This is a genomic window from Roseateles sp. P5_E4 (assembly GCF_054049255.1).
In genome coordinates, this window is record NZ_JBFUMS010000008.1 from 1 (window position 1) to 56,988 (window position 56,988).

At 66.7% G+C, this 56,988-nt stretch carries 49 protein-coding genes (1 of these 49 only partly in view); 16 read left to right on the forward strand and 33 right to left on the reverse strand.

The window, feature by feature from the left end:
- Positions 1–517 (forward strand): PA14 domain-containing protein (locus ACXJLH_RS16215; protein ID WP_457445239.1); only part of this gene is annotated, 517 nt, incomplete at its 5' end.
- Positions 518–688: 171 nt separating this feature from the next.
- Here ACXJLH_RS16215 and ACXJLH_RS16220 read toward each other — a convergent pair.
- The 7 genes from ACXJLH_RS16220 to ACXJLH_RS16250 all read right to left on the reverse strand — a co-directional run bounded on the left by ACXJLH_RS16220 (position 689) and on the right by ACXJLH_RS16250 (position 14,339).
- Entirely contained in the window at positions 689–2,863 is a 2,175-nt protein-coding gene (locus tag ACXJLH_RS16220) for a hypothetical protein (RefSeq protein WP_457445241.1), read from the reverse strand.
- A gap of 105 nt (positions 2,864–2,968) precedes the next feature.
- Positions 2,969–4,372 carry a glycoside hydrolase family 43 protein gene (locus ACXJLH_RS16225; protein WP_457445243.1) on the reverse strand — a complete coding sequence of 468 codons (1,404 nt, stop codon included), beginning with the start codon at positions 4,370–4,372 and terminating at the stop codon, positions 2,969–2,971.
- 44 nt (positions 4,373–4,416) lie between these two features.
- Complete coding sequence (locus ACXJLH_RS16230; protein WP_457445245.1) at positions 4,417–6,099, reverse strand: glycoside hydrolase family 43 protein; 1,683 nt, start codon at positions 6,097–6,099, stop codon at positions 4,417–4,419.
- 162 nt (positions 6,100–6,261) lie between these two features.
- A complete protein-coding gene (locus ACXJLH_RS16235; protein ID WP_457445247.1) occupies positions 6,262–7,638 on the reverse strand; it encodes a glycoside hydrolase family 43 protein in 1,377 nt (458 codons plus the stop codon).
- A gap of 191 nt (positions 7,639–7,829) precedes the next feature.
- Entirely contained in the window at positions 7,830–9,302 is a 1,473-nt protein-coding gene (locus ACXJLH_RS16240) for a tryptophan halogenase family protein (RefSeq protein WP_457445249.1), read from the reverse strand.
- 153 nt (positions 9,303–9,455) lie between these two features.
- Positions 9,456–12,560, reverse strand: a complete 3,105-nt coding sequence (locus ACXJLH_RS16245; protein WP_457445251.1) for a TonB-dependent receptor — start codon at positions 12,558–12,560, stop codon at positions 9,456–9,458.
- Between the two features lie 159 nt (positions 12,561–12,719).
- Positions 12,720–14,339 (reverse strand): hypothetical protein, encoded by a 1,620-nt coding sequence (locus ACXJLH_RS16250; protein WP_457445253.1) that lies wholly within the window; start codon positions 14,337–14,339, stop codon positions 12,720–12,722.
- A 122-nt stretch (positions 14,340–14,461) separates the two neighbouring features.
- On the opposite strand from ACXJLH_RS16250, the gene ACXJLH_RS16255 reads away from it, so the two are divergent.
- The 5 genes from ACXJLH_RS16255 (at position 14,462) to ACXJLH_RS16275 (ending at position 19,310) form a co-directional block, all read left to right on the forward strand.
- Complete coding sequence (locus tag ACXJLH_RS16255; RefSeq protein ID WP_457445255.1) at positions 14,462–15,991, forward strand: tryptophan halogenase family protein; 1,530 nt, start codon at positions 14,462–14,464, stop codon at positions 15,989–15,991.
- Between the two features lie 167 nt (positions 15,992–16,158).
- Complete coding sequence (locus ACXJLH_RS16260) at positions 16,159–16,833, forward strand: hypothetical protein (protein ID WP_457445257.1); 675 nt, start codon at positions 16,159–16,161, stop codon at positions 16,831–16,833.
- A 29-nt stretch (positions 16,834–16,862) separates the two neighbouring features.
- Complete coding sequence (locus ACXJLH_RS16265; protein ID WP_457445259.1) at positions 16,863–17,540, forward strand: hypothetical protein; 678 nt, start codon at positions 16,863–16,865, stop codon at positions 17,538–17,540.
- A complete protein-coding gene (locus ACXJLH_RS16270; protein WP_457445261.1) occupies positions 17,524–18,546 on the forward strand; it encodes a sensor histidine kinase in 1,023 nt (340 codons plus the stop codon). Before ACXJLH_RS16265 ends, ACXJLH_RS16270 begins: the two co-directional genes overlap by 17 nt.
- On the forward strand, positions 18,543–19,310 hold the full coding sequence (locus tag ACXJLH_RS16275; protein ID WP_457445263.1) for a LytR/AlgR family response regulator transcription factor: 768 nt from the start codon (positions 18,543–18,545) through the stop codon (positions 19,308–19,310). The genes ACXJLH_RS16270 and ACXJLH_RS16275 overlap by 4 nt, the downstream gene beginning before the upstream one ends.
- Before the next feature lie 28 nt (positions 19,311–19,338).
- On the opposite strand, the gene ACXJLH_RS16280 is transcribed toward ACXJLH_RS16275, so the two are convergent.
- Complete coding sequence (locus tag ACXJLH_RS16280; RefSeq protein WP_457445265.1) at positions 19,339–20,829, reverse strand: CoA-acylating methylmalonate-semialdehyde dehydrogenase; 1,491 nt, start codon at positions 20,827–20,829, stop codon at positions 19,339–19,341.
- A 21-nt stretch (positions 20,830–20,850) separates the two neighbouring features.
- Positions 20,851–22,191 carry an aminotransferase class III-fold pyridoxal phosphate-dependent enzyme gene (locus ACXJLH_RS16285; RefSeq protein ID WP_457445266.1) on the reverse strand — a complete coding sequence of 447 codons (1,341 nt, stop codon included), beginning with the start codon at positions 22,189–22,191 and terminating at the stop codon, positions 20,851–20,853.
- A gap of 130 nt (positions 22,192–22,321) precedes the next feature.
- On the opposite strand from ACXJLH_RS16285, the gene ACXJLH_RS16290 reads away from it, so the two are divergent.
- Together ACXJLH_RS16290 and ACXJLH_RS16295 are read left to right on the forward strand one after the other, a co-directional pair.
- On the forward strand, positions 22,322–23,200 hold the full coding sequence (locus ACXJLH_RS16290; RefSeq protein WP_457445268.1) for a LysR family transcriptional regulator: 879 nt from the start codon (positions 22,322–22,324) through the stop codon (positions 23,198–23,200).
- A gap of 70 nt (positions 23,201–23,270) precedes the next feature.
- Positions 23,271–24,275 (forward strand): aldo/keto reductase, encoded by a 1,005-nt coding sequence (locus ACXJLH_RS16295; protein WP_056203707.1) that lies wholly within the window; start codon positions 23,271–23,273, stop codon positions 24,273–24,275.
- 6 nt (positions 24,276–24,281) lie between these two features.
- Here ACXJLH_RS16295 and ACXJLH_RS16300 read toward each other — a convergent pair whose 3' ends face one another.
- Positions 24,282–24,677 (reverse strand): MarR family winged helix-turn-helix transcriptional regulator, encoded by a 396-nt coding sequence (locus ACXJLH_RS16300; protein WP_457445270.1) that lies wholly within the window; start codon positions 24,675–24,677, stop codon positions 24,282–24,284.
- Positions 24,678–24,788: 111 nt separating this feature from the next.
- Between ACXJLH_RS16300 and ACXJLH_RS16305 the strand changes: the two genes are divergently transcribed.
- A complete protein-coding gene (locus tag ACXJLH_RS16305; RefSeq protein WP_457445272.1) occupies positions 24,789–25,520 on the forward strand; it encodes a siderophore-interacting protein in 732 nt (243 codons plus the stop codon).
- Between the two features lie 7 nt (positions 25,521–25,527).
- Here the strand turns inward: ACXJLH_RS16305 and ACXJLH_RS16310 are convergent, their stop codons facing one another.
- Together ACXJLH_RS16310 and ACXJLH_RS16315 are read right to left on the reverse strand one after the other, a co-directional pair.
- On the reverse strand, positions 25,528–26,958 hold the full coding sequence (locus ACXJLH_RS16310) for a sensor histidine kinase (RefSeq protein WP_457445274.1): 1,431 nt from the start codon (positions 26,956–26,958) through the stop codon (positions 25,528–25,530).
- 10 nt (positions 26,959–26,968) lie between these two features.
- Entirely contained in the window at positions 26,969–27,649 is a 681-nt protein-coding gene (locus tag ACXJLH_RS16315) for a response regulator transcription factor (protein WP_457391917.1), read from the reverse strand.
- Positions 27,650–27,839: 190 nt separating this feature from the next.
- Here ACXJLH_RS16315 and ACXJLH_RS16320 point away from each other — a divergent pair, with 190 nt between their 5' ends.
- The 3 genes from ACXJLH_RS16320 (at position 27,840) to ACXJLH_RS16330 (ending at position 31,057) form a co-directional block, all read left to right on the forward strand.
- The gene (locus tag ACXJLH_RS16320; RefSeq protein ID WP_056203712.1) at positions 27,840–28,802 is read left to right on the forward strand and encodes a Bug family tripartite tricarboxylate transporter substrate binding protein; all 963 of its coding nucleotides are present in this window, start codon (positions 27,840–27,842) and stop codon (positions 28,800–28,802) included.
- Between the two features lie 244 nt (positions 28,803–29,046).
- A complete protein-coding gene (locus tag ACXJLH_RS16325) occupies positions 29,047–29,556 on the forward strand; it encodes a tripartite tricarboxylate transporter TctB family protein (protein WP_457445275.1) in 510 nt (169 codons plus the stop codon).
- 10 nt (positions 29,557–29,566) lie between these two features.
- A complete protein-coding gene (locus ACXJLH_RS16330; protein WP_457445277.1) occupies positions 29,567–31,057 on the forward strand; it encodes a tripartite tricarboxylate transporter permease in 1,491 nt (496 codons plus the stop codon).
- Positions 31,058–31,091: 34 nt separating this feature from the next.
- Here the strand turns inward: ACXJLH_RS16330 and ACXJLH_RS16335 are convergent, their stop codons facing one another.
- The 12 genes from ACXJLH_RS16335 to ACXJLH_RS16390 form a co-directional block, all read right to left on the reverse strand.
- On the reverse strand, positions 31,092–33,209 hold the full coding sequence (locus tag ACXJLH_RS16335) for a hypothetical protein (protein WP_457445278.1): 2,118 nt from the start codon (positions 33,207–33,209) through the stop codon (positions 31,092–31,094).
- A complete protein-coding gene (locus ACXJLH_RS16340; protein ID WP_457320325.1) occupies positions 33,206–33,577 on the reverse strand; it encodes a hypothetical protein in 372 nt (123 codons plus the stop codon). Before ACXJLH_RS16340 ends, ACXJLH_RS16335 begins: the two co-directional genes overlap by 4 nt.
- 56 nt (positions 33,578–33,633) lie before the next feature.
- Positions 33,634–35,958 carry a DEAD/DEAH box helicase gene (locus ACXJLH_RS16345; protein ID WP_457445280.1) on the reverse strand — a complete coding sequence of 775 codons (2,325 nt, stop codon included), beginning with the start codon at positions 35,956–35,958 and terminating at the stop codon, positions 33,634–33,636.
- Between the two features lie 40 nt (positions 35,959–35,998).
- Positions 35,999–36,640, reverse strand: coding sequence for an RpiB/LacA/LacB family sugar-phosphate isomerase (locus ACXJLH_RS16350; protein ID WP_457320329.1), 642 nt, complete (start codon positions 36,638–36,640; stop codon positions 35,999–36,001).
- Between the two features lie 285 nt (positions 36,641–36,925).
- Positions 36,926–37,171: a YXWGXW repeat-containing protein gene (locus tag ACXJLH_RS16355; RefSeq protein WP_457391912.1), complete on the reverse strand. Its 246-nt coding sequence runs from the start codon at positions 37,169–37,171 to the stop codon at positions 36,926–36,928.
- Positions 37,172–37,404: 233 nt separating this feature from the next.
- The gene (locus ACXJLH_RS16360) at positions 37,405–37,842 is read right to left on the reverse strand and encodes a PaaI family thioesterase (protein WP_457445282.1); all 438 of its coding nucleotides are present in this window, start codon (positions 37,840–37,842) and stop codon (positions 37,405–37,407) included.
- Positions 37,843–38,082: 240 nt separating this feature from the next.
- Positions 38,083–38,874 carry an SDR family oxidoreductase gene (locus ACXJLH_RS16365; protein WP_457445284.1) on the reverse strand — a complete coding sequence of 264 codons (792 nt, stop codon included), beginning with the start codon at positions 38,872–38,874 and terminating at the stop codon, positions 38,083–38,085.
- A 9-nt stretch (positions 38,875–38,883) separates the two neighbouring features.
- A complete protein-coding gene (locus tag ACXJLH_RS16370; protein WP_457445286.1) occupies positions 38,884–40,692 on the reverse strand; it encodes an acyl-CoA dehydrogenase in 1,809 nt (602 codons plus the stop codon).
- A gap of 55 nt (positions 40,693–40,747) precedes the next feature.
- Positions 40,748–41,173 carry a PaaI family thioesterase gene (locus tag ACXJLH_RS16375; protein ID WP_056203739.1) on the reverse strand — a complete coding sequence of 142 codons (426 nt, stop codon included), beginning with the start codon at positions 41,171–41,173 and terminating at the stop codon, positions 40,748–40,750.
- 5 nt (positions 41,174–41,178) lie between these two features.
- Positions 41,179–42,354 carry an acetyl-CoA C-acyltransferase gene (locus ACXJLH_RS16380; protein ID WP_457320339.1) on the reverse strand — a complete coding sequence of 392 codons (1,176 nt, stop codon included), beginning with the start codon at positions 42,352–42,354 and terminating at the stop codon, positions 41,179–41,181.
- A 30-nt stretch (positions 42,355–42,384) separates the two neighbouring features.
- Positions 42,385–44,478, reverse strand: coding sequence for a 3-hydroxyacyl-CoA dehydrogenase NAD-binding domain-containing protein (locus ACXJLH_RS16385; protein WP_457445288.1), 2,094 nt, complete (start codon positions 44,476–44,478; stop codon positions 42,385–42,387).
- Positions 44,479–44,603: 125 nt separating this feature from the next.
- Positions 44,604–44,981 (reverse strand): hypothetical protein, encoded by a 378-nt coding sequence (locus ACXJLH_RS16390; RefSeq protein WP_157282083.1) that lies wholly within the window; start codon positions 44,979–44,981, stop codon positions 44,604–44,606.
- Between the two features lie 142 nt (positions 44,982–45,123).
- On the opposite strand from ACXJLH_RS16390, the gene ACXJLH_RS16395 reads away from it, so the two are divergent.
- Together ACXJLH_RS16395 and ACXJLH_RS16400 are read left to right on the forward strand one after the other, a co-directional pair.
- Positions 45,124–47,448, forward strand: coding sequence for a hypothetical protein (locus ACXJLH_RS16395; protein ID WP_457445290.1), 2,325 nt, complete (start codon positions 45,124–45,126; stop codon positions 47,446–47,448).
- Positions 47,449–47,469: 21 nt separating this feature from the next.
- Positions 47,470–47,868: a VanZ family protein gene (locus ACXJLH_RS16400; protein WP_457445292.1), complete on the forward strand. Its 399-nt coding sequence runs from the start codon at positions 47,470–47,472 to the stop codon at positions 47,866–47,868.
- Here ACXJLH_RS16400 and ACXJLH_RS16405 read toward each other — a convergent pair.
- Genes ACXJLH_RS16405 through ACXJLH_RS16415 form a run of 3 tightly spaced genes read right to left on the reverse strand, consistent with a single transcriptional unit; the run spans position 47,840 to position 50,618 of the window.
- Entirely contained in the window at positions 47,840–49,120 is a 1,281-nt protein-coding gene (locus tag ACXJLH_RS16405; protein ID WP_056204472.1) for a TRAP transporter large permease, read from the reverse strand. The two genes, ACXJLH_RS16400 and ACXJLH_RS16405, sit on opposite strands and share 29 nt — an antisense overlap.
- Before the next feature lie 26 nt (positions 49,121–49,146).
- Positions 49,147–49,602, reverse strand: a complete 456-nt coding sequence (locus tag ACXJLH_RS16410; RefSeq protein WP_457445294.1) for a TRAP transporter small permease — start codon at positions 49,600–49,602, stop codon at positions 49,147–49,149.
- Complete coding sequence (locus tag ACXJLH_RS16415; protein WP_457323569.1) at positions 49,599–50,618, reverse strand: TRAP transporter substrate-binding protein; 1,020 nt, start codon at positions 50,616–50,618, stop codon at positions 49,599–49,601. Before ACXJLH_RS16415 ends, ACXJLH_RS16410 begins: the two co-directional genes overlap by 4 nt.
- Positions 50,619–50,762: 144 nt before the next feature.
- Here ACXJLH_RS16415 and egtB point away from each other — a divergent pair, with 144 nt between their 5' ends.
- Entirely contained in the window at positions 50,763–51,905 is a 1,143-nt protein-coding gene (gene egtB, locus ACXJLH_RS16420; protein WP_457445296.1) for an ergothioneine biosynthesis protein EgtB, read from the forward strand.
- Positions 51,902–52,876 carry an L-histidine N(alpha)-methyltransferase gene (gene egtD, locus ACXJLH_RS16425; RefSeq protein WP_457445298.1) on the forward strand — a complete coding sequence of 325 codons (975 nt, stop codon included), beginning with the start codon at positions 51,902–51,904 and terminating at the stop codon, positions 52,874–52,876. The genes egtB and egtD overlap by 4 nt, the downstream gene beginning before the upstream one ends.
- 7 nt (positions 52,877–52,883) lie before the next feature.
- Here the strand turns inward: egtD and ACXJLH_RS16430 are convergent, their stop codons facing one another.
- From ACXJLH_RS16430 to urtB, 6 genes are all read right to left on the reverse strand, one after another.
- Positions 52,884–53,177, reverse strand: coding sequence for a type II toxin-antitoxin system RelE/ParE family toxin (locus ACXJLH_RS16430; RefSeq protein WP_056203768.1), 294 nt, complete (start codon positions 53,175–53,177; stop codon positions 52,884–52,886).
- Positions 53,174–53,401: an addiction module protein gene (locus ACXJLH_RS16435; protein ID WP_056204477.1), complete on the reverse strand. Its 228-nt coding sequence runs from the start codon at positions 53,399–53,401 to the stop codon at positions 53,174–53,176. The genes ACXJLH_RS16430 and ACXJLH_RS16435 overlap by 4 nt, the downstream gene beginning before the upstream one ends.
- Before the next feature lie 182 nt (positions 53,402–53,583).
- On the reverse strand, positions 53,584–54,276 hold the full coding sequence (gene urtE / locus ACXJLH_RS16440; protein ID WP_056204481.1) for an urea ABC transporter ATP-binding subunit UrtE: 693 nt from the start codon (positions 54,274–54,276) through the stop codon (positions 53,584–53,586).
- 1 nt (position 54,277) lies between these two features.
- Positions 54,278–55,111 carry an urea ABC transporter ATP-binding protein UrtD gene (gene urtD, locus ACXJLH_RS16445; RefSeq protein ID WP_457353642.1) on the reverse strand — a complete coding sequence of 278 codons (834 nt, stop codon included), beginning with the start codon at positions 55,109–55,111 and terminating at the stop codon, positions 54,278–54,280.
- Entirely contained in the window at positions 55,108–56,154 is a 1,047-nt protein-coding gene (urtC, locus tag ACXJLH_RS16450) for an urea ABC transporter permease subunit UrtC (RefSeq protein ID WP_056203775.1), read from the reverse strand. The genes urtD and urtC overlap by 4 nt, the downstream gene beginning before the upstream one ends.
- Positions 56,151–56,988, reverse strand: the 3' portion of a protein-coding gene (urtB, locus tag ACXJLH_RS16455) for an urea ABC transporter permease subunit UrtB (protein ID WP_457445300.1). The gene runs 704 nt beyond the window's last position; only the last 838 of its 1,542 coding nucleotides appear in the window; the start codon falls outside the window, past its right edge; the stop codon is at positions 56,151–56,153. The genes urtC and urtB overlap by 4 nt, the downstream gene beginning before the upstream one ends.

Here is a 56,988-nt window from a genome sequence, read left to right on the forward strand (position 1 = left end):
GGCCAAGCTGTTTGAGGAATGCGCGGACTCACCGGACCGGCCGATGGTGGCCGAGGTCTACCGCCTCCGACCGGACACCAAGTCGGTGAACGAAATGCGCCGGCGCAAACCCATCAAGACCGTTTGCCTGGCCCAGCTCGACATCACGCCGCGCGACCACCGCGAGGGCTTCCCTGGCCTGGACATGAACGAATGGTTCGGGCTGGACATCCGCTTCACCGTCAATATGCCGCAGGACCTCACCATGGATCTCATGCTGCTGTCCGACGATGGGGCCATCCTGACCGTGGATGACGTGGAGGTGATCAACAACGACGGCATCCATGCGGCTTATCCGCTGATGGAAACCGTGAAGCTGGCCAAGGGTTTGCGCAATTTCCGTGTGCGTTACTTTCAGGGGCCTGGCTACGGTCTCGCGCTGATCCTGGGTTGGAAGAAGCCGGACGGCAAGGACTACCAGTACATCCCCCGCCGGCTGCTCGGGCGCCCGCCGGCCGCCGCTTCGGCCCCGGGATAGCACGATGCCGCGAGCTTGACCAGCGCACCGCTGGGTTACGCGCTGACCACTGTGGTCAGCGTCCATCTGCAGGCTGCCCACCGCGACTCATGCTCGCCGCGTTTCTCGTAGGAGAACATGTCGATTTCTGATCGACCATCATCGGTCAGACCGATGATCGACCGCAGAAGTTCACCGCGCCGAGCTTGGATAAACCGAACGCTGCCCAGCGATGGCGGTCGCTGGCTTCGGCAAAGTGCCATCCAGTCTGTTGATCAGCACATTGTCGAAGTACGGCATGCTGACGCGGTTCTGCGATGCGCCCGCCATCAGTCCCGCCATTCCCTTCCCGTACAGCGTGTCGGTCGCACTCAGTACCGCTTTACCGTCGACGACGGCGGTGATGGTGGACCCGCTGAAACGCAGCGCCAATTTGTGCCACCGGTTCGGCGCGATGCCCGCCAACTGCGTCGTCGCGAGCACTTTTTCGCCACCAGGACTGCTGTCGTTTTGCGCCTTGATCAAGGCCTGCTGCTCGGCGTCGCCTTCCAGCTTCTTCGGGTCAGCCTTGCCGCGAATGACCACCAACCGCAACTGCCCGCTGTCGTCCAGTTGCGCGAAGTAGCCCTTGGGGATGACGCCGAAACCCGTGCCAACGTGGTTCACACGCCCCATCACGGCGGCCGTGTCGCCAGGCTGCAGATACACGTCGGTGCTGACTTCGTAGTCTTGCCAGGCGTCGTCACCCACGATGGTGTACGGCTGCCAGTCGGGCCCCCACGAGATCGTTGGCACTGGCGTCATCTGACGCAAGCAACGTCCTTTCCCCCCTGGACAAGCGGTCAACTCGAAGGCACCGCTGATGTCGGAGAAGTAGCGCGGCAAATAACCCCATTGCTTCGGATCGGCGTACTGTTCGAAGGTCTCGTAATAGGGGAAGGGGAAAGCCTTGACCTCCGGGATCTTGTCGAAACCACCCTTGCGCTGCCCGCGGGTGGTCGTCAGTGAATAGACAGCATGCGGATCGAGGGTGAGCGTCACGACACCATTGACCGGTTCGAGGTCATCCTGGCGTACGAAGTGCTCCTTCTCATTGCTGCGCCAGACAGCCAGCTTGTTCGACGACAGGCCGCCGCCAATTTCGAAGCGGACCTGCTGCGGGGCCTTGGCGTCTTTGGTTTCCAGGATGATGCTGTAGTCGCTGGCTGGCGATTTCAGGGTGACATAAGTGCCGCCCGTCGTCAGGTCGCCACTGCCACCCTTGAGGTAGGTCCAGCCGATTTCGGTGAATTGGCCGTAATGGGCGTAACCCCAAAGCACGGGGTTGAGCTGGTAATGCGCACTCCAAGGCCAGTTTGCCCGTATGGCCGCTTCCTTCTCGCCGGAATACGGGGTCATGGTGTACAGGCCTGCAATGCCATACCAGTTGACGACCTTGGTGGCGCCGCTGCGAACAAAATTCTCGTTGAAACCCTGCACCATCGAGATCAGGCCGTCATAGCCAGCCTTGTACACGTGCTGCTCGGTATTCCAGATCGGCTTGTTGAGGCCTTCAGCCAACTCGCGCACCGATGCCGGCGTAAATGACTCGGGCGGATTGATATGGGCGCCGATGATGTCGATCGAGTCGCGCAAGTCTTTGTCCGTCAGCATGTCCTTCACAAAATTGAATTTCCAATCGTCCGGCCAGTTGTCAAAGGCGTGAATCTTTGTCGACTTGAAACCATTCGCTGTCAGGGTCGTGCGCAGCGCCTTGCTGAAGTCATAGCTCACGCCCTTTTCATTGCGAATGCCGATCGCGTCCAGCTCCAGCCCATACACCTGGCGCAGGCCCTGGAGCCACGTCACGTAGTAGTTGGCCGTGTCTTGTGAAAAGAAGTTGCGGTCGCCCTTGTCGTCGCTACCGGCTTGTTTTGTAAACACCGGGCCCTGGTCGCCCAGCCATCCGGGCGCGCTCCAGGCAGTGGCATCAAGCGAGAGTTTCGGATTGCGCTTCTTGGCCTCCTGCATAACCCACCACATGTAACCACGCGAATAGTTCAAGTCATCGCGCTTGTGCATGTGGCTGGGCATGGAGCCCTGCGTAGAATTGCCGTCGCCGGGGATTTCGACGTACAGCGCGCTGACGGAAGCGCCGAACCTGGGCTTGTACATCAAATCAAGAATCTGGCTGCGCTGGGGTTCTGGATAATCCTTCAACAAGACCGACGTGGCCCCGCCCCCATCGACGACGCCGATGCCGTCAAAACGCTTCCCGCCCGCATCGCCTTGCAGCGTAATGCGCTGCTCTGGCGGTGATGCGAGYACGCCGTTGGATCCGATAATCAATAACAGAAATATAACTGGCAAGGAAAAACGGCCGCGCATAGGAAACTTCCACGAAATCGTCAGGCCGGGCTTAGGCCGGCAATTAAGAACAAATAAGCCTCGGGTGTTGGGAAGTTCGACTTCGTGTCGACCCGATGCCTACAGTTATTTTGAGAATTGCCAGTAATCGAATTTGAACAGTTCTTCGCCGGCCGCACCGCGGAATACGAAGAAGAGATCCTGGACGCCGGAGGCTCCGGAGATCTGGGCCAACTGCTGCTTCCATTCGCCGCCGGTTCCTGACACTGGCAGAGTGCCGACCAACTGGCCGTCGAGCTTGCCCAGACGAATCTCGATCTTCCCCCCGCTGGCCTCCTTGGCCTTGCTGGAGAGGCTGGCCATGAAGGCGCGCGCGCCGGTCACGCCGAAATCGACATTTCGCACCTGGATGTAGGCGCCATCGTGGATGCCGCGCACGTTCTGGCCGCCGGCGCTGCTGGGTTCGATCTTGACGCCGGAAGACCAGGCGATGGTCTCGGCTTCGACTCGCTTGTAGGGATCGAGCGTGCCGACCGGTGCCGGCCCTTCCTTGGTTGGCTGCACCATCGGCACAGTGCCATCGGGGTTGAACTTCAACTCGTCGACGCACACGGAACGTTTGAAGCCATCGCCTCCCGGAAGCGCGGCGTTGTGATAGAAAAGGTAGGTCTTGCCCTTGTAATCGACCACGCCCGGGTGGTTGGTGAAGGCGCTCTGCGGGGCCATGACGGGGCCGCCGTAAGTCCACGGCCCTTGCGGTGTGGGGCCGGTGGAGTAGCCGAGAGGCTCAGGGAGCGGACCAGCGGCAAAAAACAGGTAGTGGCGCTCATTGCGCTTATAGAGCCAGGGGCCTTCTTCGTAAGACGTGCCGCGTTTTGCGTCCGCAGGGATGCGCTCGCCCAAGGCCTTGATGGTCATCGGATGCCGAATGAGGCCGTTCTCCCCGACGTTGGTGTCGTAGGAAATCATGTCCTTGTTCAGCTTCACCGACCACAGATTGGGATTGCCCCAGGCGAGATGGGCCTGGCCCTTGTCGTCGATATAAACGGTCGGATCGATACTGTCATACTGGCCGCCGATCAGCGGTTTCTTGAGGGGATCGGTGTATGGCCCGAGGGGATTGTCGGCGACCAGCACGCCAATACCACGGCCTTGCAACGGAGCATAGAGATACCATTTGCCCTCCCGCTCAATCACCTGGAGGGCCCAGGCGCCGTTGTCAAAACCGTCCCCGCCTGAGATCTCCTTGGCGGCCCAGGGAAAATCCCGGAGGGAGGCGATGGCGCCATGCTGGGTCCAGTTCACCATGTCCGTTGTCGTGGCGAGCACCCAGTTCTTCATGTTGAAGTTACCTTTTTCCCCGACATCTTCGTCATGGCCGGAAAACAGGTAGAGCGTGCCGTTATGGACGATGGGGGCCGGATCGGCCGTGTACATCGTTTGAATAACCGGGTTGAGCGCGAATGACGTCGCGGGCAGCAGAGCCAACACGGACAAGAGAACGACAGCGGAGAAGGTTGGTTTTTTCATGACGGGCGGAAATTGGGGGAAGTGGGAAATAAGGTCGCACCGCGTCAGCGCCCGTCTTTCGCCCCTTGTCCGATTCGGTAATAGTCGAAGTCCACACGGCCGCCGGCGGTTTTGGTCGAGTAATAGAAGAGACCGAAGCGATAACCCATGAAGTGCTCCGGAAGGGTGTAGTGAAGAGCCGAGGGACGTCCGATGGGGGTCCAGGATTTGCCGTCGAGGCTGTAGGAGAAGCGGGCGACGTCAGGCGCGGGCAGAAATTCGCATTCGACCTTGAGGTGAACGGTTTTGCCGGAGAGGGGAACGGAGGCGATTTCCTCGGGATTGCCGGAGTCGGCGCTCACCATGACGAGAGATCGGGTGCCGCCGCTCATCTTTACGCCAACAAACCCATAGTCTTTCTGAAAAGCGGCGATGCCGGCCAGGTCGCCGTCTTTCATGCCACTCACGTCGATGCTCGTGGTGGCGAAACTGCTGGGGCCAAAGGTGCGCTGGGTGAGGGTGTTCGTGGCCTCCGGCAACGTGGAAACGACCCGGCTGGTGACGAGGCTCAGGTGGCCCGGGCGCTTGGTAAGCGACCAGTCACGAGGCTTGGGGTTGTGATTCCATTGCCAGGCGAGGGGCAGGTCGGGGTCGCCGGGCTGGCGGTCGAATTCGTCGGAGGCGACGATGCCGGAGGCGCCGGAGACGCCCTGTCCGCCAGCGGGGATGTCGAGCGTCATGGGCGCCTTGCCGTTTTCGCCGAGCACGGGCCAGCCGTCCTTCCAGGTCACCGGCACGAGATAGGGAATGCGACCGACGGCGCCGTTGTCCTTGAAGAGATAGGCGTACCACTTGCCTTCGGGCGTGTCGATGAGGCCGCCCTGGGCGATGCCGCGGTCATCGAGCACGATGCGACCCTCGTAGGGACCGTCGATTTTGTCGGCGCGGTGGACGATGACGCTGCGCGCCCAGCGGCTCCCGGGCGAGGCGATGTTGACGAGGTAGTAGCGGCCGTTGATCTTGAAAAGCTGCGAACCCTCGCTGAGCCCGCCCAGGTCGGAGCCGAAGACGGCGTTGAGATTTTCGATGATGACCTTGTTCACGCCGCCGGGCTTGATTCCGGAGAGGTCGGGTTGCAGCTCGGTGAGCGTGATGCGACCGGCCCCCCAGAGCATGTAAACGCGACCGTCGTCGTCGAAAAACAGGCTGTGGTCATGCAGCGCTGGCTCGAAACTCGTCTCTTTCCACGGGCCGCGCTCCGGATCGCGCGTGGTGTAAATGTGGGTGCGTCCGCTGGTGGAGGCGAACGTCGAGACATAGAACACGCCGTTGTGGAAACGCAGGCTGCTGGCCCAGGAGCCGCGACCGTAGGCGGTTTTGCCGTTTTCGAGGCGCATGGCTTCGTTGTCGGCAAGGGTTTCATAGGCGTAGGAAGCCATGCTCCAGTTGACCAGGTCCGTGGACTTCATGATCGGCAGGCCCGGGCTCATGTGCATCGTCGTGCTGCTCATGTAGTAGGTCTTGCCCACACGGATGACGGCGATGTCGGGGACGTCGGCCCAGATCAGCGGGTTGTGGGCAGGAGCCGCCTGTGCAGCTGGTGCTGCCTGTGCAACCTCGGCCGCCGGAACGACCTGAGACGCGACGGAGAGCACGAGGGCCATCAGCATGGGAAAGATCGGGCAGTTCATGAGACGCGCGGGAGAGCCGGCGGAACGGCGGCGCAGGCTGCCAGCGTGTGTGTTCATGTTTTGTCTCTGGAGTAGTTATTGCGAGTCCAGCGCCGTAAAGGCAGCAGCAACGGCCTGAAGCAGCGCACGGCGCGACAGCGAGGAAGCGTCAGCTGCGGCGACGGAAATCTCGTTCTTCTATATCGCTCAGATCCGGGGGCGGCTTCAGGGTCGCAGGCCTCACTTGCGCTCGAAGCGCCAGTGATCGAACTCAAACATCGTCGGCTCGCCTTGACCCCTGAAGATGAGGTAGAGGTCGTGCACGCCCGTGGCACCCGAGACCGGCACGCTTTGCTGCTGCCACTGATCCCGGCCGCCGGTGCGGGCCACCGTCAGGGTGCCGAGATGCGGGCCTTCGACGCTGTCGATCCGCAACTCGATCTTGCCGCCGTCCATCTCGCTGGCCACGTTGGCGACGAAGCGTGATGCGCCCTTGCTGCCAAAGTCGACGCCATTGACCTTGATGTAGGTGAGATCGGTGATGCGCGTGACGACCATGCCGACCTTGTCATTGCGCGCGGTCTTGATGCCAGGTGCCCAGTCGAACTGGCGATCCCGATCGCGCTTCAGGCGCGACGTCCAGGCCATGGTCTCGGCCTCCACGCGTTCGTAGGGCGACAGGGGTTTGAGCGGAGCGACGCCCACGTTGTCCCACCAGGGGAGCATGTTGATGGTGCCGTCCGCGTTGTAGTCGAACCGGGTCACGGTGACGGAGCGGCGTTCGCGATGGATGGGCGTGTCGGCAAAGTTCAGCCGGTAGTTGAACCCGAACAGGTAGGACCCACCCATGTAGTCGACGATGCCCGGGTGGTTGCCGGTCGAGTTGGTGTTGTGGTCCATGATGTCGCCCTTGTAGACCCAGGGGCCGATGGGCTTGTCGCTCATGGCATAGCCAATGCCTTCGGGGCAGCAGGCCGACGCGTAGGCCATGTAGTACTTGCCCTGGCGCTTGTAGAACCAGGGGCCTTCCTGGTAGTTGCGCGGCTTGCCCTCGGCCTGCTGGATCTCGCCGCTGTAGGAGATCATGTCCGGGTTCAGCTTCACGTAGTACAGGTTCGGGTTGCCCCAGTACATATAGGCCTGCCCATCGTCGTCAACAAACACCGTAGGGTCGAAGTAACCGATGCCCTTGTCGATCAGCGGCTTGCCCAGGGCATCCTTGAACGGCCCCTCAGGCTTGTCGGCCACGGCGACGGCAATCACGCTCTTGGGCCAGCCCGGTACGCTCACCGACGCATAAAGGTAGAACTTGCCATCGCGCTCGACCACCTGGGAAGCCCAGGCATCGTTGTCCTGCACCGCCCAGGGAAAGGTCGCCAGCGACGCCACGACGCCCTTGTCGGTCCAGTTCGACATGTCGGTCGACGTGTAGAGACGCCAGTTGCGCATCTTGAAGTCGCGGGCTTCGTCCTCGTCCTGCCCGGTGTAGAGGTAGACAACCCCCTTGTGCACCAGCGGTGCCGGATCGGCGGTGAAGCTGGTCTGGACGACGGGGTTCTCGGCCTGGCTCGGCTGCGGCCAGACGCAGGCCTGGACAAGCGCCAGGAGCGCAAGCACGCGCGCAATCATGGGAAACCTCGATTCGGAACGATGCGGAGCGGCGAAACGGCCATCCGCTGGGAAAACTACGGGCGATTTCGACCCCTGCCACATGGCGCTTCACCTTTCAGGTTGATCAGTTCGAGCTGACGCCAGCGGGCGTGCAGATGGTTTGTCTCGTGGCCGTATGAGCGCAGACGGGCCAGGGATCAGCCCAGCATCTTGAGCAGCATGCGATGGTGCTGCGGCATGCGCGCCACCGAGGCTTCGATGGCTTTGCGACGCTGGTCCAGCGCCTGCATGGCCCGCTCCGGCGAAATCTCCGCGAAGACCGGATCGTTGCGCTCTGGCCAGTGCTCCATGCCGGCGTGGATGGCCAGCCAGCTGGTGGCGTCGAAGCCTTCCTCGTCGTATTCGTGCAGCACGCCGTAGCGACGCCACAGCTCCATCCGGAAGGCCAGCGTCTCGGGCAGCTCCATCGATGACACATGGCGCCACAGCTCGCTGTCGCGGCGGCGGGTCAGGCAGTAGTGCAGGATGATGAAGTCGCGGATGCGCGCGAAGCGGCGAGCCGCGCCGTCGTTGAACAGGGCCCGGTCGTTCTCGTCCACCGGCCGGCCGGCCGTCAGCAGGGTCATGAGGCGGCTGATGCCGTCCTGGATCAGGTAGATGCTGGTGGATTCCAGCGGCTCCAGGAAGCCGGAGGACAGGCCGATGGCGACGACGTTGTGCACCCAGAAGCGTTCGCGGTGGCCGGTCGTGAAGCGCAGCAGCCGCGGCTCGCCAAGCGGCTTGCCGTCGAGCCGGGCCAGCAGTTGTTCGCGGGCACGGTCGGCGTCGATGAAGCGGCTTGAGAAGACGTGGCCATGACCGGTGCGGTTCTGCAGCGGGATGCGCCACGCCCAGCCCCCTTCCAGCGCCGTGGCCTGGGTGTACGGRGCCAGYTCCTCGCCRACCCGCTCGGTGGGGCAGGCCCAGGCGCCGTCCACGGGCAGCCAGTGGCTGAAGTCSACGAAGGGCTCKGCCAGCGCCTGGCCCAACAGCAGGGAGCGAAAGCCCGAGCAGTCGACGAACAGGTCACCCTCGATGCGCCGGCCGTCCTCCAGCTGCACGGCGGCCACGCCACCATCGGCACGGCGAGACACGTCGGTGATGCGTCCCAGCGTGTGGCGGGCACCACGCTGAAGGGCCAGTTTGCGCAGGAAGGCAGCGTACTGGACGGCGTCGAAGTGGTAGGCGTACTTGAACTGCGCCTGCTCGTCGGGCAGCACGAAGCGGCCCTTCATCGCCATCACCGTCGGCACGCACTGCACGCCCAGCGGCTCGGTCAGCCCCATGCGGCGGTGTTGGCCCCACAGCGTCTGCGAACCGAACAGGTTGCCGAAGTGGCCGAAGGTGTGGAAGTAGTCCTTGCCCACGTCCAGCCAGTCGCAAAAGCGGATGCCGAGCTTGTAGGTGCCGTTGGTGGCGCGCAGGAAATCGCGCTCGTCGATGCCGATCAGCTGGTTGTAGTTGCGGATGGATGGGAAGGTGGCTTCGCCCACGCCGACGATGCCGATCTCCTCGGACTCGACCACCTCGACGGCGGCGCGGCCCTTCAGCCCGGTGACCAGCGCCGCGGCCACCATCCAGCCTGCGCTGCCACCGCCCACGACGACGATGCGAGCAATTTTCTGCGTCATAGAGACTCTGCCAAGTTCTTGGGCGCCATCAATGATCTGCGCCGACGTCCATCATTTCCATCTCTGGCCACGCGGCGCCGACCCACGCAAGTGGGCATGCCGCCCGGACAGTCCGTCCAGGCGGCATGCAGTTACGCCGCGTCAGGGACCGCGTCAGAACTCGTAGCGTGCGCTCATTGAGTAGCTGCGGCCAGGGTAGAACCACGCACGCCCCATCGTGCCGATGTGCTGCTGCTGCGTCTGGCGGACGATGACGTTGTTCAGGTTCGTCATGTTGAGCGACATACTGAACTGGTCGCTGAACCTGTAGTTCATGCCGGCGTCCCACTGGCCGAATGCCTCCTGCCAGGTCGGCAGGCCCCAGCCCACATCCCGGGCACCCGGGCGCGTCGGGTCCGCGCTCGTCGCATCATCGCCGCGCGTGCCATTGGCATCCGCCCCCTGCAGCACCCGGCTATGCCAGTTGTAGGCCAGCCGTGCCGAAAACGGGCCGCGGTCGTACATCAAGACGAAGTTGGCCGCGTTCTTGGCCATGTAGGGCAGCGGCAGATCGTTGAACGGCACGCCGTTGGTGTCGCAGCCGAACAGGTGCAAGGTGCCATTCGTCTGCGTCCTGCCCGCATCGCAATAGGGGTTGTAGATCTGCTTGTACAGGCTTTGCTTGGCGTCGATGTAGGTGTAGTTGGCCGACACGCCGATGCCCTTGGCCCAGTCCGGCAGCACGCCGTCCAGGAACGGCAGCTTGTCCAGGTAAGTCATGGCCGCAACCTCCAGGCCGCTGACCTTGGCCTTCCCAACGTTGGCGGGACCCGTGACCGAGAAAATCTGCGGATTGCCACCCACACTGTTGTAGGTGCGGCTGTAAGAGGTGTTCATGATGACGTCCTTGACGTCCTTATGGAACACCGTGCCGGTGATGGACTGGCCGTCACGCGGGTACCACTCCAGCGCCAGGTCATAGCTGTTGGCCGTGATCGGCTTGAGCTTGACGTTGCCAGAGTTCTCGCCACGGTAGGAGACCCTCTGGTTGATGGCGTCGTAGTCCTGCCACAGCTTGATGTACTCGCCAAGTTGGTTGAAGCCGGGTCGGTTCATGCTCTGGGCCATCGCCAGGCGAGCCTGCAACCTGTCGGTGAAGTTCATCTTCAGGTTGAGCGACGGCAACACCTTGACGAATTCGTTCTGCACGTTCAGAGGCCCTCCGAGCTGGTCGAAGCGCGGCAGATCGGGCGGCGTCTGCGAGTTGTATTGCGTCTGGAAAGCTGTGTAGCCGTGCGAGACGTCGCGGGTCAGCACGACACGCACACCGGCGTTGCCTTCGATCGGGAACTTCAGGTCGTCGAAGCCGAAGCGCAGCGTGGCGTAGACCGCGTCGGTCTGTTCGCTGTGCGTGCTGGTCTTTTCCGGGTTACCGTCGAAAACCAGCTCCTGGAAGTTCTGATAGTCCTTCGCGTAGTCGCACGTGATGTTCATGGTGGGGAACAGCGCCTTGCCATCCAGGCATTGCTGGTAGCGGTAATCGTTGGCCAGCGTCTTGTATGTGTTCGGGTAGTCGCGCACGGCACCGATCGTCGGCATGACGATGTTCGGCAGCTTGCCCGCCTTGCCGCCATAGAAGTTGCTGAAGTTGAACACTTCGACCGGCACGGTCTGGTAGCGCGGGTCGCTCATGTAGCCGAAGCTTCCGCGTGATTGCCAGTCGAGCCCATCGGTGACCGCAGGCGGCTTGCCGGGCGTGGAGGTCTGCTTGACGGCCCAAGGATCGGAAGTGGACGTCCAGGTATTGCCCGTGGCGTCGTAGTGGCGTGCCACGCGATAGGTGGCTCTCACGCCGACACGGATGTCACGCAGGATGGGGTTGTCCTCGAAACGGTAACGCGCGTCGGCCTTCCAGGCGTAGAGGTCGGCATCGGCCTTGCTCATGCCCGGCATGACCAGGTTCCAGTAATAGTTCTTCGGGTCGGCCAGGAAATCCGTGGCAGTCTGGTCGAACCCGATGCGCACCGGACTCTTTCCGGACACGTCGATGCCCATGCTCGGCACGTAGGTGCCCAGCTGCATGTTGCGGCCGATCGAATCGTTCTTCGCATGAACCCATTGGACGTCGTTCTGCACCAGCCACTGGTCGTTGATGGCCCACTTGAAGTTCCACGCCAGTTCACCGGTTTTCGAATTGCTCCGATTCCAGCCGCGCGAGACGTTGAAGCCCAGGCCGCCATCGGCAAAGGTGTTCGCCCCGAGGCCCCCGCTGGGGTAGGTGTAGAGGCCAGAGGTCAGCACGTTGTTGGCGTCGTACGTCGCATTCTTGATCACCGACTTGTACGGGTTCTCCACTCCGGTGTAGATGCCCTGCTCGCTGCCCGTCTCCCGTGCGCCCGACAGGAAATAGGTCAGCGACGAGTCCATCCTGTCCTTTTTCCACTGCAGCGCGGCGTAGAAGCCGGCGCGTTCGGTGTCGCCGGTGTTGTTCCGGAACGAGGCCGATTTCGGCGCCCAGGCCACCTTGCCGGCGATCAGGTCGGTCCGCGGGAAGTAGGCATCCAGCTGGATGCTCTCATTCTGGAAGCTGGAGTGGTTGTAGGAGAGGTCCACCAGAACGCCCACGCGGCCGATGTCCGTGTTCCATTGGGTGGTGTACAGCCCCGACACGCTGGGCGAATTCTTGCCCGAGCGCTGCACGTAGTTGTTGCCCGCCGACAGGTAGGCCTTGGTCCCTTTGTAGTCAAAGGGCAAGGCCGTGCGCAGGTTCACCGTGCCGCTGACGCCGCCTTCGATGATCTCGCTGGAGGGGTTCTTGTAGACGTCCACGCCGGCCATCAGCTCGGGTGGAATGTCGCCCCAGCTCAGCTCGCGGCCCGGCCAACCGGCCGAGAACGACTCACGACCATTCAGCACCGAAGAACCCCAACTGAGGCCCCGCACGCTGATGCCCGAGCCCTCGACGGAGAAGTGCTCCGGGTCGCCGCGCGACTTGTTGCGGTCGATGACGACGCCGACGACGCGCTGCAGCACTTCCGTGATCGACTTGTCCGGCAGCTTGCCGGCCTCTTCCGCGACGACCGAGTCGACGATTTCCTCGGCGTTTTGCTTGATCTTCTGTGCCGACTGCAGCGCTGCGCGCTGCCCGGTGATGACAACGGTTTCCAGGTTTGCCGGCTTTTCAGCCGCCGTCTGTGCCATTGCGGCGCTGCCGACGGTCAGCAGCATCATGTGGACCATGCCGCGATGGATGGCCGTGGTGCGGAACTGTTTTTTCATGGTGTCTCCGTATTCCTTCGATGTGTCCGGCGGCAGCTGGCTTCAGCGCTGCCGCGTGCCCCGGCACCGAATGCCGAGGCCGCCCCTCGCGATGCTGGTGTCACCGCCCCGATCAACACGGGGCCGGCCGCTGACACGCAACGCCGCTCGCGGCCTGGGTTACTGGATGGTGATGGCGCCCTTGATGGTCAAGTCGGACGCGTAGATGCCCGCGGTTTTCTTGTCCACGTTCGCGTCCATCAACCAGAAGCGTGTGCGCACGACGTTGGAGGACTGCAGCAGCGTCGCAGCCGAGGCGCGCGAGGCCGCCATCTTGTCCAGGGCCGCCTTGAACGCGGCGGCGTTGACGGGGGCGCCCGTGCTGTCAAAAGGGTTCGGCAGCTTGCGCACGTCGTCGTCAAGCGACGCCGTGGTGACGCCCGACAGGCCGCAGGCATCGGTCACCGCAAAGTTGTCAAGCGGCACGCCGTAGCTGAGCAACCCCGGCAATGGGGCCCACACCAAGGTGCTCAGCCTGACGTTGCAGCCGTTGTTGCGCTTGCCCAGGTCCAGGTGCACGACGATGGGCTTGTTCGACGAGTAGAGATCAAGGCCCAAGCCCATGGTGAAGCCCAACGCCTTCTCGGTGGTTACCTGCAGTCCACCCACCGTGTCGCCCGACGAATTGAAGCCACTCAGGCCAGGCGCAAAGATGTCGATGCGGTTGAAGCCGTATTGCCAGCCGCCGGTGAACATGGTGTCCGGGATATGCAGGGCCGAATCGAGCGTGGAGCCATCGGTGGAGACCTTGCTGTAGCACCAGTCGCCCGCGCTCGCATCGCACCACTCCCAGCCAGCGTTGAGCGCGCTGTCCCACGGGTTCACCCAGACGTTGCCGCCCTGCTTGGTGACTAGGTTGTTCATTGTTCCGCGACCACCTCCCGGCGCGAAGCCGTCGGCAATGAGCAGCGGGTCGACGGCGATATAGCGCTGCGTCGTCGTCTCCTTGTAGCTCTCATTGCCAGCTTGCTTCGCCGACACCGCGCAGGAGCCCTTGGCCAGCAACTGGACCGTACTGCCGCTGATGGTGCAGACAGCGGGCGTGTCGGTGGAGAACGTGACGGGTAGCCCTGAGTCCGCAGTCGCGCTGAGCGCGACCGACGTCGTTGCCGCCCGCAGCACGTAGTCGGGCGGGGTGAAATCAACCACCTGCGCATGCTTCAACACATTGAACAGCTGGCTCGCATCGTCGGCAGCGGCCCATTGGGTGCCATCCGAACCGGCCCCGCCGGGCTGGCTGGCGATGACCAGGCACTCACCCGCGGCCACCAGCGTCAGCTTGTCACCAGCGACCGTGCAGGTGGTGGGTGTGCCGGTTCGGAAGCTGACCGGCAGCCCGGATGTGGCCGTGGCTGACAAAGTCGTCGGGGGATTCAGCAGCGTGCCGCCTATGGCGCCACCCGGATATTTGAGAGTTATGACCTGGTAGCGGCCCTCTGAGCCGCCACCGCCACCGCCACCGCCACCGCCACCGCAGGAGGCCAGAAAAGCGCAAGCCGCAATAACGGTCAACTTCCGGGCCTGCGGAACCATCTTTTTCGTCACTTTATGTCTCCTGTTCTGAAATAACTGGGCACCCGGCTGCAGAACTTGCTCTGCAGCGACGCTGCTCCTTGAGATCGGCTCGCCCCGCCTCACTGACGGCGACTTGGTTCGGTCGTTGCACCAACTATTGGCCGGTGAGAGAAAGCCGCCCGTTGCGTCTTTGTCACCCTGTTCCAAGGCTGGCGAGCGCACCATGAACCGCGCCGTCTGTCAGAAATGCTTTCCGATGCCTGCGCCAAGCGTACAACTGGTAAGACCAAAGAGACATAGGGCAAACTCCCGGACAGACCAGATCTGTTTTTTTTTGGAGACTTTTTGTGCGAAATCGTCCACTTCAGCGGATCGTCATCGTCGGCGGCGGCAGCGCCGGCTGGATCACCGCCGCCCCGCTGGCGCGGATGCTGTGCCGGCCTGACCAACCGGATCAGCATTGCGAGGTGACGCTGGTGGAGTCGGCGGACATCGGCACTGTGGGGGTCGGCGAAGCGACGTTGCCAACCATCCAGTTCTACAACCAGCTTCTGGGAATCGACGAGGCAGACTTCGTCCGCAGCACGCGCGCCACCTTCAAGCTCGGCATCGAGTTCCAGGACTGGGGCCGGATCGGCCATCGCTTCTTCCACGGCTTCGGCGGGTTCGGCCCAGCCATCCACAGCCGGCCGCTGTGGGCCTACTGGCTGCGCCTGCAGGCCCTGGGAGACAAACTCCCCTCCTACGAAGAATGGTCGACCGCGACGGTGATGGCCCGGCAAATGCGCTTCGTGCCACCGGCAGCCGGCGAGCCGTCGCCTTCCAATGCCTTCGACTACGCCTTTCACTTCGATGCATCGCTGTACGGCGCCTACCTGCGCGAGTACGCCCTCAAGCATGGCGCCAAGCGCGTCGAGGGCACCATCACGCGCGTCGAGACGCGGCCTGAAGACGGTTTCGTGGCGGCGCTGCACCTGAGCGACGGGCGCCGGGTGGAGGGCGATCTCTTCATCGACTGCTCCGGCTTTCGCGCCCTGCTGATCGACGGTGCGATGAAGTCGCCCTATGAAGACTGGAGCCGCTGGCTGCCCTGCGACCGCGCACTGGCCGTGCCCTGCGAGCGTGCGGGCCCGATGACGCCCTACACGCGGTCGACCGCACGTACGGCCGGATGGCAGTGGCGCATCCCGCTGCAGCACCGCACGGGCAATGGGCTGGTCTATTGCAGCGGCTACCTGAGCGATGACGAGGCGCAGCGCACGCTGCTGGACCACCTGGACGGCAAGGCCCTTGACGAGCCTCGGCAACAGCGCTTTGTCACTGGGCGACGCAAGCAGGGCTGGGTGAAGAACGTGGTGGCCATCGGCCTGTCGTCCGGCTTCCTGGAACCGCTGGAATCCACCAGCCTGCATCTCATCATGGACGCCGTCAGCCGCCTGACGGCCATGCTGCCTGACCAGTCATTCCAGCCGGCGCTGGCGGACGAGTTCAACCGGCAAATGGCCTACCGCTACGAGTCCGTGCGCGACTTCATCATCCTTCACTACAAGCTGGGCGAGCGGCGCGACAGCGAGTTCTGGCGCTATTGCGCCGACATGCCCATTCCCGACGATCTCGCGCACCAGATCGCCCTGTTCCGCAAGACCGGCCGTGTCGCGGTGATCGAGCCGGAAGGCTTTGCCGAGCCGTCGTGGGCGTCGATCCTGCTGGGCCTGGGCGTCTACCCTGAGAGGTACGACCCCTATATCGACCTGGTGGACCCGCAGCTGATCCGCCGGCACCTTCACTCGGTGCACAGCTCGATCTCGCGCACGGTGGCATCCATGCCGTCGCACACGGACTTCCTGGACAGGATCTCCGCCCCGCCGAAGGCCTGACGCGCGCGGCGCCCTCGACGAGGGCGGCCCCGGCCCCCGCGTCCAAGTCGCCCGTCGCCGCGCAGGCTGCCTCGTCAGCCGCTGCGCTGGCCTGTCGCATCATCTCGGCCGCGCCGGCACGGGTTGAACACACTGCGGTCGTCCCTCCCAACTGAAAGGAAGAACCGATGGACTACCGAGCCCTTTTGACCATTCCACTGGTGGCCTTGGCGCTGACCGCCAGCGGTGCCGAGAAGCTGCGCCAGCCCGACGGCTGGATGGCGGGTGCCACCTATCGATGGCCCGATGGCAACACGCATGAAGCCGGCATCGCCCCCGAGACCGAAGCCAGCGGCCAGCGCGCGCTGACCGTCAAGTCCATTGGCAAAAGATCCAGCAGCGACATCGGCAGCATCGGTCAGTTTGTCCTCGGCTACACCGGGCAGCGTGTGCGCTTCACCGGCCAGGTCAAGACCGCCGGCTCGGATGGCTGGGGCGGCTTGGTCGTGGCCGCCGGCTTCACACAGCTCTACGGGGCGCACCTCGATCCGAACTTCGACAAGACGCCGCCACTGGGTGCGGCCGGTTGCCCGGACTGGTGCGAGGTCAGTGTGGTGGCCGACATCCCCGCCGACGGCCCCGGCGCGGTCAGTGTTGGCCTGGCCTTGGCCGGCAGCGGCCAGGTCTGGGCAAGGAGCCTGAGGCTGGAGGTGGTGGGGCGGGATGTGCCGTTGAGCACGCAGCGCTTTGGCGTCGAGGCGGCCATCGCCGCACGCGAGCTGCACCAGAACGTGCAGCAGATGCTGAGGGCGTGGCCGAAAGACCGGCCACCCACGCTTCCCCAGAACCTGTCCCTGCAATAGATCCGACAACGTCGTCAAGGACCAACGCCATGAACTTCCGCATCCTCCTGCTCGCGCCGCTGGCCGCCGTCGTGCTCAGCGCTTACGCTGCCAGCCCGCACGTGCCCCAGGGTTGGTACGCTTTTCAGGCGTCCTATCCCACTGACGCCAAGACGTCCGCGCTGAACGGCTATGAAGTGGGCATCGATCCCGCCGCTGGCGGCGTGCCGACCCTGACGATCCGCTCGGTCTACCCGAAGACACTGGGACCCATCAGCGCCGGCTCCGCTTATCAATCGGTGCTGGGCTATGCCGGCAAGCGGGTCCGCTTCAGCGGCGAGCTGAGAGCCGAGGCCGTCCGCGGCTGGGCCGGCCTCTACCTCGGCGAGGGCTTCGGCGACTTGAGCGGCGTCACGACTGCCGGCAGCGGTGGGGAAAAGCCGCTTCCCAGGGGCATCGCCGTACCGGCTGACGGCGGTTGGCACGACATGAGCGTCGTGCTGGACGTGCCCGCCGAAGCCACACACCTCGGCCTAGGTCTGGGCTTGGTGGGCGAAGGCCAGGTCTGGGCGCGTGGCCTGCGCTTCGAGGTTGTCGGCCCTGAAGTGGCGCCGACGACAACACCCATCGGCATCGACCTGGAGCGAGCGCGGCGCTTCTATGCGCAGGCATTGGCCGAAACGGCAAAGCAGCCACCGGCGCCGCTGAAAAATGCCGCGCTGGACTGAGTCACTGCGCCGCGCCCTTCTCCCCGCCCTGCTGTTCTGGGCGGCCTGGGCCCTGTTGCGCTGGTACTGGCCCCATGCGCGCTGGCTGCCCCTGGCCGCTCAGCTCTGGCTGGCCTACAGCGCCGCCTGGTTCACGCTCAACTGGCGCTGGTGGCCGCTGGCGGTGCCGCTGGCCGCCGCTCTGGGCGCCGCGGCGGGGACGTTGCTGCTGCCGGCCATCGACCTGGCGCAATGGCAGAACCCGCTGGCGATGTGGCGGCCCTGGCTGCCGGCCTTCGCCTTCGCGCTGCTGATGCATCTGCCGGCCCGCTGGTGGCGCTGGCGTGAGGAGCAGGCCTTGGCGCTGCGCCTGGCGCACGCCGAACACACCGCGGCGATGGCCGAGCTGTCGCGCCAGGTCAGCCTGACCGAACTGAAGGCGCTGCAGGCCCAGGTCGAGCCGCATTTCCTGTTCAACGCGCTGGCCAGCCTGCAGCAGCTGATCCGCAGCCAACCGGCCACGGCCGAGCGCTTTCTCGGTGAGCTGCACGACTACCTGCGCCTGGCCCTGCCCTCGCTGCGCGAACCCATGAGCACGCTGGAGCGCGAGTTCGAGCTGGCGCGCGCCTATCTCACGGTGATGGCCACACGGCTGGGCGAGCGCCTGTGCTTCGGCCTGCAGGCCCAGCCCGGCTGCGACGACCACAAACTGCCACCGCTGATGCTGCTGACGCTGGTGGAGAACGCGGTGCGCCACGGCATCGAGCCCAAGCCGGAAGGCGGCCGCATCGAGCTCGACGCTCGGCGCGAGGGCGAGCGCCTCGTGCTGGAGGTGCGCGACGATGGCGCCGGCCTGCAGGCCGCTGCGGCGGGGCCGGCCACGGGCCAGGGCCTGGGCCTGGCTAATGTGCGTGATCGCCTGGCCGGGCTGTACGGCGAGGCGGCGCGCTTGAGTGTTCAACAGCGATCCACCGGCGGCGTGTGCGCGCGCATCGAGCTGCCCTGGAACACCCCCGAGACCCGATGAAGCACCCCACCGCCCTCCTGATCGAAGACGAGGCCTTGCCACGCCAGCGCCTGCGCGAGGGCCTGGCCGAGCTGTGGCCGCAGCTGCAAGTGCTGGCAGAGGCCGAGGACGGCGAACGCGGCCTGGCCCTGGTGCTGGAACTGCGGCCCGACATCGTCTTCGTCGACATCCGCCTGCCCGGGCTGGACGGCCTGCAACTGGCGCGGCGCATCAAGGGCCTGTGCCACATCGTCTTCGTCACCGCCTACGACGCACACGCGGTGACCGCCTTCGACCAGGGCGCGGTGGACTACCTGCTCAAGCCGCTGGCCACCGAGCGCCTGCGCGAGACGGTGCAGCGCCTGCAGCAGCGCCTGCAGTTGCCTCCGGCCGAACTCGCGCGCTGGTTGCAGCAGTGGGCGCCGCCGTCGCTGCCGAACAGCGCCCCTGCCGTGCCCAGCGCGCCGCTGCGCTGGCTGCAGGCTTCACAGGGCGAACGCTTGCACCTTGTGATGGTGGCGGATGTGAGCCATTTCCGCAGCGACAACAAGTACACCTGCGCCTTCACCGCGGAAGGCGAATACCTGCTGCGCCTGTCCTTGCGCGAACTGCTGCAGCAACTCGACCCGGAGCAGTTCTGGCAGATTCACCGCGCCGTCGTCATCAACGTGGCCCACGTCGCTCGCGTGGATCGCAGCCTGGGCAGCATGGAAGTGCTGCTCAAGGACGGCAAGACAAGGTTGCCGGTGAGCCAAAGCTTCCAACCCCGGTTCAAGCCGATGTAGCGCGCAGTGTCGGCACACGCCGGCGGCCTCATTTGCTGGACGGAAATGCAAACGCCGCGTTCTCGCGCACGCCCGACGACGGCCAGCGCTGCGTGATCTGCTTGCGGCGCGTATAGAAGCGCACCGCGTCCGGGCCGTAGGCGTTCAGGTCGCCGAACAGCGAGCGCTTCCAGCCGCCGAACGAGTGGTAAGCCACAGGCACCGGGAGCGGCACGTTCACACCCACCATGCCGACCTGGATGTGGTCAGTGAAGTGCCGCGCCGTCTCGCCGTCGCGCGTGAAGATGCAGGTGCCGTTGCCGTACTCATGCGCATCGATCATCGCCATCGCGGCCTGCAGGCTGTCCACGCGGACGATGCCGAGCACGGGGCCGAAGATCTCTTCCTCGTAGATGCGCATGCCGGGCGTCACGCGGTCGAACAGGCAGGGGCCGAGGAAGTAGCCGGCCTCGTGCCCGGCCACCGTCAGGCCGCGGCCGTCGACGACGAGCTCTGCCCCCTCTTCCACGCCCTGGTCGACATAGCCGCGCACCTTCTCCAGGTGCGCCTTCGTGACCAGCGGCCCCATGTCGCAGCCCGCCTCGCGGCCGGAGCCGATCTTCATGCGGGCCATCTCGGCAATGAGCTTCTCGCGCACGGCATCGGCCGTCGCATCGCCCACCGCGACGACCAGCGGGATGGCCATGCAGCGCTCGCCGCAGGAGCCGAAAGCCGCGCCCATCAGCGCCGTCACGGCGTTGTCGATGTCGGCGTCGGGCATGACGACGGCGTGGTTCTTCGCGCCGCCCAGCGCCTGCACGCGCTTGCCGTGCCTGGTGCCGGTGGCGTAGATGTATTCGGCGATCGGCGTCGAGCCGACAAAGCTGATGGCCTGCACGCGTGGGTCGGCCAGCAGCGTGTCCACGGCCTCCTTGTCGCCGTTGACGACGTTAAGCACGCCCGGCGGCAGGCCGGCGTCCTGGGCCAGCTGGGCGATGAACAGCGTGCTGCTCGGGTCGCGCTCGGACGGCTTCAGGATGAAGGTGTTGCCGCAGGCCACGGCCATGGGCCACATCCACAGCGGCACCATGGCCGGGAAATTGAACGGCGTGATGCCGGCGCAGACACCCAGCGACTGGAACTCCGACCAGGCGTCGATGCCCGGGCCGACGTTGCGGCTGTGCTCGCCCTTCAGCAGCTCCGGCGCGTAGGTCGCGTACTCGACGTTCTCGATGCCGCGCTGCAGCTCACCCAGGCTGTCGGCCAGCACCTTGCCGTGCTCGTCGGTGATGAGGCGGCAGATGGTGTCGGCATGCGCTTCGAGCAGCTCCTTGAAGCGGGTCAGCACGCGGGCGCGCTTGAGCGGCGGCGTGTTGCGCCAGGCAGGGAATGCGGCTTGCGCGGCGGCAATTGCGGATTCGACGGTGGTGCGGTCCGCCAGGCGGACCTGCGCGCCGACCTTGCCGGTGGCGGGGTTGAAGACGTCGGCCGAACGGCTGCCGCCGTCGACCTGCTGGCCGTTGATGAGATGAGTGATCACGGGATGCTTGGGAGTAAAAGTTCAGAGGGTCGCGTCGAAGCAGTCGCCTAAAGCGGAGACCAGAGAGTCGATTTCCGCGGGCGTGCTGATGAAGGGCGGCGCCATCTGGATGGTGTCGCCGCCGTAGCGCACGTAGAAGCCCTTGGCGTACATGGCCATCGCGATGTCGAAGGGGCGCTTGGCGGGCTCGCCGAGCAGCGGCGTGACGGTGATGCCGGCGGCCAGACCGAAGTTGCGGATGTCGGCCACATGCTTGGCGCCCTTCAGGCCATGCACGGCCGTCTCGAACATCGGCGCCAGCTCCTTCACGCGCTGCAGCGCGTGCTCACGCTCCAGCAGGTCCAGCGAGGCGAGGCCGGCCGCGCAGGCGACGGGGTGGGCCGAGTAGGTGTAGCCGTGCGGGAACTCCAGCATGTAGTCCGGCCCGCCCTGGGCCATGAAGGTGTCGTGGATCTCCTGCTTGGCGACGACCACGCCCAGCGGCTGCACGCCGTTGGTGATCTGCTTGGCGGCGGTCAGGATGTCGGGCGTCACGCCGAAGGCCTCGGCGCCCGTCCACGCGCCGGCGCGGCCGAAGCCGGTGATGACCTCGTCGAAGATCAGCAGGATGTTGTGCGCGGTGCAGATCTCGCGCAGCCGCTGCAAGTAGCCGACCGGCGGGATGACGACGCCGGCCGAACCCGAGAACGGCTCGACGATGACGGCGGCGATGTTGCTCGCGTCATGCAGTGCGATCAGTTGCAGCAGTTCGTCGGCCAGCGCAGCGCCCATCGGGCCTTCTTGCGGCGGCATGCCCTTGAAGAAGCTGCCGTTGGGCGGCTGCGTGTGCGGCAGGTGATCGGCCTCGATGCCTTGGCCGAAGGTCTTGCGGTTGCCCACCATGCCGCCGACCGAGATGCCGCCGAAGTTGACGCCGTGGTAGCCCTTGGCGCGGCCGATCAGCCGCGTCTTGCCGGCCTGGCCCTTGGCGCGCCAGTAGGCCCGCGCCATCTTCAGCGCCGTGTCGGCCGACTCCGAACCCGAGCCGGTGAAGAACACGCGGTTCAGCCCCGCAGGCATCTTCTCGACGATCTTGTTGGCCAGCTCGAAGGACAGCGGGTGGCCGAACTGGAAAGCGGGCGAATAGTCCAGCTCGCGCGCTTGGCGGCTGACGGCGTCGACGATCTCCTGGCGCCCATGCCCTAAGCCCGTGCACCACAGGCCCGACAGGCCGTCGAAGATCTGCCGGCCATCATCGGTGCGGTAGTAGGCGCCGGCGGCGCCGGTCAGCAGGCGGGGGTTGGCCTTGAACTGCCGGTTGCCGGTGAAGGGCATCCAGTGGGCGTCCATCCATCCTGCGGGTCGGTCGGCGGTCTGAGTCATGGCTGCTCGTGCGAGTGGTTTGCGCCGCATCGTGCCCGGGCCAATGCTTGTAGACAATGACAACATCGCCATGTCTACTTGCCGGTCAATGAAACCAAACGACGCACGTCTTCCGGGCCAGATTGCAGACGTGGACCTGCGCCTGCTCAGGGTCTTCAAAGCCGTCGTCGAATGCGGCGGCATGGCGGCGGCGGAGCTGGAGCTCAACGTCGGCATGCCGACCATCAGCCGGCAGATCAAGGACCTGGAGGAGCGCCTCGGCCTGGTGCTGTGCCGCCGCGGCCGCGCCGGGTTTGCGCTGACGGCCGAGGGTGCCGAGCTCTACGCGGCGGCGCTGCAACTGCTGTCCGCCACCACCGACTTCCGCGCCCGACTGGAAGAGATCCACCACCAGATCGGCGGCGAGTTGCACCTGGCGCTGTTCGAGAAGACCGTCAGCAACCCCGCCTGCCACATCGACCGCGCGTTGGCGCAGTTCAACGAGACGGCACCGGGCGTGAAGCTGCACATCCATGTCGGCACCATCACCGACATCGAGCAGGGCGTGCTGTCGGGCCAGTTCCAGGTCGGCGTCATCCCGGAGCATCGAAGGTCGGAGAGCCTGGCCTACCGGACGCTGTTCGGCGAGCAGATGCACCTCTACGCCGGCAGCAGCCACCCATGGTTCAAGGCCGACCACCGCTGGAGCTGGGCGGACCTGAGAGGCCAGCAACTGGCGGGCCTGGGCTACCACTCGCCCAACCTGGTGCTGACGCACCGACAAAAGCTGGAGCGTGCGGCCACGGCGTCCGACCAGGAAGGCGTCGCCACACTGATCCTGACCGGCTGCTTCGTTGGCTTCCTGCCCGACCACTACGCCCATCCCTTTGTCGACGCCGGCCGCCTGCGCGCCGTGTCCGTCGATGAGCTGAGGTATGACTGCAGCTTCGCCTGCATCTACCGCCACGACCCCGCGCCCACCCGGGCCGCGGCGACGCTCGTGCAGGCGCTCGAAGCGGCGCACGCCTGAGGAAGCGGCGACTACCATCCCGCTCCTGCCTTCACCGCCATCTTCAGCGGCCTCGCGCCGCGCATCTCGCATGAGCCACACGCCCGATTCCTCGCGATACGACCGCCAACCCTATCGCCGCAGCGGGCGCAGCGGCTTGCTGCTGCCAACCTTGTCGCTTGGCCTGTGGCACAACTTCGGCGACGTCGACCGTTACGACAACGCCCGCACGATGCTGCTCGGCGCCTTCGACCGCGGCATCACCCACTTCGACCTTGCCAACAACTACGGCCCACCCCCAGGCTCGGCCGAGCTGACCATGGGCCGCGTGCTGCGCGAGGACCTGCAGGCCCACCGGGACGAGCTGATCATCTCGACCAAGGCCGGCTATCGCATGAACCCGGGCCCCTACGGCGAATGGGGCTCGCGCAAATACATGCTCGCCAGCCTGGACGCGAGCCTGAAGCGGCTCGGCCTGCCCTATGTCGACATCTTCTATTCGCACCGCCCCGATCCCGACACCCCGCTGGAGGAAACGATGGGCGCGCTGGACCAGGCCGTGCGCAGCGGGCGGGCGCTGTACGTTGGCCTGTCCAACTACTCGGCCGCGCAGACCCGCGAAGCCAGCGCCATCCTGCGGCGGCTGGGCACGCCCTGCGTCATCCACCAGCCGCGCTACAGCATGCTGGACCGTCATGTCGAGGGTGGCCTGCTGGAGGTGCTGGCCGAAGAAGGCATCGGCTGCATCGCCTTCTCGCCACTGGCCCAGGGCCTGCTGACGGAGAAATACCTCTCGTCCATCCCTGCCGACTCACGCGCCGCGCTGGGCGGTTTCCTGAAGCCCACCGACATCACGCCGGGACGGCTGGCGGCGTTGCGCGCGCTCAAGGCACTGGCGGATGCGCGTGGGCAGACGCTGGCGCAGCTGGCCCTGACCTGGGTGCTGAGGCAGCCTGGCATGACGTCCATCCTGGTCGGCGCCAGCCGGCTGGGCCAGATCGATGACGCTCTGGGCATCGTCTCGGCAGCGCCACTGACCGATGCGGAGCTGGCGGCGGTCGACTCCGCGCTGGCGCTCGAGAAGGCCGCCGGCTGAGGCCGCTCAGCCGCCGGGGGCCGCCAGGTTCTCGCGCAGCTTGGCCAGCAGCGCCAGCAATTGCCGGCACTCCGCCTCGTCCAGCCCGCTGACGGCCTGCGCTGACACGCGCTGAGCCTGCTTGCGCACCTGCTGCTGCAATGCCTTGCCCGCCGCACTGACCTGCAGGTGCACGCTGCGCCTGTCGGTGGCATCCGCAGTGGCCTCCAGCAGGCCACGCTCGCGCAAGCCCGCGATCAACCGCGCTACCTGGCCCTTGTCGCGCCCAGAGTGCTGCACCAGCTCGCTCTGCGTCGCGCCCGGGCGAGAGGCAAAGAAACCCAGTGTCTTGGCCTCCATGTGGCTCAGGTCATGCGCGGCGTCCTTCAGCGCCTGGAACTGCAGCGAGCGGAACCGGTGCATGACCGAGTGAACGCTCTCCACGACCTCTTCGGCGAGGCTGCCCTTATTGTTGACAATATCAACTTGTTTGCGCATGATGGATGACATTATCAACCAATGTTCCAGCCCATCATGTCCGACCCCACCACGGCGCCCGTGCGCCGCATCCAGCGCGTCCGCCATGAGCTGCTGATGCGCGACCTCGAAGTCAGCCGCGTCGAGCAGCTCAGCCCACACTTCGTCTCGGTGACCCTGCACGGCGAGTCCCTGGCGAGCTTCCGGTCCGACTCCTTTGACGACCACGTGAAGCTCTTTTTCGGTGAAACGGATCGCCGCGACTACACGCCGCGATCCTTCGACCGCGAGCGCTGCGAGCTGACGATCGAGTTCGCGCTGCACGGCGCCGGCGCCGCCTCCGACTGGGCCGGCCAGGCCGCGGTTGGCCAACACCTCAGGGTCGGCGGCCCCCGAGGCTCGATGGTCATCCCGACCGACTACGACTGGCACCTGCTGATCGGTGACGACTCCGCCCTGCCAGCGGTGCATCGCCGCCTGGAAGAACTGCCGCCCGAGGCGCGCGTCATCACGGTGTTGCAGGTCGGCGACGCCGCGGACCGCCGGCTGTTTACCGGCCGTGCGCAGACGGAAGTGAACTGGGTCCAAACCCCCGAAGCGCTGCAATCCGCCGTCGCCGCACTGAAGCTTCCCGATGGCGAAGGCTTCGCCTGGGCCGCGGGTGAAGCGTCCGCGATGGCCTCGGTGCGGGCCCTGCTCGTAGCCAAGGGCTTGCCCAAGGAAGCGCTGAAGGTGGCGGCCTACTGGAAGGCCGGCGCCACAGCCTTTCACGAGACGCTGGAGGCCTGAGCCGAGTTCATGCCTTGTGGCCGCGCGGCGAATCAGCCAGCGGTAGCCGCACACGGGCGTCCAGGCCCGACACGCGCGCGCCTTCGATCCGATTGACCAGTTCGATCTGGCCGCCCAGGGAATGAACCAGGGCCAGGCAGATCGCCAGCCCCAGGCCTGATCCCTTGCCGGCATCGCCGACGGCAAAGGGCAGGAAGAGCCTCTCCTGCTGCTGCGGCGTCAGCCCCGGCCCGCCATCGGCAATCAACAGCTGCGCCATGCCCATGTCGAGCGACAGCGCGATGGCCAGCCGCCCGCCCACCGACGTGTGCTGGATGGCGTTGTGCAGCAGGTTGCGCGTCAGCTCGCGCAGCGCCCACTCGTGGCTCTCGACGGCCGCGGGCTCGGTGTGGATGTCGAAGTCCAGGCCCTGCTTGGCGATCAGCGGCGCCAGGTCCAGGGCCACAGCGCGCGTGATCTCCGCCCAGTCCTGCGTCGGCATGGCCTCGCCCGGCTGGCGCATCTGTTCGGCGCGCGCCAGGGCCAGCATCTGGTTGGCAAGCTGGGTGGCGCGGTTCACCGTGGTGTCGATTTCGGCCAGGGCTTGCAGCGGCTCCACATCACCCTGGCGGGCGGACTGCACCTGCACCTTCAACACGGCCAGCGGTGTGCGCAGCTGGTGCGAGGCGTCGCGCACAAAGCGCTTCTGGTGCTCCAGCAGCCGCGCCTGTCGTGCCAGCGCCTCGTTGGTGGCGACGATCAGCGGTGTCAGCTCGACGGGCAGGCCAGGCGCCTGCAGCGGGCTGAGGTCGTCGGCGTCACGCGTACGCAGCGCGGCGCTGAGCTCGCGCACCGGCCGGGTGGCGCGCTGCACCACGGTCCAGACGACGATGGCGATGACGGCCAGCAGCGCCGCCTGGCGCCACAGCGTGTGCAGCAAGACCTGGCGCGCGAGGCCCCGGCGCAGGTGCAGCGTCTCGGCAACCTGGATGGTCGCCAGGCCCATGCCGGTCTGGCCAGACACCGGCTGCAGTAGCACGGCCATGCGTACCGGCTCGCCACGGAAGCGCGCGCCGTAGAAGTCCACCAGCGCCTGGTAGGCGCCCTGGTCGGGCAGCTTGCCCGTCCAGTCGGGCAGGTCCTCGTCGCCCGAGACCAGCTCGCCTTTGAAGCCTCGCACCTTGAAGTAGAGCCGGCTGCGGCCATCGGTCTCGAAGGCTTCCAGTGCCGAATACGGCACGGGCGCCAGCAGCCGCGCCTGCTCGCCGCTGCCCGCCACGCCGAGCAGCTCGCCGATGGCCTTGGCCGACGCCAGCAGCGTGCGGTCGTAGGCGGTGTCGACGGCGCGCAGCGTTTCGCGGTAAAGACTGAACGTGTTGATGGCCACCAGCAGGCCGACGGGCAGCAGGATGCCCCACAGCAGGCGGGCGCGCATGGACAGGGCGGCGAGGCGCTTCATCGAACGCGGCTCAGTCGTCCGACTGCAGCAGGTAGCCCAGGCCGCGCAACGTCACGAGCCTGGCGCTTCCTGGTGGCAGTCGCTTGCGCAGCCGGTAGGCCACGACTTCGATCGCATCGGGCAGCGCATCCGCCGCGTCCGCAAACACCAGTTCGAAGAGCTTGTCCTTGGCCACCGCCTGGCCCGGTCCCACGAGCAGCGCGCGCAGCAGCGCGGCCTCGCGCGGCGCCAGATCCAGCGGCTGGCCCTGGTGGTAGACGGCGCCACTCTGGGCATCGGCGCGCAGGCCGCAGAAGCTCGGTGCGTCGGCGGGCCGGGCCTCGCTGGCCTGGCCCTGGCGGCGCACCAGCGCGCGGATGCGGGCCTCCAGCTCGTCGAGGTCGAAGGGCTTGGGCAGGTAGTCGTCGGCGCCGGTGTTCAGGCCGAGGATCTTGTCGCCCAGCGTGCCGCGGGCCGTGATGATGATGACCGGCGTCGTCAGCCCCTCGGCGCGCGCCTGGGACAGCACGTCCAGCCCGTCCTGGCCCGGCAGGGACAGGTCGAGCAGCACGACGTCCGGCACGCTGGCGCGCCAGCGGCTCAACGCCCGCGCGCCGTCGTCGCAGATGACGACCTTGAAGCCGCGCCGCTCGAAAGAGCGCTGCAGCGTCGTCTGCATCGCGGCGTTGTCCTCGATCACCAGCAGCTTCATGGGCCGGCAGGCTAGCACCGCGGCGCAATGAAACAGGGGCTGAGGTTTACCCCGAGGCCATGGACAGCGGATTGACAGCCTCGTCGTCAACCATGCGGGCTGTAAAAGAAAACCGGCCGCTTCCTCATCCGCAGGGGCTCGGCCATCATGCCGGGGCGGGATACGCCCCGAGACGACAAGGAGACAAGCAATGCGTCGCGATACCTTCCTGAAGTCCCTGGCGGCCCTGGCCGCAGCCGGCGCCTGGCCATTGCAGGCCAACGCCGCCGGCGTGCCCATGAAGCTCATGATCCCCGCCAACCCCGGCGGCGGCTGGGACACCACCGGCCGGGCACTGGGCAAGGCACTGCAGGACGCGGGCCTCGCGTCCTCCGTGCAGTTCGAGAACAAGGGCGGCGCCGCCGGCGCCCTGGGCCTGGCCCAGTTCGTCAACGCCAGCAAGGGCGACCCGCATGCCCTCATCGTCATGGGCGCCGTCATGCTGGGCGGCATCATCACCGGCAAGCCGCCGGTGACGCTGGCCCAGGCCACGCCGATTGCGCGGCTGCTCAGCGAATACAACGTCTACGTCGTCCATGCCGCATCGCCGCTGAAGACGATGAAGGATGTCGTCGAGCAGCTCAAGAAGGACGCCGGCAGCGTCAAGTGGGGCGGCGGCTCGCGCGGCTCGACCGAGCATGTCGCCGCGGCCATGATCGCGCGCGACGTCGGCGTGGACGCGGCCAAGATCAACTACGTGCCCTTCCGCGGCGGCGGCGAGGCGGTGGCGGCCATCCTGGGCGGCAACGTCACGGTGGGCGGCAGCGGCTTCAGCGAGTTCCAGCCCTATCTCGAAAGCGGCAAGATGCGCGCGCTGGCCGTCACGGCGCCGACCCGCATCAAGGGCCTGAATGCGCCGACGCTCAAGGAGCTGGGCATCGACGTCGAGATCGGCAACTGGCGCGGCGTCTACGCGCCGCCCGGCATCACGCCCGAGCAGCGCAAGGCGCTGACGGACATGGTCGTCGCGGCCACCAAGAGCAAGAGCTGGGCGGAGTCCATCGACAAGAACGGCTGGACGCCGGCACTGCTGTCCGGCCCCGAGTTTGAGGCCTTCGTCGACCGCGAGTTCGCGACGTTGCGGGCGATCATGGTCAAGTCGGGGATGATTTAGCCCCTCGCCCAGTCTTGCGCCGGCTGAACGCCGGCAAGCCTGGTCGGTCTTGCAGACCGCGCTGCGGCAATGCCGCAGCTCTTCGGCAGGCACGACAAGCCCACAGGGCTTATCGTGTCCGGCCTCAGCCCCCGAGGGGACGGCGATGTCCGCGGCATTGAGCCGCGAACACATCGCCCGCGGGCCGGCTTGGGAGCGGCCCGGCGCTCGGCCCGCGTTTTAAATACTGAACTGAGGCAGCCCCATGAGCGACAAATCCTCTTCCAACGGCCAGACATTCGTCGGCGTCGGCACCCTGCTGATCGGCGCGGTGATGGCCTACGGCGCGACCTTCATCTCGTCGGAGGCCGGTTATGCCGGTGTCGGGCCGAACGCCCTGCCCTGGCTGGTGTCGGTGGTGCTGATGATCTGCGGCGCCTGGCTTGTCTGGGAGGCGCGCACAGGGGGCTACCGCGAGATGGAGGCGCCGTCGGGTGCCGAGCGTGGCGATTGGAAGGCCGTCGCCTGGGTCATCGCTGGCGTCATCCTCAACGCGAGCCTCATCACGACGCTGGGCTTCATCCTGTCCTGCGCGCTGTGCTTTGCATTCGCCGTGCGCGGCCTGCGAATTTCGGAAGGCAAGACGGGCGGCGCAATCAAGCGTGGCCTGCTGGACCTTGCGACCGGCATCTGCATCGCGGCGCCGGTGTTCTGGCTCTTCACCAAGCTGCTGGCGATCAACCTGCCCGGCCTGACGGCCAGCGGCTGGCTGTGAGGAAAACACCATGATGGATCTCTGGAACCAACTGCTCGGCGGCTTCGCCACCGCCGGCACGCCCATCAACCTGATGTGGGCCTTCCTCGGCTGCGTCATCGGCACGGCCATCGGCGTGCTGCCCGGCCTGGGCCCCGCGGTGACGGTGGCCATGCTGCTGCCCATCACCACCCAGGTGGAACCGACGGCGTCGCTGATCTTCTTCGCCGGCATCTATTACGGCGCGATGTACGGCGGCTCGACAACCTCCATCCTGCTCAACACCCCCGGCGAGACCGGCACCATGGTGACGGCGCTGGAAGGCTTCAAGATGGCCAAGAGCGGCCGCGCCGGCGCTGCCCTGGCCACCGCGGCCATCGGCTCCTTCGTGGCCGGCACCATCGCCACCGTGCTGGTCACGCTGTTCGCGCCCCTCGTCGCAGACTTCGCCGTCACCCTCGGCCCGCCGGAGTATTTCCTGTTGATGCTGCTGGCCTTCACGACGGTCAGCGCCGTGCTGGGCAAGAGCACGCTGCGCGGCATGACGTCGCTCTTCATCGGCCTGGCGCTGGGCCTGATCGGCCTGGACCAGATCACCGGCCAGGTGCGCTACACCGGCGGCGTGCCTGAGTTCATGGACGGCATCGAGACCGTGCTCGTCGCGGTCGGCCTGTTCGCGGTGGGCGAGACGTTGTATCTCGCCCTCTACGAAGGCCGCAGCACTGCCGACCTCAACAAGATGGGCAGCGTGCACATGACGCGCCAGGAATGGCGGCGCTCCTGGCCAGCCTGGCTGCGCGGCACCCTCATCGGCTTCCCGTTTGGCACCATCCCCGCGGGTGGCTCGGAGATCCCGACCTTCCTGAGCTATGCCACCGAGCGCAAGCTCAGCAAGCACAAGGAAGAGTTCGGCACCACCGGCGCCATCGAGGGCGTGGCCGGCCCGGAGGCCGCCAACAACGCCGCCGTCACGGCGACCCTGGTGCCCCTGCTCACGCTGGGCATCCCGACCTCGGTCACCGCGGCCATCCTGCTCAGCGCGCTGCAGAACTACGGCATCCAGGCCGGCCCGCAGCTGTTCACCACGTCCTCGGCCCTGGTATGGGCGCTGATCGCGTCGCTCTACATCGGCAACGTGATGCTGCTGGTGCTGAACCTGCCGCTCGTGGGCCTGTGGGTGAAGCTGCTGAAGATCCCGCGGCCGCAGCTCTATGCAGGCATCCTGATCTTCGCCACCGTCGGCGTCTACGGCATGCGCCAGAGCGCCTTCGATCTCTTCCTGATGCTGGGCCTGGGGCTGATGGGCGTCGCCATGCGGCGCTTCGACTTCCCGACCGCGCCGATCGTCGTCGGCATGATCCTCGGCCCCCTGGCCGAAGCCCAGGGGCGCAATGCACTGTCCATCGGCAGCGGGAACTGGAGCGTCTTCATCGAGCGGCCGCTGTCCGTGGGCCTGCTGGTGGTGCTGGCCGCCGTGCTGCTGCTGCCACGTGCATGGCGCTGGGTGGCCGCGGGGCGCTGACGCCGGCGCCCGTCCCGTACTGCGACGACCGGGATCAGAACGGGTCCTTGAACTGCATCGTCACGAAGAACGAACCCCGCGCCTCGCCGGCCTGGCGGCGCAGGTTGGCCATGTAGCCCAGGCTGAAATCCACGCTGTCCACCAGCGTCACACGCAGGCCCGTGCCCACGGCAAGGCGGGTACGCGGGCCGCTCAGGCGCGGGCCGAGATTCACCGCATCCAGCATCAGCAGCGGGTTGATGGCGACGGCATTGATCTCGTCCATCAGCGTGTCGACGATATGGCGCACCGGCTCGATCTCGCGGCGCGCGTCTCGCTCGGCCAGCTTGGGATCGGCCGCCGCGAACCACCGCGCCAGCTGCTCGATGTCGGCACGCAGCACGGCGCCTTGTTGCGTGATTCGCGGGTTGCGCGGGCCGGCGTTGAAGCCCTCCACACACAGCGCCACCACCTGCCCCAGGGTGTTGGCGGTGTCTTCACCGGGCAGCAGTTCGGTGAACAGGCCCAGTTGCGTCAGGCTGGACTCCTGCAACACCTGGGTGATCTCGTCCTGGGCTTGAGCGAGCTGCCCCTTGCAGGCGGCGAACGCATCGCTGTCGGCGCTGCCCGCAGGGGGCTGCACGGCGGCCACGGCGCCATCCAGCGCGCCCATGGTCTGCTGCACCTTGGGCAGTTGCGCAATGGCCTGCAGATAGGTCGGCAGGGTGGTGCGGTTGTCCGCCGCGAGGGCGCCGACGGCGGAGTCCAGCTGGCCGTTCAGCGCGGCGCGGACCTGGGCGTCGCGGTAGGCCTCGGCCGGTACCAGGGGCTGGTTGAACACCGGCAGCGCCGCCGTCAGGCTCAGCGCCGAGAAGCGCCGATAGCCCGGGCTGGCGGCACTGCCGGCCAGCGCATTGGTGCCCAGGCTGCGCAGCAGCGGCGCCGCGCGGATCTGCCATTCCTCGCCGCCGATGAAGGGCTGCTCGCGCCCGCCGGCGAAGAAGCGCGCGCCGTGGGGCACCAGGCCTGCCTCGCGCAGATGGCCCAGCGTCAGACGCGTCTCCAGCGACAGGCTGCGATGGTCGGCCACCAGCCAGCGGCCCTCATGGGCGATGTCGACGATCTGCTTGACCCAGTCCAGGCCCGCGCCGCCGCTGCCGGCGCCGAACTCGACCGCATAGCTCGCGGCCAGGCTCTGCCGCGCCAGCCGTGCCGTGGTGCCGGCCATCAGCTTGAGCGACTGGTAGCGCTGGTCCGCCACCAGGCCTGCGGCGGGGTCGTCCTGGCCGCGGCTGCGGTGCTGGCCGGCGTCCAGCGCCGCTCCCAGGCGCAGCGCCAGCGCCCAGCTGCCCAGCGGATGCGTCTGAGCGAAGGCCTGGGCCTCGAGGTTGTTCTGCCCCAGCCGCGACACGGCCTTGGCGGGCACCGACTGGTCGGCATAGCCCAGCCGCCAGGCCGTGTGGGCCCAGATGCCGTCGCTGTGCTCCCGGCCTCCCTCCAGCGCGAGCGCCACGTCGCGCAGCCGATCGCTGGCGTAGGCATCGACGGCGAGGGAGCGCCAATTGAGGGTGTCGGCGTCGGCACCGGCACCGCTGCGGTTGTACAAGGCCGCCACCCCGGCGCCAGCGCCCTCGCCGGCCCGATACCCCAGGCGCGGTTGCAGGCGCATGCCCGGGCGCAAGGCCTCCTGCCCGGACTGGCGCTCTGGCGCCGCCGTCTCGCGCTGGCGCGACTCCCAGGTGAGCCCTACCGACAGGGAGGCCTTGATGGCGTAGACGAAGAACACCAGGTCCAGGCCCTGCGGCGTGCAGCTGACCATCACCGGCAGCACGCGGCCGCCGACACGGGCCTCGACATCCAGGTTGGCGAAGGGCAGCGCCGCGATCTGGTTCCACACGGCCGTGACCTGGCCGGCGCTGTAGGGCGTGCCGCGCAGCGGCTCGGCCAGGGCCTTCGCCTGGTTCAGGTCCGCGCGGATCCAGGGCAGGAAGGCCAGCGGCGTCTGCACGTCCACGGCATGGATGGGCATGCCGCCAAAGGCGCCGTTGGCCGGACAGGCATTGCCGACGACCACCGCAGCCTGCCCGGCTTGCGGGCCGGCGCTGGCGACGGCGGGCGCCAGCAGGGCGGGCAGGGACAGCGCCCAGCACGCGCCCAGTGGCGGGCGCCTCACCGCTTGATCAGCGTGCGCTGGATGGTGGCATCGGCCGCTGGGCCGCCGGGCTGCTGGCTCGCGAGCGCCGCGTTGGACGCCGGGCCGGCCAGGAAGGCGGCCTGCGTAGCGGTCAGGCCGTTGGTGGCTGTGGCGGCGGCCTTGCTGTGCAATTCCTTGTCGACGACCACGTCCAGGCTCACGCGCGCTTCGCCGTAGGCCACGGCCTTGTCATCGCGGCGGAACAGCTTGAAGTGGATGGTCCAGGTCGGCAGGCCGTTGTCGTCGCTGACCTTCTCCAGCCCGAACACGATGCGGCGCAGATCGTCCTTGGTATTCACGACGAGGTCGACCTTGATGTTGGTGATGATGTGTTCTCGGGTGGTCATGGCTGGCTCCTGATCTTGATTGACCGGCATGAGTAGGCCGCCGGCCCGCGCCGGGGTCATCCGTAGAAGTGGGGAAGGTCGGCGGCTGGCGGCTGCCGCAGGCCAGATTCGGCCTCCTCCAGCGGCGCCAGCAGCAGCTTCAGTTCCATCTCGCCGAACTTGCTCAGGCTGCTGCCGTCGTCGCTGCCGAGCAGGCCGTCGGCCAAGGCCTTCTTGCGCGCCTGCAGCTCCAGCATGCGCTCCTCGATGCTGCCCTGGGCCACCAGTTGGTAGACGAACACCGGCTGATCCTGGCCGATGCGGTGGGCGCGCGCGCTGGCCTGGGCCTGCACGGCTGGGTTCCACCAGGGGTCGACGTGGATGACGGTGTCCGCGGCCGTGAGGTTCAGGCCCACGCCGCCGGCCTTGAGACTGGCCAGCAGGATGGGCTCCTCGCGCGCCTGGAAGCGGCGCACGACCTCGCCACGCGCAGATGCGGCGGTCTGGCCGGTCAGGCGCAGATGGGGCAGGCCCAGACGGTCCAGCTCGGCGGCTATCAGGTCCAGCATTTCGGTGAACTGCGAGAACACCAGCAGGCGCCGGCCCTGGGCGACGAAATCGGGCAGGTGCTCGCGCAGCCATTCGAGCTTGGCGCGCTCCACAAAGGGCGGCATCGCCACACCCTTGAGCAGTAGCGGGTCGCAGCAGACCTGCCGCAGCTTCAGCATCGCGTCCAGCACGCTGATCAGGCTGGTGGCGTTGAAGCCGTCGCGCGCCAGGATGCGCCTGACCATGTGGTCGGCCGCCACGCGCACGCTCTCGTAGAGCTGCTTCTGCTGGCCCACCAGCGTGACGCGCTTGACCAGCTCGGTGAGCGGCGGCAGCTCGGTGGCGACCTCCGTCTTCATGCGTCGCAGGATGAAGGGCCGCACACGCGCCGCGAGAAGGCGGGCGCGCGGGCCGTCGCGGTTGACCTCGATGGGCTTGCGCCAATGGCGCGCGAAGCTGCGCGAGTCGCCGAGGAAGCCGGGCATCAGCAGGTCGAACAGCGACCACAGCTCGCCGAGGTGGTTCTCCAGCGGCGTGCCGGTGAGGGCCAGGCGGTGACGCGTGTCCAGGCGCCGCAGCGCGCGGGCGGCACGGGCCTGGGCGTTCTTGACGGCCTGGGCCTCATCGAGGATCAGCAGATGCCAGGGCTGGGCGGACAGCTTGCGCAGGTCGCGCCAGACGAGGCTGTAGGTGCTGAGCACGACGTCGGTATCGGCGAGTTGCGCCGCCTCGCGATCGGCGCCATGCCAGGTCATCAACCTGAGTCCCGGCGCGATGCGAGCGGCCTCCTGCTGCCAGTTGAAGAGCAGCGAGGTCGGCACAATGACGAGGGCCGGGCGGTCCAGCCGGCCGGCCTGCTTCTCGGCCCAGATGTGCGCCAGAGCCTGCGCCGTCTTGCCCAGGCCCATGTCGTCGGCCAGGATGCCGGCGAGGCCCTGCTCGCGAAGGTATTGCAGCCAGGCCAGGCCATGCAATTGATAGGGCCGCAGCTGCAGGCCGAGACCTTCGGGCTGCGCCATCGAAGTCGGCGCGCCGGCCGCCAGCAGGCGCTGGCCCAGCGCTTTCAGGCCCGCGTCGCCATGGATCTGCCAGCGGCCGCGCGATTCCTCCTCGATGCAGCGGATGCGGTCGGCGTCCCAGGCATTGAGCTTGAGCGGTTTGCCCTCCTCCAGCTCCACCGGCTTGAGCAGATCCAGCAGCGCCAACATGATGGCCTTGAGCGGCGCGGCAACGGCGTGATAGCGGCGGCCACCAGGCGCGCGCAGCGACACGATGGCGTCGTCCTCGATGGCGCCTATCGCCACCGCGTCGAGCCAGCGCTTGTCCTTGCGCAGCAGGTTGGCGATCAGCGGGGCCAGGTCGATGCGCTGGCCATCCACCTCCATGCCCAGGCTGACCAGCCAGGCGCCGGTGCGCCGCTCCAGACCCAACCCTTCGACACGCCGGTCGGGCTTGGGCGCCTCGGGCACTTCTTCCGTCAGGCCCAGCTGCCAGCCGCTGACGAACTGGCTGTGGTGGGCAAAGCCGGGCTCGGTCGTGACCTGCCAACCCAGGGCCCGCAGCTCCGGCACTTTCTCGGCGTTGAAGTCGCCGAAGAACTCTTCCTGGACCAGGGTCCAGAGCGAAGCGCCCAAAGGCTGCGGCGCACCGCGCCATTGCAGCAGGGCCGGGTCCAGCGCAATCAGGCCACGCGTCAGCAGCGCCAGCTCGGCTTGCACGTCGGCCGCAGCCAGCATCGCCACCGTCACTTGCTCGCCCCGCGGGCCGAGGGCGCCGCGCGGGCGCAGGCCGAGCAAGCCGTCGCCGCGCGTCAGCGTGCGCAGCGTCAGGTGAGGTGGAGGTGCGACAGGCATCGCGACAGTCTCGCAGCCCGCGAGACTGTCGCGGCCGAACTCAGGACTTCAGCACACCCTTGATGTGGGCGGCGATGGCGTCGTCCTGGCAGTTCGTGAAGAACAGTTCCTGGAACTTCTCGCCCGACACGGCGGCCTTCAGCAGGTCCTGGTCGACGGCCTTCAGCGTCGTCAGCATGTCCTTGCACGACGCGGCCTTCAGGTCCTTCAGGATGCCGCGGTTCTTGGCCATGATGGCGGCGCGCTCCTTGGGGTAGCCGGCGCCGCGCTCGTTCTCGAGCAGCTTGCGGTAGCAGTCCTGCAGGTTCAGCTCAGCGGCCCAGCCGAAGCCCTTGGCGTAGGGCATGGACATGCAGTTGCCGTCGTTGATCTGGCCGAACAGGAAGGCGTCGGTCGGGTCGATGACCAGGCCGCAGAAGACGCCGGGCATGGAGTTGCAGGCCAGCATGGAGCCCATGCCGGTGCCGCAACCGGTGACGACGAAGTCGGCGGCTTTGGAGTTCAGCAGGATGCCGGCCAGCAGGCCGTTCATCACGTAGGTGAGCGACGCCTTGTCCTCGGGCGTGTACATGCCGTAGTGGTGGACGCTGTGGCCCAGCGGCTCGGCGACGGTCTTGAGGGCGTTGTGGACGATCTCGGACTTGGCGGCCTGGCTGTTCTCGATGATGAGGGCGATCTTCATGGCGGGTGGCTTTCGGTAGCGGAATGGGGGCTGGGGCGGCACAGGCCACCCCGGTTGCATGGGCCGCGGCTGCTCGAGCCAGAGGGGCTCGAGCGCGGGCCGTCATGCCAGGCGTCCGCCTCGAAAGGCCGGGACTGCATGGTCCCGATGGAGCAACCTGGCCAACCGCGCACCTCGAAGCGAGGTGCTGACGCTGGCGCCATTGTGCCACTTGCGCCAAATATTGGAACGCCGTTTCATAAAAGCACTCGAGCCCGCGATCGATGCGATGCGAGCCTCGCAGCATCAGCGGCGGTGGGGATCGTTGGGCCGGCGGTCGGCACCGTTGGGCACTCCATCACGGTCCGCGTCGCCCCGGGCCCAGCCACCGCGCCGCAGCTCCCAGTGGCCGTTGCGCTCCTCCCAGGCGGGCTGGTTGTACATGTAGCCGCGGCGCTCCTTCACCCAGACGCCCTGCTGCCAGACGTGGCGGCGGCCGTTCCAGTTCCAATAGCCGGGCACCCAGACATAGCCGCGGCGCGCGCCCGGCATCACTTCATGACGTGGGGGCGGGGGTGCGGTCCGGATGGACACGCTGACCTGTGCTGCGGCTGCGGTCGGGAGTGCTGCTGCACCAAAGGCACAGCTGGCGACCAGACACGAAGCGAGGAGGGTTCTGTTGAGCATGACGATCTCCAAGTGACAGGAGGTCATTCAACGACTGGCCCCGACGCGCGGTGGTCGGACAAGCGCCCGTCGTGCCGCAAAGTTGTGCAAAGCGGGCCTCAGTCGCCCTCGCCACCCAACGGCTTCAATTGGCGCCCGGCCGGCAGCGCCCTCAAGTATTTGAAGGTGCCGGTGGCGTGGGCGCAGAGCTTGTCGTCCGCGCCGAAGACCGAGCCCTCGCAGAAGGCCATGGTCGTCGAGCGGTGCAGCAGCTTGCCCACCGCCCGCAGTTCACCCTCGCCGGGGCGCATGAAGCTGGTCTTCATCTCCACCGTGACGACGCCCGGACCGAGGTCCGGCAGGTGCCGGTTCACGCTGCGGGCGGCATGCGCCATCGCCACGTCCAGCAGCGTCATCACCACGCCGCCATGGGCCACGCGCCAGGAGTTCAGGTGCTGTTCGCTGATCAATAGCCGAAGCTCGGCTTCGCCGTCGCCGACCGAGTGCAGCGTGAAGCCGAGTTGCTGGACGAAGGGGATGTGGACCGGGAATTCCATGGCAGCCTAGAAACGGTAGTTGGGCGCGGCCGAAGGGGCTGCGCTGGGGTGCGCTGGCAAGGCGCGACGACGCTGCGGGCTCGCGCCCGCGAGGAGAAGCAACGCGGCCAGCGTGCGCCAGCGCAGGCCAGGCGGGCGTGCAGCGTTGCCACCCACATGGTGAACGTGGCCGTGGGTCCAATCTTGTGATGAAGCAAGAACTTGCATGCGCTGGGTAGCGGTCGACTGCCGTTTCTAGGCTTATCCCCCATGGATGGCGCTGACGCCGCCGTCCACCGCCAGGATCTGGCCGGTGATGTGCTTGCCGGCCCTGGACGCAAACAGCAGGGCCGCGCCCTTCAAGTCGTCGTCATCGCCGATGCGGTTCAGCGGCGCGTGGGAAGCGAGTTGCTCTTCACCGATGGTCGCCATCAGGCCCTTGGTCATCTTGCTCGGGAAGAAGCCCGGCGCCAGCGCGTTGACGGTGATGCCGTATTGGCCCCACTCGCCGGCCAGCGCGCGCGTGAAGTTCACGGCCGCGCCCTTGCTGGTGTTGTAGGCGATGGTCTTCATGACGGCCGAGTTGCCGCCGAGACCCGCGATGGAGGCCACGTTGATGATGCGGCCCGACTTGCGCGGGATCATGCTGGCCTTGGCCACCGCTTGCGCAAAGACGAAGAGGCTGCGGATGTTGAGGTCCATGACCTTGTCCCAGGCCTCGATGGGATGCTCCTCGGCGGGCGCGCCCCAGCTGGCACCGGCGTTGTTGACGAGGATGTCGATCTGGCCCAGGCGCTCCATGGTCTCCATGACGACGCGCTGCGCGTCTTCCTCCTTGGACGCATCGGCCGCCACCCAGCGCGTGTCGATGCCGCGCGCCTGCAGGTGGGCCGCGGCCTCCTCCAGGTCGGCCGCCTTGCGCGAGGTCAGCATGATCTTGGCGCCTGCTTCACCGAGGGCTTCGGCGATCTGCAGGCCCAGGCCACGCGAGCCGCCGGTGACGAGGGCCACCTGGCCGCTCAGGTCGAAGAGGTCTTGGACTTTGGTGCTCATGGTGTCTCCTTAGAAGTATTCAGCTTTCATTTCGCGGCACAGCGGCTCGCGGCGCGCAACCACGTCCAGCCAGGCGCCGATCTTGGGCAGCTCGTAGGCGAAGAAGTAGCGGGCCGCGGCGCGCTTGCCGTGGGCGAAGTCGCTGTCCCCGTGCACGCTCAGCACGACGTCCAGCCACAGCCAGGCCAGCACCGTGTGGCCGAAGGCCTGCATATAGGGCGTCGCATTGGCCAGCGCTTCTTCGGGCTCGCCCGTGCTCCAGGCCTTCTTGGTCGCGCCGCCCACTTGTGCCAACGCTGCGGCCAGCTGGTTGGCCTGCGGCGCCCAGTCGGTCTGCATCGCGCGCTCGATGGTCTGCTGCACTCGCGCGGCCAAAGCAGCGAGAGACGCCCCGCCCTGCTGCACCACCTTGCGACCCAGCAGGTCCAGCGCCTGGATGCCATGCGTCCCCTCGTGAATCATGTTCAGGCGCTGATCGCGCCAGTACTGCTCGACGGGGAAATCACGCGTGTAGCCATAGCCGCCCAGCACCTGGATGGCCAGGGAGTTGGACTCCAGGCACCACTCGCTCGGCCAGCTCTTGGCGATGGGGATGAGCACGTCCAGCAGCGCCTGCGCCTCGGCCTTCGCGTCACCGGTGTTCAGCTCGTCGACGAGGCGGGCGCAGTACAGCTCCAGCGCCAGGCCGCCCTCGACATAGCTCTTCTGCGCCAGCAGCATGCGGCGCACATCGGCGTGTTCGATGATGGGCCGCTGCGGGCTGGCCGCGTCCTTGCCCGTCGCGGTCATCGGCCTGCCCTGGGGACGCTGCTTGGCGTATTCCAGGCTGGCCTCGTAGCCGGCATAGCCCAGCATGACGGCACCGAGACCCACGCCAATGCGCATCTCGTTCATCATGAAGAACATGCAGCGCAGGCCTTCGCCGGGCTTGCCGACGAGATAGCCCACGGCACCCGCTTTGCCTTCCGGCTGGAAGCGGCCTTCGCCGAAGTTCAGCAGGCAGTTGGTCGTGCCGCGGTGGCCGAGCTTGTGGTTCAACCCGGCCAGCGCGATGTCATTGCGCTCGCCGGTCAGCTGGCCGTTCTCGCCGACCATTTGCTTGGGCACGATGAAGAGCGAGATGCCCTTGGTGCCCGGAATGAGCTTGCCGTCCGGCCCCGGGATCTTGGCCAGCACCAGGTGGACGATGTTCTCGCGCAGCTCATGCTCGCCGCCCGAGATCCACATCTTGTTGCCGCGCAGGCGGTAGCGCGGGCCGAGGGCGTCGTTCTCGTCCTCCAGCTCGGCGCGCGTGACCACATCGGACAGCGACGAGCCCGCCTGCGGCTCCGACAGGCACATGGTGCCGAACCACTGGCCAGCCAGCAGCGTCTTGGCGAACACCTCGCGCTGGCGCTCGCTGCCGTGTTCCATCAGCAGGTTGGCATTGCAGGTCGTCAGCACGCCGTAGGAGCCAGCGTGGACGTTGGCCATGCTGACGAAGGCATTGGCGGCCGTCTCGACGAGGCAGGGCAGCTGCATGCCGCCCAGCTCGTAGTCATGCGCCGCAGCCATCATGCCGGAGTCGACCAGGGCATTGACCGCCTCCAGCGTCGCCGCGGGCAGGTGCACGCGCTCGCCACCTTCATCCACAACCACGCGCGGCTCCTCCGTGTCCATCAGCCTGTAGCTCGGCGCGAACTTCTCGCGGGCGATGCGCTCGCAGGTGTCGAGCACGGCGCTGAAGGTCTCGCGCGAATGGTCGGCAAAGCGCTCGCGCGCGGTGAGGTCGCCAGCACGCAGCCAGTCGAACAGAAGGAACTCCAGGGTGTCGCGCATGGCTGCTATCCCGTTGTGGTGACGGCCGTGGGCTCAATGCCCAGGTCGGCCATGATCAGTCGCCCGCTACGCGGACGATGGTGCCCTGCGCCAGCGCGCAGAGCTTCTCGGCGCCGCCCTTGACGGCAAAGATCTCGCAGCGACAGACCGCCTGGTTCTTGCTGACCGCGTCGGCGCTGGCGCGGGCGATCAGGCGTTCGCCAACGGCCGGACGCACATAGTTCACCTTGAACTCGCTCGTCACGACCTCGACCTGCATGGCCGTGCCGCCGGCATAGGTCAGCGCGTTGTCGGCCAGATAGCTGACGACGCCACCATGCGCAAAACCATGCTGCTGCAGATGCTCGGGCTTGAGCACCAACTGCAGCTCGACCTTGCCCGGGGACAGCGCCGCCAGTTCCGTGCCGAGCAGGCGGCTGAAGGCTTGCTTGGCCAGGATCTCGCGGCCCATCTGCAGGAAGACCTCCGGCGAGACGGCCATGGTCTTCAGAGCACTTCGAAGATGCCAGCCGCGCCCATGCCGCCGCCAATGCACATCGTCACGCAGACGCGCTTGGCACCGCGGCGCTTGCCTTCGATCAGCGCATGGCCGGTCAGGCGCTGGCCCGACACGCCGTAGGGGTGGCCCACCGCAATCGCGCCGCCGTTGACGTTCAGGCGGTCCATCGGGATGCCCAGCGTGTCGGCGCAGTACAGCACCTGCACGGCGAAGGCTTCGTTCAGTTCCCACAGGTCGATGTCGGCAACCGTCAGGCCGAGCTTCTTCAGCACCTTCGGGACGGCGAAGACGGGGCCGATGCCCATCTCGTCGGGCTCGCAACCGGCCACGGCAAAGCCGAGGAAACGGCCGATGGGCTTGAGGTTGTGCGTGGACGCGTATTGCTCGCTGACCAGCGCGCAGGCGCCGGCACCGTCGCTGAACTGGCTGGCGTTGCCGGCCGAGATCAGACCGCCGGGCATGGCGGAGCGCAGGTCCTTGATGGCGTCATAGGTGGTGCCTTCGCGCAGGCCCTCATCAGCGCTGATGGTCACTTCCTTGCTCATCAGGCCCATGACCTTGTCGGCCACGCCCATGGTCGTCGTGACCGAGATCAGTTCGTCGGCGAACTTGCCGGCGGCCTGGGCGGCGCAGGCCTTCTGCTGGCTGCCGGCGCCGTACTGGTCCATGCGCTCGCGCGAGATGTTGTAGCGCTTGGCCACGTTCTCGGCGGTCTGCAGCATGTTCCAGTAGATCTCGGGCTTGAGCTTCATCAGCGCCGGGTCGACCAGCATGTGCTTGTTGGCCTCTTGCTGCACGCAGGAAATGCTCTCGACGCCACCGGCGATGTAGACATCGCCCTCGCCGGCAATGATGCGCTGCGCGGCCATCGCAATGGTCTGCAGGCCGCTGGAACAGAAGCGGTTGATGGTGACGCCGCTCACCGTGATCGGCAGGCCGGCCTTCAGCGCGATCTGGCGCGCGATGTTGGAGCCGGTGGCGCCTTCGGGCGTGGCGCAGCCCATCAGCACGTCTTCGATGGCGCCGCCATCGATGCCGGCGCGCTCGACGGCTGCCTTGACCGCGTGGCCGCCGAGTGTGGCGCCGTGGGTCATGTTGAACGCGCCCTTCCAGCTCTTGGCGAGCGGCGTGCGGGCGGTGGAGACGATCAGTGCGTTGCTCATGTCTTGTTCCTTGTCAGTCGCGCGCTGCGATCAAGTGAAGCTCTTGCCTTCCGCCACGAGGCGGGCCAGCAGCGGGGCGGGCGTCCAGAACGCACCGTCATCCATCGGGTTCTTGGCAAAGCGCTTCATTGCCTGCACGACGTTGAAGAGGCCGAGGGTGTCGGCGTAGCACATCGGGCCACCGCGGAAGATGGGAAAGCCGTAGCCGGTCAGGTAGACCATGTCCACATCCGACGCGCGCTGGGCGATGCCTTCTTCCAGCAGGTGGGCGGCCTCGTTGACGAGGGCGAACACCAGGCGGTGCACGATCTCCTCGTCGGTGATGTCGCGCTTCTTGGCGCCGATGGCTTCGCGGTGCTTGGCCAGCATCTCCTCGACGACGGGGGACGGGATCGCGTCGCGCTTGCCGGGCAAGTAGTCGTACCAGCCAGCACCGGTCTTCTGGCCGAAGCGACCGAGTTCGCACAGACGGTCGGCGCTCGCCGAGTACTTCATGTTGGCGCGCTCGACAGCGCGGCGCTTGCGGATCGCCCAGCCGATGTCATTGCCAGCCAGGTCACCCATGCGGAACGGGCCCATCGCGAAGCCGAACTTCTCGACCGCCTTGTCGACCTGCTGCGGCGTGCAGCCTTCATCGAGCAGGAAGCCGGCCTGGCGGCTGTACTGCTCGATCATGCGGTTGCCGATGAAGCCGTCGCAGACGCCCGACACGACAGCCGTCTTCTTGATCTTCTTGCCAATGGCCATGACCGTGGCCAGCACATCCTTGGCGGTTTCCTTGCCGCGCACCACTTCCAGCAGCTTCATCACGTTGGCTGGGCTGAAGAAGTGCATGCCCACCACGTCCTGCGGGCGCTTGGTGAAGGAGGCGATCTTGTCGACGTCCAGCGTCGAGGTGTTGGACGCGAGGATGGCGCCGGGCTTGGCGACTTCGTCCAGCTGCTTGAAGACGGCCTCCTTGACGCCGATCTCCTCGAACACCGCCTCGATGATGAGGTCGGCGTCACCCAGGTCCGCGTAGTTCAGCGTCGTGCTCAAGAGCGCCATGCGCTGGGCGTATTTGTCTTCCTTGAGCTTGCCCTTCTTGACCTGCGATTCGTAGTTCTTCTTGATCGTCGCGACGCCGCGGTCCAGCGCTTCCTGCTTGGTCTCCAGGATGGTGACCGGGATGCCCGCATTCAGGAAGTTCATCGAGATGCCGCCACCCATCGTGCCGGCGCCGATGACGCCCACCTTGGCGATGGTGCGCAGCGGCGTGTCTTCGGGCACGTCGGAGATCTTGCTGGCCACGCGCTCGGCGAAGAACAGGTGGCGCAGCGCCTTGGACTCGGGCGTCAGCATCAATGCCATGAAACCCTCGCGCTCGGCGCGCATGCCGTCGTCGAACTTCATGTTGACAGCACTGGCCACGGTCTCCAGGCAGCGCAATGGTGCCGGGAAGTTCTTGCTCATGCCGCCCACCATGTTGCGGGCGAACTGGAAGTAGGCCTCGGCGTTGGGGTGGCGGGCTTTCAGGTCGCGCACCTTGGGCAGCGGGCGCTTCTCGGAGACTTCTTCAGCGAACTTGACCGCCGCGTCGACCACGTCGGCGTCGACGATCTTGTCGAACAGCTTCTGGCCCGGGACCATAGCCAGCATCTGCGCCTCCACCGGCTCGCCGCTGACGATCATGTTCAGCGCGGGCTCCACGCCCAGCGCGCGCGGCAGGCGCTGCGTGCCGCCGGCGCCAGGCAGCAGGCCCAGCTTCACTTCGGGCAGCGCGACCTTGGTGCCGGTCTGCGCGACGCGGTAGTGGCAGCCCAGGGACAACTCCAGGCCACCGCCCATGCAGACGCTGTGGATGGCCGCGACGACCGGCTTGCTGCAGTTCTCGACGACAGCGATCAGGCTCAGCAGGTTCGGCTCGGCCAAGGCCTTGGGGCTGCCGAACTCCTTGATGTCGGCACCGCCCGAGAAGGCCTTGCCGGCGCCGGTGATGACCAGGCTGGTGATGGCCGGATCGGCTTCGGCGCGCTCCACACCGGCCGCAACGGCGGCGCGGGTGGCAAAACCCAGGCCATTGACCGGCGGGTTGTCGAGCGTGATCACGGCGACGCTGCCGCGAACTTCGTAATGGGCTGTCATGGGCACGACCTCAGTTGGCGGGCCCACCGCGCCTTGCGCAGCCGGCCCAGAATAGAACGACCGTTCGATTCTAGGCAGCGCCCGCCGCGCAGTCTTGTCCCGGCAGTGACAAGGCCGTGAAGGGCTCAGTACTGGGACTTGGGCAGGACCACGGTGTCCTTGAACGCCTTGGCCGCCTCCGGCTCCGCTGGCGGCTGCAGCTTGGCCTCGGCATAGCGGCGCATGGCCTCGGCGGCATCCAGGGGGGCAACAGGTGCAGGAGCCTGGCGCGGCGCGGGCCGCACTGCCAGGCGCAGCTCATGGCAATCGCGCTGCAGCTGCTCCACCTGCTTGCGTGCCTGGGTGAGCTGCTGGGCGCCAAGTTGGCGGGACTGCTCCACGTGCATCACCCGCTCATGCTCGCGCTTGATTCGTTTGGCTGCCCAGGCGTAGACGGCACCTCCCGCCACCAAACCGCCCACAGCAAAGCTGCCCACCAGCTGCAACAGTTGACCGTTGTCCATTTTTTCTCTCCCCTGACACCGTTGTCCGTTGGCACTGTATCGGTCTGACAGCGCAACGCCCGTCTTGCCAGGGTTTGTCACGAGTCGCCACCGCTCCGTCTCGCCCTTGGACGCCCAGCGCCCCCCGGCTAGAGTGCGGGCCATGCTGATTCCGGTCGTCTACCCACCCCGCGATCCCGCGCCGCCGCCGCAGTTTTCCCCGCCGCCGCCGCCAAAGTCGGAGGAGCCCGCGCCTCCTCCACCGCCCGAGCCGCCTTCCACGGCATCCACGACCGAGGGCGATGTGCCCTGGATGCTCTATCTGCTGCGCGTGCTGGGCCTGTGCGCCTTTCCCGTCGTCATCGTCATCGCCGGCGTCGCCGTGCTGCTCGGCCTGGAACAGGCCCGCGAAACGCTGCTGTCGCTGGAAGTGGGCAGCGCACAGACCGCCCTCCTCGTCTTCACCTTCGGCTTGTGGCTGCTGCTGGCCTGGTATGTGAGCCGCCTGCTGCTGGACCGCCGCTTCAAGCCCGACACGCTGGGCGAGTGCATGAACCCGCGCTTTGGCGACGGCCTGCGTCGCTGGCTGCCGCGCGGGCTCATCCTCGGCGGCGGCCTGCCCATCGCGATCTTCTTCCTGGTGCAGACGCGCGAGCGCCTCATCGGCGTCGCGCTGCTGGCCGTCACGGCGGGACTGGCCCTTTTTGTCTGGAAGCGGCGCGCCTGGCTGCTCAAGCTCGGCACGGGCTCGTGGCTGGCGCGTTGCCTCGCCCTGGATGGCCGGCGCGACGCCATCGCGCTGCTGGAGCGCGAGGACCGCATGAGCACGCCGTCGCGCGTGCTCGTCGCGCTGGTGCTGCTGCTGCAATGGGGCGTGTTCGCCGCCCTCGTGGCCTGGCCCGAGGCCACGGCGCGCGCCATCGGCTCACCGGCCCTGGTGCTGCTGGCCATGGGCAGCTGGATCGTCTTTGGCGGCATCCTGCTGACCTATGCACCCAAGGCGTTGATACGCATGCCGCTGACGCCGTTGCCGCTGCTGCTCTTCGTGGCATTTGCCCCGCTGAACGACAACCACCGTGTGGCCGACCCTGAGCGCAGCGCTCGCAATGCCATCGCCGCCCGCCAACCGGCCGACGCCTGGGTGCAAACCTGGCTGCGCACCGTGGGCGCGGATGGCAAACGGCCGCTCGTGATCGTCGCCGTGGCCGGCGGCGCCTCGCGCGCGGCGTATTGGGGCAGCGCATCGCTGGCGCGCCTGCAGGATCTCGGTGAACAACAGGGCGTCAACTTCGCCGACTCGGTCTTCGCCATCAGCGGCACGTCGGGCGGGGCCCTGGGCGCGGCCAGCTTCGTCGCCGCCGTGGACGCGCGCCGCCAGGCGCTCGACGCCGCCAATTGCACACCCTGGAAGCTGGTGCGCGACTTCACCGGCCGCGACCATCTCGCCACGCCGGTCGGTGACATGCTCTACCCCGACCTGGTGCAGCGCTTCCTGCCCCTGGCCGTCGCCGGCGCGGACCGATCTCTCGGCCTGGAGAAGGTCTGGACGCATGACTGGCCCAGGAGCCTGGCCCAGCAATGTCCGCTGCGCCCGACCGCCCATCCCAACCCCTGGGGCGAGGCGATGACGGCCTTGCACGGCCGCGCCACCGACGCCGAATGGCTGCCGCTGCTGGCCATGAACACCACAGCCCTGTCGCGCGGCCAGCGGGTCTACCAGTCCGACTTCCTGCTGGCCGGTGGCGACGGCATCGACCTGCTCGACCCCTCGCTCGGCCTGGAGGTCGAGCGCATGACGCTGGCCCAGGCCGTGCACAACAGCGCCCGCTTCCCCTACATCAGCCCTGCCGCAGCCGTCATCTTCAAGGAGGCGCACAGGGATGAGGAGAACGGCGATGTCGGCCGCGTCTGGGACCGTCTGGGCGATGGCGGCTACGTAGAAGCCAGCGCGACACTGCTGCTCTCCGACTTGCTGCGCGACCTCGAAGCCAGCGGGCGGCTCAAGGCCTGCAAGCCCGAGGACAACTGTGCCGCCCAAGGCGTCCTGGACCGCTCGCGGCTGCGCCTGCTGCTGCTGGTCAACAGCGCCTCGCAGGTCGACGACTGGCTGTGCCGCGACGCACCCACGGCTGCCGATGCGCAGCCGCTGGACGGGCGCCGCTACCGCGCCACGCACATGGGCCTGAACGAGGTGGTCGCGCCGGCGCAGGGCATCCTGAACAGCAACGACGCCCGCGCGCGGGACTCGGCAGTCGAGCTCATCAAGCGCATCGGCGGCTGCGGCCAGGTGGCGGAGCTGCGCATGCCTGCACTGCCGGGCCAACGCCAGCCGTCGATGAACTGGATGCTGAACTCGGCCTCGCGCGAGCTGATCGACGCGGCACTGCTGGAGAAGCTCAATGCCACCGACCCGGCCGTCGGCGCGGCGCAGGCCCAGCTGGTGGCCCATCTGCGCCAGGCCAAGGGCTGGATGCTGCAGATGAAATAGGGCCGTCACAATGCGGCCCCCATGCCCAGCTTTCTCCTGCACCTCTGCACCGCGCCGCAGCGCCGCGCACTCTGGCGCGCCTTGCTCGCCGTCCTGCTCATCGTCATCACCTGCCTGGCCCTGAGCCCGGCACCGCCCAAGACCATCACCACCGGCTGGGACAAGTCCAACCATGCCCTCGCCTTTGCCGCGCTGGCCTTCAGCGGTGTCTGGGCCATGTGGCCCGTCTCGCAGCGGCCGCGGCAATGGATCTGGCTGGTGATCGCGCTGATCGGCTACGGCATTGGCATCGAGATCGCGCAGAGCTTTCTGCCACCGCGCGAGGCCGACTGGCACGACGTGGTGGCCGACAGCGTCGGCATCGCCCTGGGTCTGCTGGCGGCCTGGCCCATCACAGCCAGCGCAGCACGCCGACCGTGACGGCGGGCACGAACAGCAGCAGCAGCAACCTCAGCACGTCGCTGGCCAGGAAGGGCATGACGCCCTTGTAGGTCTCGTTCATCGGCACGTCGCGCGCCATGCCGTTGACGACATAGACGTTCAGCCCCACCGGCGGCGCCAGCATGCCGATGCCCACCGTCATCAGCACCAGGATGCCGAACCAGATCGCCTTGGGCTCGGGCGCAAGGCCGAACAGGTCCAGGCCCATGATGGTCGGGAAGATGACGGGAATGGTCAGCAGCAGCATCGACAACTCGTCCATCACGCAGCCCAGCACCACGTAAAAGGCCAGCACGCCGGCGACGATGGCCAGCGGCGGCACGGGCAGCCCGCCCACCCACTGCGCCAGATGCGCGGGCATCTGCGTCAGCGCCAAGGCCGAATTCATCATGTCGGCGCCGAGGAAGATCATGAAGACCATGGCCGTCGTCTCGGCAGTGCCCAGCAGCGCGCGCTTGAGTCCATCGCCGCGCAGCTCGCCCGACAGCAGGCCGCTGGTCAGCGTCGCCAGCGCGCCGATGGAGGCACCCTCGGTCGGGCTGAACAGGCCACCGTAGATGCCGCCAAAGACGACGACAAAGATGGCCAGCAGCGGCCATACGCCCAGCAGAGCGTGCCAGCGCTCGCTCCAGCTGTGGCGCGGTCCCGGCACGGCCAGATGCGGCCGCAGCCGGCAGGTGATGGCGATGACCGCGAGATAGCCGGCGGTTGCGATCAGGCCGGGGATGAAGGCGGCGGCGAACAGCTTGGCGATGTTCTGCTCGGTCAGGATGGCGTAGACGATCAACGGCACCGACGGCGGGATCAGAATGCCCAGCGTGCCACCCGTCGCCAGCACGGCAGTGGACAGGCGCCCGTGATAGCCCGCGGCCTTCATCTCGCCGTAGGCCACCTGGGTGATGGTGGCGCAGGTGGCCACCGACGAGCCGCAGACCGAGCCGAAAGCGGCCGACGCCAGGATGGCCGCAAAGGCCAGGCCGCCGCGCCAGTGGCCGACCCAGGCAGATGCGGCACGGAACAGCGCCCTGGACAGCCCCCCCTGCGTGGCGAACTGGCCCATCAGCAGGAAGAGCGGAATGACCGACAGCTCGTAGACGGTGAGGCGTGCGACGGCCGAGCCCTTGATCAGGTTCAGCAGCGCCGCGTCGTTGCTGAGCCAGGCATAGCCAAGGGCGCCGGGGATGAACATGGCCGCGGCGATAGGCACGCGCAGCGCCATGAGCGCGAGCATCAGGCCGAAGATGACCAGGCCGGCGGTCACTTCTTGACCGCCTGCGCGACAGCAATGACGGCCGTCAGCGCAAGGCCCGGCGCCAGGATGGCGTAGGCCCACCACATCGGCAGGCCCAGGATCATGGTCTGCTCACCGGCCTCGTCCACCGCCGCCGCGCCCATGCCGGTGCGCCAGGCCAGCAACCCCAGCATGACGGCCAGCAGCAGCGCGCCGAAGCGGTCCAGCGCGCCATTGACGCGCTCGGGTGCAGCCTGGGTAAAGAAGTCCACGATGATGTTGCCGCGCCGCAGCTGGCACCAGGGCAGGCACAGCGCGATCGCCAGCGCGATGCCGATCTGGCTCAGTTCCACATCACCACGCACGGGGCTGGCGAACAGGTTGCGGCCGATGACGCTCCACAGCGTCATGCCGGCGACGAGCAGCGCGCAGACGCCGCCCAGCAGCGCAAATACTGCCGCCAGCTTCTCAAGCCATTTCACTTCTTGTACTTGGCCAGCAGCGCCTGCGCTTCGCTCAGCATCTGCTTGCCGGGCAGGCCACGCTTGTCCATGTCGGCGGCCCAATCGTCGTAGAGCGGATGGCTGGCCTTGATCCAGTTGTCCACCTCGGCAGCCGGCACCGTGTAGAAGACATTGCCGCGGTCCACCGCCGGCTTTCGGCCAGGCGCCTGGCTGGCATCCCAGGTGCGGCCGGCGGCCTGTGACAGGGCGGCGCCGGAGTTCCTGTCGATGACGGCCTTCAGGTCGGCCGGCAGGCTGTCGTATTTGGCCGGGTTCATCGCCAGGATGAAGACCGCGCTGTACAGCGCCGGCCGGCTCGGGTCGGTCTCGGTGTGGTACTTGACCATCTCGTGCAGCTTGACCGAGGGGATGACCTCCCAGGGCAGCGCAAAGCCGTCGATGGTGCCCTTGCTGACCGCATCGGCCACGGCCGGCAGCGGCATGCCGACCGGTGAGGCACCCAGGCTGCTGAGCAGCTTGTTGGTCTGGCGCGTCGGTGCGCGCAACTTCAGGCCCTTGAAGTCGGCCAGCGTCTTGATCTGGCGCTCGCGGGTGTGCAGATAGCCCTCGTCGTGCGTCGCGAACATCAGCGGCTTGACCGCGGCAAACTCCTTGACGGCGTACTTGCCATAGAAGTCCCAGGCTGCGCGCGACGCCGCCTCGGCGGAATTCGTCATGAAGGGCAGCTCGAACACCTCCATGATGGGAAAGCGCCCGGCCGTGTAGCCCGGTAGCGTGAAGGCGATGTCGACGACACCGTCCTTGACCTGGTCGATCAACTGGGCCGGCGTGCCGCCGAGCTGCATGGCCGGGTAGACCTGGCATTTCAGGCGGTTGCCGGAGTCTGCCGCGATCTTGTCGCACCAGGGCGCCAGGATCTGTGTCGGCGGCATGGCGCCGGGCGGCCAGAAGTGATGCACCTTGAGCGTGATCGGCTCGTTGGCCTGCACCGCGGTCGCGGCCAGCAGGGCGGCGATGAAGGCGATTGCTTTCATGCCCGGTCTCCTTGTTGTATGGCGGCGATCCTAGGGGAATTGGCTCTGCTGACATCCCCGCACCCACCCTAGGGGGGGGTGTCCTACAGCCAAAGACCCTGCACTGACATACCGTTGGCAGCAGTTTGCGATACGGTGCCACCCATGTTGACCGAGCTGCTCCGCGCCACCCGAGCCCATTCGCTCGCCCTTGCCGCGCCCCTGTCGGACGAGGACGCCCAGCTGCAGTCCATGGCCGACGCCAGCCCTACCAAATGGCATCTGGCCCACACGACCTGGTTCTTCGAGACCCTGGTGCTGTTGCCACATCTGCCGGACTACTGCGTCTTCGACGAGCGCTGGCCGCGCCTCTTCAATTCCTATTACGAGAGCCTGGGCCCGCGTCATGCGCGCCCGCAACGCGGCCTGCTGAGCCGGCCCAGCCTGGACGAGGTCAAGGCCTACCGCCGCCATGTGGATGCCGCCCTGGCCGACCTGCTGCCACATGCTGGCGACGATGCCCGCCGGCTGATCGAACTGGGCTGCCACCACGAGCAGCAGCACCAGGAGCTGCTGCTGACCGACATCCTGCACGCCTTTTCCTGCAACCCACTGCTGCCGGCCTACGACGTGTCAACACCGCTCAAGGCCGTCGCCCCCGATCAGGCCTGGTTGAAGCACGCTGGCGGCATCGTCGACATCGGCCATGGCGGCAGCGGCTTTGCCTTCGACAACGAAGGCCCGCGCCACCAGGCCCTGCTCGCGCCTTTCGAGATCAGCAACCGCCTCGTCACCTGCGGTGAGTACGAAGACTTCATCGACGCGGGCGGCTACCGCGAGTCGCTGCTGTGGCTGTCCGATGGCTGGGCCACCGTGCAGGCCCAGGGCTGGCAGCGACCGGCCTACTGGCTGGAAGACGGCAGTGTGTTCGGCCTGCATGGCGTGCAGCCGCTGGATGCAGACGCGCCTGTCATGCAACTCAGCTTCTACGAGGCTTGCGCTTTTGCTGAATGGGCTGGCGCGCGGCTGCCGACCGAGTTCGAGTGGGAGGCGGCATGCGGATTGCCCGGCTTCGCGCTGGCCGCCGATCAGGCCTGGCAGTGGACGCGTTCCAGTTATTCGCCCTACCCCGGTTTCAAACCCGCGGCGGGCGCGGTTGGTGAATACAACGGCAAGTTCATGGTGGGGCAGCAGGTACTGAGAGGCGGCAGCCTTGCGACCCCGCTGGGCCACGCACGACCAAGTTACCGCAATTTTTTCCCGCCGGCCGCGCGCTGGCAGTTCAGTGGAGTGAGGCTCGCAAGATGAAACCAGGAATTGAATGGCGCCAGCCCCGCGCTTCAGCCGACAACGAGCAGTTCGCGGCCGACCTGCACGCGGCGCTGAGCCGCGCGCCCAAGGTGATCTCGCCCAAGTACTTCTACGACGAGACCGGCTCCAAGTTGTTCGAGCAGATCTGCGACCTGCCCGAGTACTACCCGACGCGCACCGAACTGTCACTGCTGCAGACGCATGCGGACGACATGGTCGCGCAGATGGGCGGCCAGGTGCAGCTCGTCGAATACGGTGCCGGCGCTCTGCGCAAGGTGCGCCTGCTGCTGGACGCCATCCCGCGCGACAGCGTGCAGTTCGTGCCGGTGGACATCTCAGGCCCGCACCTGCTGGCGGCCTGTGACGGGCTGGCAGGCGACTATCCGGGCCTGGCCATCCAGCCGCTGGTGGCTGACTTCACGCGCCCGCACACGCTGCCACCCTGCCCCGAAGGCAGCCGCCGTGTCGGCTTCTTCCCTGGCTCCAGCATTGGCAATTTCACGCCGAGCGAGGCGGACGCCTTCCTGCGTCTGGCCGCGGGTGAACTGGCCGGCGGTGGCCTGCTGATCGGCATCGATCTCGTGAAGGACCACGGCACGTTGCATGCGGCCTACAACGATGCGGCCGGCGTGACAGCAGCCTTCAACATGAACCTGCTGCACCGCGCCCGGCAGGAACTGGGCGCGGAGTTCCCACCGGACGGCTTCGAGCACCTGGCCTTCTACAACCCGGCCTACCGACGCATCGAGATGCATCTGCGTGCGACGCGGCCGCTGGAGCTGAGCTTGGGTGGGGAGGTCTACACCTTCCACGAGGGCGAGACGCTACACACCGAGCATTCGCACAAATACACGGTTTCGGGCTTTCAGTCCCTGGCGGAGCGCGCGGGTTTCAAGCCAGGCAAGGTGTGGACGGATGAGAACGGGTGGTTTGCGGTGCTGTGGCTGGAGGCAGAGAGCAGCAAATAGGCCAGCGCTATGCGCGCCTCCCACCAAAACCCGGGCGCTTGCTGTCGTGCTTGACGACGATGATCCTGACCTCGTCCGCGATCACGCGATAGACAACGGTGTATGGAAAGACGCTCATGGCGAAACCGCGTCGGCCATTTGAGCGTGGCGAGCCGATGTCGGGATGCTCAAGGAGCAGGGCAGCAAGCCGTTTGAACTCCGCAACAAAACGGGCTGCCACGATGGGCGAGCCCTCACGCTCGTAGAAGGCGGCGGCTTCGTGGACGTCTTGCTCTGCGGCCGGATGCAGTGTGACCTTCATCCGGGAAAGCGGGCTTCCAGTCTGGCGACGGCCACATCGACGGGCACGGCGTTGGCGGTGCCGACTTCAAGCTCTTGCTCGCGTTCGTCGGCCAGTTTGTCCCAAGCAGCCTCAACGCCAGCGTCCACGTCCAGGCTGGCGATCAATCGATCCAGCAACTTCGCGCGATCGGCTGGCGATAGTCGCAGTACTTCTGCTTGAAGGGTTTCGAGAGCGGTCGTCATGAGCATCCCCTGGGGCCCGAAGCTTGGGCAGTTCGGGTAGCTTGCCACAACTCCGTTCGGGCACTGCGAACCCGAACGATGCATGATGCGGTCGGCGATGCGATTCACTGCGTTCACCCCTACTGGAGCCCGGCGATATAGCGTTCTGCCGCGTCAGAACACGGAATCGATTGGCAGCGATCTCAGATCGCCAACCTCTCCCGCACCCCATCCGCCGCCATGTCCTTGCCCCGCCCCCGCATGACGATCTCGCCGCGCTGCATCAGCAAGTACTGGTCGGCCAGCTCTTCGGCGAAGTCGTAGAACTGCTCCACGAGCACCACCGAAAGCCCCTTGTCGTGGGCCAGGTGCTTGATGACGCGGCCGATGTCCTGGATGACGTTGGGCTGGATGCCTTCGGTCGGTTCGTCCAGCAGCAATACCTTGGGGCCGGGCGCCAGCGCGCGGGCGATGGCCAGCTGCTGTTGCTGGCCGCCGGACAGGTCGCCGCCGCGGCGGCTCCGCATCTTGTCGAGCACAGGGAACAGCTCGAACAGCTCCTTGGGCAAGGGCGTGCCCGCGGGCTGGCTGGAAAGACCCATTTGCAGGTTCTCCATGACCGTGAGCCGGCCGAAGATTTCCCGGCCCTGCGGCACGTAGCCCAGGCCGGCGCGAACGCGCTGGTGCGTCTTCAGCTTGTTGATCGCCTCGCCGTCCAGCGTGATGCTGCCGGACGTGACAGGCACGACCCCCATCAGGCTCTTCAGCAGCGTCGTCTTGCCGACACCGTTGCGACCCAGCACGACCGTGATTTCACCGGGCTTCAGGTCGAAGCTCAGGCCGCGCAGGATGTGAGAGCCGCCGTAGTGCTTGTGCAGATCCTGCACTTTCAAGATGTCATCTGCCAAGGTACACCTCGATCACCTTCTCGTCCGACTGCACGGCGGCCATGGTGCCTTCGGCCAAGGTCTTGCCTTCATGTAAAACCGTGACCGTGCGATGCGCGCCGGCCAGCGTGCCGACGAAGTTCATGTCGTGCTCGACGACGACGAGCGAATGCTTGCCCTCCAGACTCAGGAACAGCTCGGCGGTGCGCTCGGTCTCCTCGTCAGTCATGCCGGCGACGGGCTCGTCGAGCAGCAGCAGCTTGGGGTCTTGCGCCAGCAGCATGCCGATCTCCAGCCACTGCTTCTGACCGTGGCTCAGCAGGCCGGCGACGCGTTCACGCTCGTCGGCGAGATGAACCGTCTTCAACAGCTCATCCAGGCGATCACGCTGTTCGCCATTCAGCTTGGCGCGCATTGCAAAGCGCGCGCGGCGATCACCGGCGAGAGCCAGCTCCAGGTTCTCAGCCACGGTCAGCGCCTCGAACACCGTCGGCTTCTGGAACTTGCGGCCGATGCCGGCGCGGGCAATCTGCTGCTCGCTCATCAGGCGCAGGTTGAGGTTGCTGCCGAAGAAGATGCGCCCGCTGTCGGGCCGCGTCTTGCCGGTCAGGCAGTCCATCGTCGTCGTCTTGCCAGCACCGTTCGGACCGATGACGCAGCGCAGTTCGCCCACGCCAACCGTGAACGACAAGCCGCCCAGCGCCTGGAAGCCATCGAAGGCGACCTTCAGCTCTTCGACGTAGAGCGCAACACCTTGGTTGAAAACAGGCTCGCCAGACGTGGCGAAGCGGGTAATGGCACGGGAGCGAGCCTCAGCGCCCGCCTCAAGAAGTTCTGGTGTCATTTCTTGAACCTCTTCGCCAGCCCCATCAAGCCTTGCGGCAGGAACAGCGTCACCGCGATGAAGAGCCCGCCGAGGATATAGAGCCAGCCCTCCGGCCACCAGGCCGTGAAGACCGATTTCGTCCCATTGACGAAGAAGGCACCGAGCACCGGTCCGATCAGCGTGCCGCGCCCGCCGACCGCTGCCCAGATGGCCATCTCGATACTGGCCGCCGGGCTCATCTCGCCGGGGTTGATGATGCCGACCTGGGGCACGTAGAGGATGCCGGCCAGCGCGCACATGACGGCCGAGATCACGTAGGCGCTGAGCTTGAAGGCGACGGGGTCATAGCCGAGGAAGCGCACGCGACCCTCGGCGTCGCGGATGGCTTGCAGGATGCGGCCCCAGCGGCTTTTTGTCAGTGCCCGGGCGATCAGGTAGCAAGTAATCAGCGCCAGGCCGCTGGCGATGCACAGACCGACCTTCATGCCCGGCGTGTTCAGCGGCATGCCGGCGATGCGCTTGAAATCGGTGAAGCCGTTGTTGCCGCCAAAGCCCGTCTCATTGCGGAAGAACAGCAGCATGGCCGCCACCGTCAGCGCCTGCGTGATGATGGAGAAGTACACACCCTGGATGCGCGAGCGGAAGGCGAAGTAGCCGAACACCGCCGCCAGCAGGCCGGGCACGGCCAACGCCAGGAAGATCTGCCCCGCCAGCGAATCGCTGAGCGCCCAGTGCCAGGGCAGTTCCTTCCAGTTCAGGAAGACCATGAAGTCCGGCAGGTCCGACTGGTACTGGCCTTCACGGCCGATCTGGCGCATCAGGTACATGCCCATGCCATAGCCACCCAGGGCAAAGAAGAGCCCATGGCCCAGCGACAGGATGCCGCCGAAACCCCAGATGAGGTCCAAGGCCAGGGCACAAATGGCAAAGCAAAGAAACTTGCCGAGCAGGCCCACGTAGAACTCGCTCAAGTGCAGCGCGTGGCCGGGCGGGAAAGCGAGGTGCAGCAAGGGCACGAACAGCAGCACGAGGGCCACCGCGATGAGCAACGTCTTCTTCATTCGACCGACCTGCCCTTCAACGCGAACAGGCCTTGTGGCTTTTTCTGGATGACGAGCACCAGCAACATGAGCAGCGCGATCTTGGCGAGCACAGCGCCCTGCCAACCCTCCAGCAGCTTGGACAGCACCCCAAGGCCCAAGCCCGCGTAGACGGTGCCGGCAAGCTGGCCGACGCCGCCGAGCACGACGACCATGAAGGCGTCGACGATGTAGCTCTGGCCGAGGTCAGGGCCGACATTGCCGATCTGGCTCAGCGCGCAGCCGGCCAGGCCCGCGATGCCGGAGCCGAGCGCGAAGGCCATGGTGTCAACCTTGGCGGTGTTGACGCCCACGCAGGCCGCCATGCGGCGGTTCTGCGTGACGCCACGCACCATCAGGCCCAAACGCGTCTTGGCCAGCAGCAAAGCCATGCCGACCAGCACCAGCGCTGCAAATCCAAGAATGGCCAGACGGTTGTAGGGCAGCGTCAGGTTGGGCAGCAGCGCCCAGCCGCCGGACAGCCAGGTGGGGTTCTCGACCGCCACGTTCTGCGCGCCGAACAGCGTGCGTACGGCCTGCATCAGCACGAGTGAAATGCCCCAGGTCGCCAGCAGCGTCTCCAGCGGCCGGCCGTAGAGCCAGCGGATCACCGTGCGTTCCATCGCCGCACCGACGAGAGCCGCGACGATGAAGCTGGCGGGCAGCGCCAGCCACAGGTAGTAATCGAAGGCCGCAGGCAGCCAGGCGCGAAAGCCCTGCTGCACGCAATAGGTGGCGTAGGCGCCCACCATCAGCAGCTCGCCGTGCGCCATGTTGATGACGCCCATCAGGCCGTAGGTGATGGCCAGGCCTAAC

What these genes read in the sequence shown, in the direction of transcription:
- ACXJLH_RS16260 (WP_457445257.1), top strand. Translation starts at nt 16,159, where the DNA reads ATGGACTACCGAGCCCTTTTGACCATTCCACTGGTGGCCTTGGCGCTG.
- egtD (WP_457445298.1), top strand. Translation starts at nt 51,902, where the DNA reads ATGAAACCAGGAATTGAATGGCGCCAGCCCCGCGCTTCAGCCGACAAC.
- ACXJLH_RS16370 (WP_457445286.1), bottom strand. Translation starts at nt 40,692, where the DNA reads ATGCGCGACACCCTGGAGTTCCTTCTGTTCGACTGGCTGCGTGCTGGC.
- ACXJLH_RS16330 (WP_457445277.1), top strand. Translation starts at nt 29,567, where the DNA reads ATGATGGATCTCTGGAACCAACTGCTCGGCGGCTTCGCCACCGCCGGC.
- ACXJLH_RS16300 (WP_457445270.1), bottom strand. Translation starts at nt 24,677, where the DNA reads ATGCACCGGTTCCGCTCGCTGCAGTTCCAGGCGCTGAAGGACGCCGCG.
- ACXJLH_RS16365 (WP_457445284.1), bottom strand. Translation starts at nt 38,874, where the DNA reads ATGAGCACCAAAGTCCAAGACCTCTTCGACCTGAGCGGCCAGGTGGCC.
- ACXJLH_RS16400 (WP_457445292.1), top strand. Translation starts at nt 47,470, where the DNA reads ATGCCCAGCTTTCTCCTGCACCTCTGCACCGCGCCGCAGCGCCGCGCA.
- ACXJLH_RS16245 (WP_457445251.1), bottom strand. Translation starts at nt 12,560, where the DNA reads ATGAAAAAACAGTTCCGCACCACGGCCATCCATCGCGGCATGGTCCAC.
- ACXJLH_RS16405 (WP_056204472.1), bottom strand. Translation starts at nt 49,120, where the DNA reads ATGCTCGCGCTCATGGCGCTGCGCGTGCCTATCGCCGCGGCCATGTTC.
- ACXJLH_RS16295 (WP_056203707.1), top strand. Translation starts at nt 23,271, where the DNA reads ATGAGCCACACGCCCGATTCCTCGCGATACGACCGCCAACCCTATCGC.
- ACXJLH_RS16325 (WP_457445275.1), top strand. Translation starts at nt 29,047, where the DNA reads ATGAGCGACAAATCCTCTTCCAACGGCCAGACATTCGTCGGCGTCGGC.
- ACXJLH_RS16275 (WP_457445263.1), top strand. Translation starts at nt 18,543, where the DNA reads ATGAAGCACCCCACCGCCCTCCTGATCGAAGACGAGGCCTTGCCACGC.
- ACXJLH_RS16375 (WP_056203739.1), bottom strand. Translation starts at nt 41,173, where the DNA reads ATGGCCGTCTCGCCGGAGGTCTTCCTGCAGATGGGCCGCGAGATCCTG.
- ACXJLH_RS16285 (WP_457445266.1), bottom strand. Translation starts at nt 22,191, where the DNA reads ATGACTCAGACCGCCGACCGACCCGCAGGATGGATGGACGCCCACTGG.
- ACXJLH_RS16395 (WP_457445290.1), top strand. Translation starts at nt 45,124, where the DNA reads ATGCTGATTCCGGTCGTCTACCCACCCCGCGATCCCGCGCCGCCGCCG.
- ACXJLH_RS16350 (WP_457320329.1), bottom strand. Translation starts at nt 36,640, where the DNA reads ATGAAGATCGCCCTCATCATCGAGAACAGCCAGGCCGCCAAGTCCGAG.
- ACXJLH_RS16250 (WP_457445253.1), bottom strand. Translation starts at nt 14,339, where the DNA reads ATGGTGCGCTCGCCAGCCTTGGAACAGGGTGACAAAGACGCAACGGGC.
- ACXJLH_RS16430 (WP_056203768.1), bottom strand. Translation starts at nt 53,177, where the DNA reads ATGAAGGTCACACTGCATCCGGCCGCAGAGCAAGACGTCCACGAAGCC.
- egtB (WP_457445296.1), top strand. Translation starts at nt 50,763, where the DNA reads ATGTTGACCGAGCTGCTCCGCGCCACCCGAGCCCATTCGCTCGCCCTT.
- ACXJLH_RS16355 (WP_457391912.1), bottom strand. Translation starts at nt 37,171, where the DNA reads ATGCCGGGCGCGCGCCGCGGCTATGTCTGGGTGCCCGGCTATTGGAAC.
- ACXJLH_RS16435 (WP_056204477.1), bottom strand. Translation starts at nt 53,401, where the DNA reads ATGACGACCGCTCTCGAAACCCTTCAAGCAGAAGTACTGCGACTATCG.
- ACXJLH_RS16225 (WP_457445243.1), bottom strand. Translation starts at nt 4,372, where the DNA reads ATGAAAAAACCAACCTTCTCCGCTGTCGTTCTCTTGTCCGTGTTGGCT.
- ACXJLH_RS16310 (WP_457445274.1), bottom strand. Translation starts at nt 26,958, where the DNA reads ATGAAGCGCCTCGCCGCCCTGTCCATGCGCGCCCGCCTGCTGTGGGGC.
- ACXJLH_RS16265 (WP_457445259.1), top strand. Translation starts at nt 16,863, where the DNA reads ATGAACTTCCGCATCCTCCTGCTCGCGCCGCTGGCCGCCGTCGTGCTC.
- ACXJLH_RS16270 (WP_457445261.1), top strand. Translation starts at nt 17,524, where the DNA reads ATGCCGCGCTGGACTGAGTCACTGCGCCGCGCCCTTCTCCCCGCCCTG.
- ACXJLH_RS16320 (WP_056203712.1), top strand. Translation starts at nt 27,840, where the DNA reads ATGCGTCGCGATACCTTCCTGAAGTCCCTGGCGGCCCTGGCCGCAGCC.
- ACXJLH_RS16305 (WP_457445272.1), top strand. Translation starts at nt 24,789, where the DNA reads ATGTCCGACCCCACCACGGCGCCCGTGCGCCGCATCCAGCGCGTCCGC.
- ACXJLH_RS16380 (WP_457320339.1), bottom strand. Translation starts at nt 42,354, where the DNA reads ATGAGCAACGCACTGATCGTCTCCACCGCCCGCACGCCGCTCGCCAAG.
- urtD (WP_457353642.1), bottom strand. Translation starts at nt 55,111, where the DNA reads ATGACACCAGAACTTCTTGAGGCGGGCGCTGAGGCTCGCTCCCGTGCC.
- ACXJLH_RS16385 (WP_457445288.1), bottom strand. Translation starts at nt 44,478, where the DNA reads ATGACAGCCCATTACGAAGTTCGCGGCAGCGTCGCCGTGATCACGCTC.
- ACXJLH_RS16415 (WP_457323569.1), bottom strand. Translation starts at nt 50,618, where the DNA reads ATGAAAGCAATCGCCTTCATCGCCGCCCTGCTGGCCGCGACCGCGGTG.
- ACXJLH_RS16230 (WP_457445245.1), bottom strand. Translation starts at nt 6,099, where the DNA reads ATGAACACACACGCTGGCAGCCTGCGCCGCCGTTCCGCCGGCTCTCCC.
- ACXJLH_RS16360 (WP_457445282.1), bottom strand. Translation starts at nt 37,842, where the DNA reads ATGGAATTCCCGGTCCACATCCCCTTCGTCCAGCAACTCGGCTTCACG.
- ACXJLH_RS16390 (WP_157282083.1), bottom strand. Translation starts at nt 44,981, where the DNA reads ATGGACAACGGTCAACTGTTGCAGCTGGTGGGCAGCTTTGCTGTGGGC.
- urtC (WP_056203775.1), bottom strand. Translation starts at nt 56,154, where the DNA reads ATGAAGAAGACGTTGCTCATCGCGGTGGCCCTCGTGCTGCTGTTCGTG.
- ACXJLH_RS16340 (WP_457320325.1), bottom strand. Translation starts at nt 33,577, where the DNA reads ATGACCACCCGAGAACACATCATCACCAACATCAAGGTCGACCTCGTC.
- ACXJLH_RS16315 (WP_457391917.1), bottom strand. Translation starts at nt 27,649, where the DNA reads ATGAAGCTGCTGGTGATCGAGGACAACGCCGCGATGCAGACGACGCTG.
- ACXJLH_RS16345 (WP_457445280.1), bottom strand. Translation starts at nt 35,958, where the DNA reads ATGCCTGTCGCACCTCCACCTCACCTGACGCTGCGCACGCTGACGCGC.